The following is a 50,020-nucleotide window of genomic DNA, read 5'->3' on the forward strand; positions in this document are numbered from 1 at the left end:
TGGGACGCGGTCGGCGCGGTCCTCGACCTCTTCACGCCAGCCGAATGTGCCAACTACTTCAAAGCCGCAGGATATGAACCGGATTAAACAGGATGTGCTCTAGAACGACTGGATCATGGGGAAAGAAGGGAGGCGTCGCTCTGGACAACCAGATCCGGAAAGGCACCGCGACGCTCCAAGGGTAGAATGCTGGCCAAACCAAGTGTCCTATTCGCAAACCACACGGTACCGCTTGCCGGGCTCGCTGATGTTCTTGCAGACAAGCGGCTTGTGTGGCTCGGAAGAGGAGAGCGGCGGACTTGCGGCCCGCCAAACGACTCTCTTTGATGTCTTTTGACTTGCCGAACGGCGCGGTTCGAGTCTCTCCGGCGCCTGTGGCGCAACCGGAAACACGCTGGCTTCGATCCGCGGCTGCTGCAGGCGTGGCGGCTCTTTGTCAAAGAATCGCCTGGCATCAAGCGATCTCGGAATAATCACCGTACCATCATCGCTGTGCGCGCAGCCGCTGCCCAACAGTAAGGCCCGCCCCAGGAAAAAAGGCAGAATCCGTTCAAACATAAGCATACCCTTGGCGGGCGTATACCCCGGCTTGCGGGTCGCCGACAACCGTCGCAAGGGCACGAAGAAAGGGCGGCATTGCTTGCCGCCCTTTCGAAATTGTCGAGATGCGTGGACCTTAAAAGCCCATGCCACCCATGCCGCCCATGCCGCCAGGCATGCCGCCGCCGCCAGCCGACTCCTTCTTCGGAGCCTCCGCGATCATGGCTTCGGTGGTGACGAGCAGGCCGGCGACCGAGGCCGCGTCCTGGAGAGCGGTACGAACGACCTTGACCGGATCGACGATGCCCATGGCGATCATGTCGCCATACTCGCCGGTCTGGGCGTTGTAGCCGTAGGTCGCACCCTTGTTATCAAGGATCTTGCCGGCAACGATCGAAGCTTCCGCACCGGCGTTGGCCGCGATCTGGCGGGCCGGAGCCTGCAGCGCACGACGAACGATGTTGATGCCGGCGGCCTGGTCGGCGTTGACGCCGGTGGCCTTGATGTTGGCCGAAGCACGCAGCAGGGCGACGCCGCCGCCTGCAACGATGCCTTCTTCGACGGCCGCGCGGGTCGCGTTGAGGGCGTCATCGACGCGGTCCTTCTTTTCCTTGACTTCGACTTCCGTCGCACCGCCGACGCGGATCACCGCAACGCCGCCCGCGAGCTTCGCGAGACGTTCCTGCAGCTTCTCCTTGTCGTAATCCGAAGTGGTCTCTTCGATCTGCTGCTTGATCTGGGCAACGCGGCCCTGGATCTCGGCCTTCTTGCCGGCGCCGTCGACGATGGTGGTGTTCTCCTTGGAGATCGACACCTTCTTGGCGCGGCCGAGCATGTTGAGGCCGACGTTCTCGAGCTTGATGCCGAGGTCTTCGGAGATGACCTGGCCACCGGTGAGGATGGCGATGTCTTCCAGCATGGCCTTGCGGCGATCACCGAAGCCCGGCGCCTTGACGGCAGCGATCTTCAGGCCGCCACGCAGCTTGTTGACGACCAGCGTGGCCAGAGCCTCGCCTTCGACGTCTTCCGAGATGATGAGCAGCGGCTTCGAGGTCTGCACGACGGCTTCGAGAACCGGCAGCATCGCCTGGAGGTTGGAGAGCTTCTTCTCGTGCAGGAGGATGTAGACGTCCTCGAGCTCGGCAACCATCTTGTCGGCGTTGGTGACGAAGTAGGGCGAGAGGTAGCCGCGGTCGAACTGCATGCCTTCGACGACTTCGAGTTCGGTCTCGGCGGTCTTGGCTTCCTCAACCGTGATGACGCCTTCGTTGCCGACCTTCTGCATCGCTTCCGCGATCATCTTGCCGACCGACTCGTCGCCATTGGCAGAGATCGTGCCGACCTGGGCAACTTCCTCGGAGGTCTTGATCTTCTTGGCAGCCTTGCCGAGCGCTCCGACGACTTCGGTCACGGCCAGGTCGATGCCGCGCTTCAGGTCCATCGGGTTCATGCCGGCGGCAACGGCCTTGTGGCCTTCCTGGACGATCGACTGCGCCAGAACGGTCGCCGTCGTGGTGCCGTCGCCGGCGATGTCGTTGGTCTTCGAAGCAACTTCGCGGACCATCTGCGCGCCCATGTTCTCGAACTTGTCTTCAAGCTCGATTTCCTTGGCGACGGTGACGCCGTCCTTGGTGATGCGCGGCGCGCCGAACGACTTGTCGATGACGACGTTGCGGCCCTTGGGGCCGAGCGTGACCTTCACCGCGTCGGCGAGGATGTTGACGCCGCGCAGCATGCGCTCGCGGGCATCACGAGAAAATTTTACGTCTTTGGCAGCCATTTTTAGCTCCTGGCAGGGGCTTTGATTGAGCCCGGGGATTCAGGGGATTCAGTTGACGGAAAGGCCGATATTCAGCCGATGATGCCCATGATGTCGGATTCCTTCATGATCAGAAGGTCTTCGCCATTGAGCTTGACTTCGGTGCCCGACCACTTGCCGAACAGGATGCGGTTGCCAGTCTTGACATCCAGGGGGACCAGCTTGCCAGCTTCGTCACGGGCGCCCGAGCCAACAGCAATGATCTCGCCTTCCTGCGGCTTTTCCTTTGCCGTGTCCGGGATGATGATCCCGCCGGCGGTCTTGGATTCGGATTCGACGCGGCGAACGACCACGCGGTCATGCAGCGGCCGGAAATTCGACTTTGCCATTTTTGGATTGTCCCTGGTGCGGAGGTTGAACGGTTGCCCGTTGCCGGAGCGTCGTTAGCACTCGACAGTGGCGAGTGCTAACGTGGCGGTGAGATAGTCTGTAAGCTCATACTAGTCAAGACGGAAGAGGGACGGGCGAAGAGCAAAAATCGCGTGGCTCTGCGAGCGCAAGACGCCCTCGCTGTTCGTGACTGCCTGTGACGGGCCTTAACACGCAAGCAAGTTGTAACGGGCTTGCAAAATTCGCAGACAACGCGCTTCGCTAAATGGCCGGAGCACGGAGAGAACATGGTTTTCCGACTGAAGGAGCGGCTCGGCAAAAGGTTTGAGGAAGAAGTCCAATTCTTCAAAGGCTGGCAGAAGGACAAGAAGGGCGTGGGGGCCCTCATCCCCACTTCGATTCATGCGGCGCGCCGGATGGCAAGCGTGGTCAACCCGCGGTCCGGAATGCCGGTCCTGGAGCTTGGCGCGGGAACCGGCGTCATCACCAAGGCAATCCTGGAGAGGGGCATCAATCCGCATCAGTTGGTGTCGGTCGAATACTCCAGGAATTTCTACAACGGCCTGGTGCAACGCTTCCCGGACGTGGACTTCAGATTGGGCAACGCATTTGCGTGAACAGTTCGATTGTGTCGTCAGTGCAGTCCCGCTGTTGAGCTTTCCTATGGAACAGCGCGTTGCCCTGGTTGAGGATCTGCTTGCCCGCATTCCTGCCGGACGGCCGGTGATTCAGATCACCTATGGGCCTCTGTCGCCGGTGATCAAGATGCCCGACCGCTACGTGGTTTCCCACTATGACTTCGTCGTCCGCAACATACCGCCGGCGCAGCTCTGGACCTATCGACGAGCAGTCTAGCCAAATCCGGCACCCGAAGGGCCGACTGCGCTGAGGTGTATGCAATCAGGCCCCATGTGAAATTGCCATCAGTGCGCTTTCATGTTTGCTGGGTCTATGCTGGATCGGCTCTCGAATAGAAGCCTACTTCTCCACTTTATCGAAAAAAGCTAGAACAGTGGTTGGCGGGATCTTTTCGGAAAAGAGGAAGGTCGCTGGGTTCAGTTTCAACGCCTTGGCGATCGCGGCAATCGTATCCACGCTGATGTTGCCGCTCGCGCGTTCCAGTTTCGTGAATGTCGCCTCCGCCACGCCGATGAGTTCGGCCATCTCATAGCGGTGCAAAGTACGTCGTTGTCGCTCAAAATCGATGATGCGCGCCAGCCGCTTGCGGATCGCATTGTCGTCCAACCGATGCGCCCATTCCGGAACTTTCTTACCGCCGGCGAGCAGTTCTGCAAAAGACACTTGCAAGCCATTTGCCATGATCTGCAGCGTCGTCAATGTGACATTATTTTTCTGACGCACAGTCTGAATGTAGGTTCGATAGGCCAGTTTTTCGCCCTCGGCGGTCCGAAACAGTTCGGCCATGTGCATATGGGATAGGCCGCGTCTGGCTCTCTCCCGCTCAAGCGTCAGGGCAATGTTGGCGCGCAACGGGTTGTTGACCACGCCTCCGTCGTCTCGTTTCATAAATCGATGTAGTCGCACAAACCTGCCTTTTCGACCTGTCCTTTTTCGCACGGATCGTCCATAGTAAATTATCAAAATCCGCAGCGAGGAAAGGCTATGACCATAATCAAATTCCTTTTAGTGAGTGCCGCCGCCGTTGCGGCCGCCGCAGCTCTTCCATCCCAATCAAAAGCATCGGAGTGGGGCTGTCAGGTCCTCCTATGTCTGTCCGGTGACTGGCAAGGTACGCCCTCGTGCCACCCGCCAATTTACAAGTTGATTTCGGAGATGGAAGCTCCGGGTTTTAACTGGCCGACCTGTGCGCAAGCCAACTCCAGCGTCGCGAAATTCGAGAAGTATGAGGATTGTCCGTCTGGCTGGCAAGCAGTTGGCGCCAACTCCGACCGGCCCGGAATGGAGCAAGGACGAAACATCTGCCGCATCGCGGCCGATAGGCTCTCCTTGCCCGTCGTTATCAAAAACAGCGGCCTCGGCGGGCAGCATGGCGACGGATCACGACAGGTCCAAATCGAAATCGACGGTAAGGTGGTGGCGGCAAAAATCCAGACCACGGACAACGACAAAGGGCATTCCCTAGGCAATGGCCCCACATACTACACCATCTCTCGGCCGATGCGCGGAAAGCCCTGGTTTATCGAGTATGACGATGCGAACGGCGTGCGCCAGAAAAGCTGGTTCGATCTCAACATCCCATAAGCCAGGCGATTACGCAGGTCCAGGCACTATAAGGGTCACAATTCAGGGAGGTTTGTAGTGTTCAAGGCGCTTCTCCTGTCCACGGTGATTATGAACACAGGCGCAGTATTGACGGCGGCTGGTCAGAGCGCCAGGCCGCGATCAAGCGTGGACAATCCTATGTGGCCCGCTTCACTGAAATGGGACTGCAAGACCGCTGCCAAAATCGTATGCGAGCGTGATGGCAGTTGCTCAGTGGCTGAGGACCACACTGGATTTGTGCTGAACTACGGCAGCAACGAAGCTGAGTTCGCGGCCAGCAATGTCAGGATCAAACGCCACTATCAACAGACCGTGCAGGCAAGCCCTTTACAGCAGGAGTTAAAGTCGAACTGGCCGACAATCGCGTCCTTTGGCTGACGGCCGTGGATGCCAGCCGCACTTATTCCGAAGCGTGGGTCGCGCACTGAGCGAGTTGAAGGGTGGCGCGGTACTGATGGAATCCGAAGGGGTCTATTGCATGCCGCACAGGTGAGTGCGCGGAGAGGGCCAGGCGAGCGAAGGCTGATGGTTTGACCCGGGACGCCGACCGCGTTTCGGAAGCGTTCAGAGTCTTCCGTCCAGTCTTATCGGGCGGTGAGGTGATGGTAAGTAATATCGATCCGTCCTATGGAGACTTAGAGTAGGAGTGGCGGCCACAACACTTGGCATAATTCCTCTGGGTGACGATCGAATGCCTGAAGCACGAGCCATACATACTTTGCATAGCGGAGAAATATTAATTATAACTGTGAAAGTCGCGTAATACATATTATGGAACTGAGTATCGTAGCGGCCATTTAGTAAGAGTTGCCGCTTCAGATTGTTAGCGGAGAAAATCTCGAGGACCGGTATAGCCGGCGCCTTCGACACTCGCGCGGATCGCCTTGAGATCGGCAACACCGTCGCCCATCATGCCGCGGTCCAGCAGCACGTCGCGCGTGTCGGCAAGCCAATCGCAAAGGTGATAGCCGAAAATCCTGTCCATGCCGGCGCGCTGCAACCGGGTGTCAAGGTCGCGGTCCCACCAGACATCGACGGCAGCGCCCAGATTCGGCGCATCGACCGCCCCGCAGATATCAACAGCGTCACGCACAGTCGTGAGGCAGGAGCGGTTCCCGGCCTAGACGGGATTGAGAGGTTCCAGCGCTAGCTTGACATTGCGGTCCGCCGCATAGAGTGCGAGGTCGGCAACACGTTCAGCGACAATCTTCAAGCTGGACGCCCTCGCCTCATCGAGAACCGCTGTCTTCGGTACCGACAAGGAACGGTGTGCGGCAAAGCCCGGCGACGGAAAGGCCTGCCGAGCGCACCCGCTCGCCAATCTCGTTCGCCCCCGCACCGACTTCGCGGCGCCAGAAGACGATCGAGCCGAAACCACGGGCAGCACACGCATCGATCACCGGCGACATGATCATCGTGCGCTATGCCGATGATGTAATCGTCGGTTTCGAGCGCGAGGACGACGCCCGTCGTTTCCTTGGTGAGATGCGCGCGAGGCTTGAGGAGTTTGCGCTGTCGCTCCATCCGGACAAGACCCGCCTGATTGAGTTTGGTCGCACGCGGCGGCCAACCGCAAGCAGCGTGGGCTCGGCAAACCGGAGACCTTTGCGTTCTTGGGGTTTACGCTCATCTGCGGAAAATCGCGTCAACGGCACTTCCAGCTTCAAAGGAAGACCCGCGGCCGCATGCGGGCGAGACTCAAGGACATCAAGGTGGAATTAGCGGCGGCGCATGCACTGGTCGATCCCCAAGCAGCGGAAGTGGCTGAGCAGACCGTTGGGGGGCACTTCGCATACTTCGCGGTTCCAACAAATATCCGGGCGCTCACAGCGTTCAGGTATCATGTGATCGACCTTTGGCGGCGTACCCTCCAGCGACGCAGCCAGCAGGACGGCGCTACGTGGGAATGGATCGCGCAGTTAGCCAACGACTACCTTCCCAAGCCTTGCAACCTTCATCCATGGCCGAGTGTTCGCTTCGCCGTCAAACACCCGAGGTAGGAGCCACGTGCGGGAAAGCCGCCCGCGTGGATCTGTGCCGGGGGCGCTCAGTAATGAGGGTCCCTACCGCGAAACTCTCATCCTGATCGGGTTCTTCCGCATACTCATTGTCGGATCCTCGACGATGTAGGACATGAGACACAGCGTTCTATGAGTGATCGTATTGTTTTGACACGATATTCTCGTTCGGTACGATGCATGCAGGGCTATCCCCAAACGCGCTGAGGCACGGACTGAGGAGACATCAACCATGACCAGGCCCGCCCAACATGCGGTCTACCCGCGAAAACTGAGCTTTCCGAGCCGACGGAAGATATTGCGCATTACAGTGGCACATCCGGCGTCTCTCAACTAGCAGGTGTTTTCAGGCCCCGGCTTTGATTTGTCGTTTTGCCGGATTGAGCCGCGCGGAGAGACAGCCACCGTGTGGGCGCAGCTCTCGGCGCGAAGGCGGTGACGGCGATAGCACGGCTCGCGGGCAATCGGATACATGCACGCCGCATTGCACAAATCCGTCTGCGCAACGAACTCCAACAACGGATTGCCAAATCGAATTGGGAGAAAGACATGCTGATCAACCAAGGAGAACTTGCCAACCTCACGGCTGAATTCTGGTGGGGCCACGCAGCGATTTCGCACGTTCTGTCGAAGTTCGAAGCCGAGACAGAAACCCGCCCTAGATTTCCCTGTATTTTCGGGCAGAACGCGGTCAAACGAGGCAATTTACGCTTCCTCCTCATTCCATACAAATTCGAGACTTCACAATATGACCTTAGTGTTTTGGCTTCTGGGCTACGCACCTACATCGCACACACTAATATTCGCTCCATCGACCTCAACCACCATTGCCCACTACTAGTGCTTTTTGAGCCAATAACCACTCTTACAGCCACAGATCATTTCAAGAAGGTATTCATAGAAGCGATGCAGTTTCTACTGGATGAGGATCACGGAACTTGGCCTGCGCACGTATCCAAGGATCCTGCGCATCATACTTGGACGATGTGCTTTGACGGCTGTGAACTTTTCGTGAATGTAAGTCATCCAGGGCATGTTCTTCGTAAAAGTAGAAACCTAGGCCCCGGGCTGGCATTCGTTATAAATCCGCGCAAGATCTTCGACATAGCTGCTCCCGCTGATCGCAAAGGCAGAGCCATAACAGCAACGATCAGGCGCAACATCGACATCTACGACGATGTCGCACACAGCCCGTTGCTGGGATCTTACCTTCTCGGCGAAACGCAGTGGCCGCAATACATGATCCCCGACAACAATGAGGAGGCCCCACTCGAGTGCCCTCTGCACTTCAAATGATTGACAGTACACCAGAGGATTCGCCATCCGCTCCGCCTATATTGCGACGGTCATCTGTAGTGCCGAGTTATACCTGAAGCTGTGCCGCGTCGTGTCTGGACGGTGAGCAGAACCAACAGCTTGAAAGTGAGAGTCCGGCGGCGATGCCCGTACTACATACTCGTGAATGAGATCACTCGTCCCGGTAGGTGGGCGATGCACGTATCTGTGTGACTACTACAGCGAGCTAGGTTACCTTTCCGAGGGTATTATGAAAGATATTATCGATAACGAACTCACGGGACATTTGGGACTCGCCTCAGGGACTTTGCTTATAGTTACAGTGATCCTTGGATCCGGCATTCTTGTGCTCCCAGGACTAGTGTTCGCAAAAATCGGCGGGGACGGAATCTACGCATGGGCTGCTTGCTCGTTGCTCTCTGCGCCGATCCTCGCCACGATGGTTATCTTAGGCAGTGCATATCCGAGTGCCGGCGGTGTTGCGTACTACGCTAAGCTTGCTTTTGGCCAATACCTTGAACTGCTCGTGTCAATGCTCTTTCTTGGAGCAGTAATTTTGGGCTTGCCATCTATCGCGATTGTGGGTTCGGCCTACCTACAAATGCTAACTTGGCCCGGTGTTGATGTTCATCTGGTTGCGGCGCTACTTATTTTGCTTGCTAGCTTTTTCGCCCTGTCCGCTGGTGAGACATTCCGCAGTGGCGTGAAGCTGGTGGGCGGTTGGTCCTTATCGCTTTTGATAGGCGCTCTCATTGTGCTAATCGTGCTGGCAGTACGGGCCAACGGTGTCCGCTTCGGTCGACCCTCAGATTTCCCGTCGATTGCGAACCAGATTCCGCTGATCTTCTTCTCCTTCACCGGTTGGGAGATCGCGTCCCATTTGTCCGCGGATTTTAGGAATCCTAAGAGGGATTTTGGCCGAGCAATGGTCTTTGCCTTTATTCTGATCTGCGCCGTCTACGTCGGCAGCGCGGCGCTCGTGCATATCGCTGATATTAAGTCGAACTTCAATGTGCCAATATTCCAGGCTGCGGCGCAAATCGCACCTTCCGCTCCACATTGGCTGGTTCCCGTGCTTGGCGCATCACTGGTCGCTGCCAATCTCTTCGGGTCAGTTGTGGCCGTCTCACGGCTGGTATTCTACCTCTCCAGACGACACTTCCTTCCCGCCAGTCTCGGTTGCCTGCACAATGGTGCGCCTCGCAACAGTGTCTATTGCGTGGCTGCAGCCCTGATCATAGTCGTCGCCTGTGACCAGATTGGGCTGCTCAATATCGAATTGATGTTCAGCTTGGCCGGAATGAACTTTCTTGCCATTTACGTCGTTTCGGCGGTTGCACTGGTCCGACTCAGGCAAGGATTGGTTTCGAGGCTACTCGCTGCTGTGATTGTCATTCCCGCTGTGCTGATCATACTCGGCGCCGGAGTCTCTCTCCCTTATATTGCATCTATCGCCCTCATTGCCATTTTTTTGAACCGCAACAATCGAGCGGAACTAACATGAACCAGTCCTCTATCAATGAGGCGTTCAAGACCATCTCTATCAAGCAGGGACTGCTGCCCGTGAAGGTCACGCCATTCTATGAAATGAAAATCAGGGAAGAAGTTGAGGCGCTAGGCAATCATCTGGGGCCGCTTCATCGAGCGTCCTTTCCAACGCAGGACAAAATTTCATTGAGGGCTCCCAATGAGGTGAACGACTTCGTCGATGACCGATCAAATGCGCTCGGCGATACGAACAAAACGTCCATGATCAGAAAATACGCCGACCGCATCCTTTTCCTACCCACCTCGAAGTGCTTTGGGCATTGCCAGTATTGTTTTCGAACAGACGTGCTTACAGAGAACAATGCCGTTGACCCACGAAATGGACAGAATGCAGATCTGCGCCAGCTGCTCGAATATCTACGCACCCACCCAGATGTCACGGAGGTGATCCTATCAGGCGGAGATCCGTTGATCCTGCCAACATCCCGGCTGGAGATAATCATGGAGGGGATTCGCTCGGTTCCATCGGTAAAGTCAATCCGTATTCATACAAGAGCTATTGTGTATCAACCGGATGCGTTCACACCAGAGAAAACTGAAATCTTTGCGACGCACAATGTCCGCGTTGTTTTTCACATTGTGCATCCGTATGAAATCTGCACAGATGTATCTGAAAAAATCGAAGAGCTTCGACGGCGCGGAATCAGGCTCTACAATCAATTTCCGTTGTTGCGCAACACAAATGATCATCATTTAGTTCTCAGTCGACTCCTGGAGAGGCTTGATGAGATTGGCGTACGCAACCTATCAATCTTCATCCCAGATCCCATCAACTTCTCTGCAGCATTCCGCGTGCGTTTGGGTCGCGTCTGGCAGATCGCTGATCATCTTAACTTCATTTCACCATCATGGATCAATTCGACACGATTTGTGTTCGACTCCAAAGGCGGAAAAATGAGGCGAGAAAACTATGTTGCGACGAATAGCAGCAATGATGTCGCCATCTTCGTCCGCGACGGCAAGCCCATTTCCTTTCCCGATTTTCCGGAGCATCTTGATGTCCCCGGCAAGATCGAATTCATGCTCTGGAAATAAAAGTGGTTGTAGGGCTGAAGGGTACGACATGGCCTGCTGCCGCTTTGGTAGACGCTGAGGCGAAGGTGTTTGACGGAGCGGCGAGATGCCGCGCGATGCGACGTCGATCGCATCATTCGGCCAACTGATGCTTCGATAGTCGCGACGAGAAAGCGGGCAGTTGGCCAGCCTTCCTTGTCGGCCTGTTCGGCGAACCGCGGCAACATGAGCGGTCGCAAACCTTTCGGTAAGCGGAGCATGGCATGGAACGCTCGTCAGCTATGGAGGAGCACGTGATATTCAAGGGCCGTCATTTCGACCGGCGGTGATCTTGCTATGCGTGCGCTGGTACTTGGTCTACAATCTGAGCCTGCGCGATCTGGAAGAGATGATGGCCGAACGCGGCTTGAAGGTCGACCACTCCGCCGTGCATCGCTGGGTCGCCCGCCTCTCGCCGCAGCTGCTGGAGCGCTTCAACCGGCGCAAGCGTGCGGTCGGCAGCAAGTGGCATATGGACGAGACGTACATCAAGGTCCGCGGCCAATGGATGTATCTCTACCGCGCCATCGACAGCCTCAGCGACACGGTCGAGTTCTTCTTCAGCGAAAACCGTGACCTAGAGCATAATCTGACCTGATGGAATCGCGAGGGATTCCCATCGGGGAGAATATCTGATTCATCATGTCGGCTGGGTATGGAGGCCAGCAGGCATGGTTAGAGCCATATCGGAGGATTTGCGTTCGCGAGTGATCGCAGCGGTTGAGAGTGGCCTGTCGCGGCGGGCTGCGGCGGATCGTTTCGGTGTTGCCGCGGCAAGCGCGGTCCGCTGGGTCCGCGAATGGCGAGAGAGCGGCGCGACGCGGGCAAAGCCCCAAGGCGGAGACAAGCGCTCCCAGCGGATCGAAGCCTACCGGGATACGATCCTAGCGGTGATCGAAGGTCAGGACGACATCACACTGGTCGAGTTGGCTGAATTTCTCAGGGCGGAGCATGCGGTCGTGTTCGCGCCGAGCACGATCTGGCGCTTTCTCGACCGTCACTCGATGACCTTCAAAAAAAACAGCGCACGCCAGCGAGCAGGATCGGCCCGACGTGCTCGCGCGGCGACGCGCCTGGTTCAAGGCCCAGCCTGATCTCGATCCCGAACGGTTGGTCTTTATCGACGAGACCGGCGCATCGACGAAGATGGCTCGCCTGCGTGGACGGGCAAAGCGGGGCATGCGGTGCCGATCTCCGATCCCGCACGGGCACTGGAAAACGACTACTTTTACAGGCGCATTGCGCCTGACGGGCATGACTGCGCCGATGGTCCTCGACGGACCGATGACGGGTGAATGGTTCGCCGCTTATGCCGAGCATGTATTGGCGCCTACGCTTCGAGTTGGTGACATCGTCATCCTCGACAACCTGCCCGCTCACAAAGTCGCCGCCGCCCGCCAAGCGATCGAAGCGGCCGGCGCGCGAATGCTCTTCCTACCGCCTTACAGCCCCGACTTTAATGGCTCCTGCGGGTCAAGGGTATCGGATCGGGTTTGGTGAACAGGTCGGTTGCGGCCATGTATACGGCGTCTGAATGTGCAACGGGATCGCTGCGCGCCCTGATGAATATCCGCTTGGAGAACAGGTCCCACTCAATCGAGCGCGCTCGAGGCGCTTCGGATTAATCGGGGTGTCCTGGTTCTTCGTCTCCGTTTGTTCGCCATCACCTCACTTTGCCCTGACCATTCCGAGAGCCTGTCAGGCTGACTGCGGCTCGTAACGCGATCCGTCCCTCAGGACGGCGAATATTGTTCGTGCCATGCGATGCGCCAAAGCGACGGCGACGATCTTCGTCTTCTTTCGCATCAGCATGCCCGATAGCCAGTCCGAGCTCGGCTCGCGCTTGAGTCTGCATCTGAGCATGATCTGCGCCATGGCGCCCAGATACAGCAAGCGTCGGATATAACGATTGCCCATCTTCGAGATCCGGCCCACCCTCTGCTTGCCTCCGGTGGAGTGCGGCTTGGGAGTGAGGCCGAGCCAGGCGGCATAGTCCCTTGCGCTGCCGAAATTGTCGACATCCGGCGTCGTCGCCGCGATGATCGTCGCCGACAGCATCCCCACACCTGGGATTGTGGCTAGACGCTGGCTTGTCTCGCTTTGCGCGTAGGTCTCTTCGAGCTCGTCGGTCAGCCGCTCGATCCGCTTGTCCGTCTCGGCCAACTGATCGAAGAGCAAACTCACAGGCATTCGAGCTACTTCCGGCAGTTGATCCAGTTGATCCTTCAGTCGATTGACGTTCTGCGCGCCCTTCGCCGCGATGACGCCGAACTCCGTCATGTGGGCCCGGATCGCGTTGCCGATCTGCGTGCGCTGGCGAACCAGAAAGTCTCGCGTGCGGTGAAGAACCAGAACCGACGAGCAGGCTTCGCTCTTGATGGCGACAAACCGCATGGAGGGGCGTGTCACGGCTTCACAGATGGCGGCCGCATCCGCAGCATCCGTCTTCCCGCGCTTCACGTAAGGCTTCACATAGGAGGGCGGCATCAGCCGGACGTCGTGCCCCATCTCCAGAAGCCTGCGCCCCCAATCGTGAGAACCTGCGCAAGCCTCCATGCCGATCAGGCATCGTGGACGCTTCTGGAAAAACACCAGCAACTGGCTGCGGCGAAGCTGACGGCGTACGAGAACCCGACCGTTCCCATCGACACCATGGATCTGGAAGACACTCTTTGCGAGGTCGATGCCAACTGTGGCAAGTTCTGACATGGATGGCTCCTTTGCTCGGGACGACAACATCCCAACTATGGCGCAATGCGACGCCGGGAGCAGGAGCCATCCACACCATCAATCGAGAATGCCTTCTCCAAGCTGAAGTCGATCCTCAGGAAAGCCGCCGCACGCAACATCCCCGAGCTTTGGGACGCAATCCGCGACGCCTTGCCACGCTTCACCGCCGAGGAGTGCTCAAACTACTTCTGCGCCGCAGGATACGAGCCTGAGTGATCAGATTCTGCTCTAGTGGCGGCCAAACGCTTGCTCGGTAAGGCGCTGGCGCGCCATGGCCAGCCGGAGCGCGTCGTCATCGATGGCAGCCAGACCAATCACGAGGCGATCCTTTCCTGCAACGCTGAAAGCCGCCTGCGGCACCGATCGCGGCGTGAAGCCGATCATCATCCGCAAAAGCCGGTATCTCAACAATGGGATCGAACGGGATCACAGGCGTATCAAGCGCCGCATTCGATCCATGCTCGGCTTCAAGGCGCAGGCGAGCGCCGTGGCCTCTCCGGCATCGAGATGATCCATATGATGCGCAAGCGACAGGCGAGGTATGCCTACAATCCCCGTCCGTCGATCGTCGAGCAGTTCGATATCCTCGCTGCCTGACGGACAGGCCGAAATGGCCGTTCACTATCCCATTCCCAAGTTTGCGACAGAACCACGACGCGCTCTGGCCAAACGCAACTGCTCGTCCCATGCCGCGGTCTGATGGGTCATATCCGACGGCGTATCAGGCAGCGAGAGGCCGAAGAGATGACCCTGTGCCAGAGTTCGGTTTAATCGCCACGCAGTATCTTTGGTTCGAGTGCCGCGACGAAAGCGCGTCGAGCAACTGGCGACCGAGCTATCCCTTGCAGCACTCGCAGACATACGTCCATTGCTATCCTACTCTTCTCGGTCTGACGACCAATATCCCGCAGCAAGATAGCGGCGGCGTCATTGACGTCGAGCACGATACGCTCGGAGCCATGGCGGCCAACCTGCACAATGATTGGCCTTTCGAACCTGCTCAAGACGGCCATCTCCCCCTTGACAGCCAGTCTCCGGCGACAGGCCGCATGCTAAACCGAATGTTACTGCCGCGCGTCATCCTAGTCGCATCGGCGAATAGGATTTAGACTTTTGCGGTGCCTGCTTTGCAGGCTGCAATCCACTGCATCGCAGAGGTCGCATCTTCCAATATGCCAACCTGCTTTGCAAAGTCGTAAAGCGCGTTGCGCGCCGCACCTACAGGCTTGGGCCCATCGTAGGCCTCATGGCACGTCCGAAGGGCAGTTTCGTGGGCACGATCTCTGCGATCTTGCGGCCATTCATTGAGAAGATCGATGGCCTCGGCAAGACTCGCAATCTCTTGCACGATGTAGGTGGAGCGCTTGACGAAAATGGGCTGCTGAAAGCCTCGGCCTTCATTTTTTCCTCGACCTGCTGAACCGCCAGTTCACGTGAGACGGGGCCGCATCGACCCCGCCGATCGTCGCACAATGTGTTGTCGGCGCGATGACGCTTCAAGAGGAAAATGCGGGCGTGATGCCATCGGCCATTGGCCGAAGCATCTCAAGGCGCTCTGCATGGTCAAGCGGCGGCCGGTTCTCTCCGCTTTGTTCGGCATGCTCTCCAATTAGAACGGCAAGTTGACACCCCAGGCGAGGGAAGCTCGAAACCTCGCCTACGTCATTGACGAGCTCAGCCCGGTCAATGATGCAGATTGCATAGAAGAAACTCCGCCCAGTTCGCCGACACAAAACGCCTGCGGTATGCGCACTGTGCCCGCGCCTGGGAATGGATTGAACGAGCCCTGGAATGCTACCAGGCACCCTCGCCCTGTGATCGAAGTCACGCATGGAGAGGCGGATGCGGGAAACGCGCACGTCGGGTTCGCGGCGGAGATGAAGAAACTGCCTCGGTAATAAGCCAAGGCGCTTTATCCGTATTCAAGCCAGGCTAAGCGCCGGGGGCTGCGGCAGCGGGTGCGTCAGGAATGCGTGCCCGAAGGGGGAAGACGACCGCAGGCCGGCTTCAGCGAAGCCCGCAGCCCGGCCCGCAGGGAGACGCACACCTGATCTCGTCCGGCGTCGATCGGCGAGGCAACGACAAGCCAGGCGCGGCATGTGCCCTTTCCATCCGTCGAGAACCACTGCGGTCGCCTCGATCCCAGACCCCACCGCGGCGGGTCTTGATCGGGATTGCGATAGCGATGCCAAGAAATGGAGAGTGGCATTTTAATTCATGAATGGAGATTGCATGAATGGAGATTGAAGAACGAAAATACCCAGGTGAGCTGGCCTCCCCGCTGCAGGTCCACGAGCTTGCGGAAGAGTACCGCAAGGCGGCAACCATGCTGCTTCGGCTCGGCCGGCCAGGCAAACCACTCACTCGAGCGCCCTTCAGATTGTCGTCGATCCATGCGATCGAACTCTATCTGACCGCGCTTTTGCTTCACCGTGGGCACAGCCCCAATCAGATCCGCAAAATGCAGCACGATCTGTCGGCGCGCACGGGGCTCGCCTTGGAAGCGGGGCTGCGCCTTCGCGCAAAAACCGCCCAGCATCTTCACTCCCTCAGCCAGAACCGGGAATATCTCGTGACCCGTTATGGCCCGGAACTGGCTGCAACCGCCTCGCAGATAAGCCGGCTTACCGCCACCCTGGACGAGGTGGCGGCAAAGGTAACCATATTGATCGGCTTGTCCTCAACTATGCCGCAGCCGGTCGGCCTTACGCCGGAGATTTCGCCTTGATGCGCGCGATGATGTCCGGATCTGAGACGAAGTCATCGAGGAAGTCGTTCCACTTTTCGGCCGAACGGCGAGCATGGGCAAGCATCTGTGTTAGCTCGTCAATGCCGTCGTCGGTGAGAGCGGTTATCGCCTCCTCCGTACCGTCATGGACACTGATGATACTGCCATAGCTGAGATTGTCATCGTTGCTGACGATCGCCTGAAGGAGCTCGAGATCCTCCCCGATCATTTGCGAAACGTGGTCGATAGTGAAGACGTGGGTTATTGTCGCCATCAAGCGGCCTCGGCGTAGGTCACGGTGACTGGTATCCAATTCCAGGGAAGAGTTTCGTCAAGGTCGATGCGAGGTCAAAGGTGTGCAGCCGTCTTCTGCCTGTGCGCCACGGCTCTCGAGCGTCTATATAACGTCACCAAACGGTGCTCCAGCGGTGCCGCTTTCCTGCGCATTTGTTCATTGTTGGCACCCCGGGCACTCAACCGTGTTGCTAAAACAGCCCACCTGCTCCGTCCAGCAAGACAGCATTGCCCACCGGAACGCTCCCATGCGCGCACTGAAAGGCGATGCCGGCGCCAAGGCAGCTCAGGCAGTCGGAGTCAGTCATGCCGAGGCGCCATTCCTTTTCCTCGCAAGTCGCTCGAGCCGCACGCGCTCTTTTCGCTCTGGAGTCCAGTAGGTTGGGTCGCGGTTGGCTCGATCGGGGGTCGGCGTCTTTCCATTTAGCTATAGGCTAAGAAAAGCTCCTTAGATCCCGCAGTCAGGAGTCCACCAATCGGTCGAGATGGCTGCGAACCGTGTTGCGGGCGGGATTGGGTGCTCCGACGGATCGATACCCAATACCTGCGCCATTTCTCTTCGATGGCATTATCGCCCCCCCGTATAGCCAAGTGGTGTGGACAAACCTGATCCACACGACCTAGCGCGATTTGGAGCCAACCGGCCTGGGACCTGGCGGCCGCTTCTGGCTCTACGCCGCAAAATCGGGCCGGTTCCGCGCGTCTGCATCGAATGACGCCGGTCAGAGGTTGTCTCGGAACGGGGTGCTCGGCATTTACGATCGGACCGAGCGCCAGCGAGTGATCGTCGGCGGGCTCGACGGCGGCATCATGTCAGGGGACTTCGGCTTCCAGCCGCGCGAGGAATGCCGAGACCTCGGCGTCGATGTCGACCGGTTCAGTCACCGTGGGTGACGTCCTGGCTAATCCCCCGATCATCTCCGATTTAATTCAAATTTGTCTGTAGATATTGACGATTGCGCGACCTTCACCTCGTAGACGGCAATGCGGGCGGGTAGAGAGGGTCCTATGACAAGCGATTTTTCCGCCGCTCGAGTGCATTTAGATCGAGCGTATGACTACCTTTGTGGCGATGACCCGATGAGTCGAAGGGGACGCGAAGCCTTGGACCTGCTAATTGAGGCGGTTGCCGTCGAAGAGTTCAAGCAGCCACGCCAAAATGCGGAGGTGCTAAGGTTTCCGATTGGGCGCCGCTTCTGAGGCAATCTCCACGGCCGCCATGTAGCCTCAGGTGAGGCGCTCACCGGACGGTTGCGCCGCCACTATGAACCATGGTGAGCAAATCCTCCCAGAACGCCAAGAAGCCCGCCCCGCATGAGCCGAGGCGGGCAATAGAAAATCGGGGTCCAAGCGCGCATCCATGAAACGGCGCCGCAGGTAAAATTCAGCAGAATGTCCTTGGCGCAACGTCACTCCGAACCGGAGAAATTGACCGATGCCGTGGATTCGATTGCGATCGCCTGTCTGCCTGGAGGCGTAACGGGGGTCGGTTGAATGGCGCTTGTATCTTGGCGTGGTGCCGGCGCCGTTGGCGCGTATAGGCCTTGTCCTGACATTGCTTGAGGCCGAGATCGCGGAAAGCCCTTGGCGAAGGCTTCCGATCTGTAGCAGGACGTTCTTGGTCATGACGCGCGCTATCGCGACGCCGAGGCTGGCGTAGTAGGCGACCGCCCTGAGGAAGGCGATGGCGCTCTCCTTTTTCTCGTCGTAGCGGTGGTGTTTGCGGTGAACAATTCGCCAGCGCGCATGCGCAGGACCTCAGGCAAAATCAACGTTCGACGCTTCAGGTGCGTAGAGCACGGCCATTGACGATCCCACATCTGCGAACTGCGGCTTAGCAGCGAGGGATCGCCTCGGGAGGAGGTCAAGGACCAATGTGGCAGGAACAGTAGCGGCGCGGCTTTTCCCGGCTCTGACCTGCCAGCCGATATGCGCCATGAGAGCATCCCGGGATGATGGATCAGCGATTTCACCGAGCGCCACCGCGGACTCCTTGCGCAGCGAGGCCATGTCGCTCGTCAACAGCTCGGAAATCCGCCGTACCGCCGATTGCGCTTGAGCTTGCCAAGCGCATTCAGGCATTTTTGCCGTTGCGCAGAAGCGTATGGCAGAACCACTTGTCGTCATCCTTTTCGGGATAACCGACGCGGTTGTGATAGAGCCCCCAGCGGCTCTCCGTCCGCTCTCCGTCCGGAAGAGCGAGGCATGGGCCGCCATGTAGGCGCAGTCGAGAATGGACGACACTTCGAGCGAACGCATCAGTTCATGTGCGTCGCGTGCGACAAGGGCGGTCTCGAGATCATCCCTGATCTCCGCAAGCCGCGCCTGGCCGATGTGCATCCTGGCCGTCACCTTGGGCGGCTGCAGATAGTCGTTGACCAGCCGCCGGGCCTTGTATTCCAGCTGGTTGGGCGGGATGCCGTCCTCGGAGGGCGTGCGGACAAGCGCGCTTTGATCGGCCTTTTCGGCCAGCCGTCGGCGCCGTGCCCCATTCAGAGACGACGCCGATCTGGCCGCGGAAGCCCTTCTCGCGCATTTCGCGCCAGAGCGCCGATGCATTGTGCGCGCCTTGCCCCCAACGGCTGTCCAGCCAGGGGAGCCATTCCTCGAGCGAGCTTTGTCGGACGCGGAACACATCGGAGCGCTGGCCGCGCAGGACGCTACGGACGAGCTTGCGGCTATGCCCGGTACGCTTGACGATCTGCTTGATCGGAAAGCCCTGTTTCGACAATTCCAGAATGGCCTCGTTAGTTTCTTGCCGGCGCTGATATCCCTCATACTGTAGCCGTTCGGCATAGGTGAGAAGCCTCGGATCTATGATGGTGCTGCCGACGGCCTTTCGAATCTGCCGCATGGATTTGCTAACCACATCGAGAAAGGCTCGGCTGGCGTTTTCCATCAGGTGCCAGCGGTCGGACACCTGATCGGCATGCGGCAATGCCTTAGCGATCGCCTCGCCATACCCACCACCTCGGTCACGCGCGACGGTCGTGATGGACGGATGGCCCATGAGCCATGCCTGCGATGTCGCCTGCTCGCGATCAGGCAGCAATGTCACCGGCCTGCGGCGTTCGAGATCGCAGACAATCGTCCCGTATCGCTGACCGCGCCGGAATGCAAAGTCGTCAATGCCGATGATGGCGAGCTCATCACGTGGCTGTTCAGTCCTGCGGCGCACGACACGCAACAGGGTATCGTTGCTCACCGGCATCATGAGGCGATCGGCAAAGGCCGCAGCCGGCCTGCCGCCAAGCGCGAGCCCCAAGTGATGAACGATCGTCTCAAGACGTCCGGTCCTTCGCGATAACGGAGCCAAAATATCGGCGCCAAACCGCTCGGCAAAAATGCGGCGGCGGCAAAGAACGGCGTCGCACCAGAAACGGCGAACCGTTACCCGCAGGAAAACCCGCCGACCGGCGATCGGCAAATCGGCGGCTTGTCGCTGATATCGGCTCTGGGTCCGGAGTGAACTGGTCCCGCAGCACGGGCACGTTGCCGAAAGCGCCATAGCGCGCACGTCAAGAAATACGCAATCCGTGTCGATCTCCGCATGCTCGACGACGAAGCCCGCCGGCGCCAGTTTCGTCGACCCAGATCTCCGTTCCATCGCGCTGATTCCCCCTCGGAAAAATCGCGACTTCAGCCTTCACATACAGCGAGATTGAGTCTCGCCCCCGTTTGGACGAAAAATCACCCCTCAAACAGGGTCCTCATTCCATGAAAAATCACAGTCAAAGCGACTGCAACAGATCCTTCAAGTAAAGTTATAGAATCTTTGCGACCGCGGATCGCTGACAATGGTACGTTCACCACAAGGTCTGACGTTGGGCACGACTGAAAGAGCTTTTGCCGATGTACGCTCGGACCGCCGCACAATACGCAATGTCAGAGTCAACGGCCAATGGCGAGAAGAGCGCTCATCCTGCTTGAAGGTTCAAAGTATAATGGTCCGCTATACGTCCAGGCGGCCCGGCGTCTTCATCCAATTACCCTGTCGGCTGATCCAGCTCACTACGACTATCTTGCGGCGGAAGGGACCTGCCGCGAGCGATCTGAACTCGCACTGCCGCTATTGTCAAATCTTCTTATACGGAGAACACCATGTTCGTGCGCCACCTGCAAGATGTTGAAGCCACCGACCACTTCGTTGAGTGGGGCAGTGGTACCAGCCACCGTCTGCTGACGGAAAAGGACGGAATGGGCTTTACCGTCTGTCACACGGTAGTGCGCGCCAACACCATCTCACTGCTCCAATATCGCAACCATCTGGAGGCCTGCTATTGTATTGCTGGGGAGGGCGAAGTCGAGGACATGGACGGCAATGTCTTTCCAATTCGCAAAGGCGACATCTATGTGCTCGACAAGCATGACAAGCATTATTTACGCGGGGGCCGGGACAAGGACCTGGTTCTCGTCAGCATCTTTAATCCGCCGCTTAAGGGCACCGAGCGCCACAACCTCAATGACGGCTCAGGTTCGGCCTATTGAAGACGGAGGAAAACCGCGGGTTTTGTGAGGACCCGGTCCAAAACTTAGCCGGTGAGGCTGTTTAGCAGGCTGTTGAAAAAGTGGCTCGCAGCGAGGCTATGAGCGTGATTCAATGTCTCCGAAGAGATTCGGAGAACGAGGCATGCGCGGCGGGGACGACCGGTCTGGCGAACTGTTCAGTTATGTTGATCTCGAGGCTCGGGTGCGGCGCGATCATCCGTTGCGCCGCATTCGGGCGATTGTGAACGAGGCGCTGGCGGCGTTGGAGCGGGACTTCGCGGCGCTGTATTCGCCGATGGGGCGGCCTTCGACCCCGCCGGAAAAGCTGCTGCGAGCGATGCTGCTACAGGCGTTCTATTCGATCCGCTCGGAGCGGCTGTTGATGGAGCGGCTGGAATACGACCTTCTGTTCCGCTGGTTCGTCGGGATTGGCGTTGACGATGCGGCCTGGGACCATTCTGTGTTCTCCAAGAACCGCGACCGGCTGCTGGAGGGCGACATCGCCGCAAAGTTCCTGAGCGCGGTGCTGGTGCAGCCCAAGGTCAAGAGGCTTCTCTCGACGGATCACTTCTCGGTCGACGGAACGCTGATCGAGGCCTGGGCGTCGATGAAGAGCGTCAAACCGAAGGACGGCTCGGGCGAGCCGCCGGCTGAAGGGGGCGGGCGAAACGCGGAAGCGGACTTCCATGGCCACAAGCGCTCGAACGACACACATGCCTCGACCACCGATCCGGATGCCCGGCTCTATCGCAAGGGCAAAGGCAAGGAGGCCAAGCTGTGCTTTATGGGACATGGCTTGATGGAGAACCGCCACGGCCTGCTGGTCGACGCCTGCCTGACACTGGCCGACGGACATGCTGAGCGGGTGGCCGCACTGCACATGATCGAACCTCGCGCGGAACGGCCACAGGCGATCACGCTCGGTGCCGACAAGGCCTACGACACTGAAGACTTTGTCAATGAGCTGCGCAACAGGCTGTTGAAGAAGTCAGGCTCTTTCGCAAACGAAGCCTGAATCGTCGGCGTTGTGGATGTAGAAGTGGCCGACGAGGCGGCCTGCAGTGCCAAAGACAGCCCAGCCGCGGCCAGAGGCTGGGTCGTTCTCATCATGCCCCTCCCACGAGAATTCCGCGCATGCTGAGCCATCGCGGGTGCCATATCGGACATCGAGGAAGCCCTTGAGTGCGCCGAAGGCGATCTCGCCATCCGCCGAGCCTTTGAATGTCAGATGCGCTTCCTCGACGAGATCGAGGAAGTCGTTATCCCAAACATCCATCTCGACGATGCGCCAGCGGCCGGCAAAGGCCCTCGCGAAGCCGGGAACCTTGGCCATCAGCCGGTCTCCGCCATGAGCTTTGGCAGTCGCACCAGATTGTAGGCAGCGGCTGCGAAGGTGAAGGCCCATCCGACACGGTCGCGGCCGCGGAACCTCGTCTTGTGCTGGCCGGCCACGACCTTGATCCAACCGAATGCCTCTTCGATGCGCTTCCTGATGCGCTGGCTGACAGCATAGCCGCCATGCCGCGTCGTGCGCCCGTCGATCGCGGAACTGCGGCCGCTCGTGTTGTTCTGCGCTACATGCGGCGTCACCCTCATCGAGTTAGGTTCCGCCTCTCGAGCTTCGTGCTGACTGCGGTGATGGCTGTGGTACTGAACGTACCACTCCACGCCATTCTTCAGGATCGCACAACAGCGAAGCCGATTGTTGCACATCGCCGCCGAATCCTTGGGAGCGGCCGCCAATGCTTGGCGGCCGCTCCGACACGTCCTCGCCGATTAGATCAGCTGCGCTCCCCGGTTTTGGTCGTCCTGGCCGAGCTCGCCACCACAAGCATTGGCTTCTGATCCAGCGCCTTCGAGAAGGCGTCGAGACGCTGCACGCGCGGCACAATTCCATTTCGTCTTTATAGTCTTGCCGTGTCATAGGTTTAGGATGCCGCATCAACGCCTCGGATCAACCGGCTATGATCTAAGCAAGGCCATGCGACACGTGCTGTCGGCTTGTCGGGTAGTCGACACATAAATATCAGCCAATATTCCATTGTTCATTACGGCAAGTTACTGAAAAACATCTGTAAAGTCTTTTTGTCAACAAAAATGGCATGAGTTTTGCGAGCTCTCCTTGCGACGCGATTGTGAGATAACCCGCGGTAGCGAAGATTGGATCACTACTGCGTCCGAAGGTGGCCTTCGGTGTGTTGTTCGGCACGACGGGGGTTCGCCCCTCGACACGTCTCTCGTAAGGAATGCCAGATCTGCATACGGTTGTTGGAAGAACGGTCAGTGGCTCAGCGGTCATGGGCAAATTATTGGAGGCAGCAAGGTGAAGCAGGAAGGTACAGAATTTGCATTGAATTCATCGCAGGAGCGGATGCGTTTTCTGGATGCGATTGATCCGCGACGCAAGGACCTCAACATATGCTGCGCAATGGAAATGGCGACCCGCTTGTCGACCCGGCAGCTACATCAAGCGCTGATGCCCATTCTGCCACAGCACGTCTTCCTGAATACAAGGCTTATCCGCCGTGATGGGCGCTATGTCTGGTTTCATGCAGCAGGAGTAGAATGCTTGAAGGAGGTGGTTCTACCCGAGAGGGCCTGCGCATCAATGCAGCAAATTCCTGCTCTGTATCAGGAGTTTATAAGCCAGCCTTCTGAACTGACGGCGCGCTGGCCTTGGCGAGTCCAACTTGTTCAGTGTGAAGGTAAGAGCTACCTTTTCTGTCTCTTCCATCACATCATCTGCGACGGTGACCGATCACTACTTTTGTTGTTGCAAAGCTTGTCCGGCCAAGTCAAAAACAAAAAGGAACGCGACCTGCTGGTCGGAGTTCCTTCGGCAGAGCAACCGACAAAAGGCGATTGGGAAGCGGTGTCGCGCCTCGCTGAGGAGATCGACGATCTGGGCGATCTGCGGGCTAGGTTCCACCATGTGGGCACGCCGCGACCGAGTTTGAGTGAGTTTGTCATTCCACCAGATGAGCAGATTTGGGGGCATGATGAAACTGAGGCTGCTCTTCTGGCCGCACTGCAATTCGCAACCGCAAATCTGTTGAACAATGAGCAGATTATCGTTGCTATCCCGCAGGATTGCGTTCCCGACAGCTGCTCTGGATTCGGCTATTTCGGAAATCCAGGATTGGCATTGATACCGTCATTTATTGAAGACCGTAGTTTCGGCCAAGTGCCGCAATGGGCACTGGCGCAGGTGGAACTCTCAGCCCGCATCGGGCGCCTTCCGTATCAGGAGATCGCTGCCTCGCCTGGTTTTGCGGAATTGGGCCAGGCTGACAATCTGTTCGATGTTCTCGTGGTACGGCGTCGGCTTTTCGGCTTTTCCAGCCCATCGATCGCACGAGTCTTTGAACCGGTACCGTCGCTCACACCGTATCTGATCGTCGTCAATCATTGGCATGACGCCTCCGGACGGCTGATTTGCCGGCTAGAGGCTGCCAGCGGTCTGATGAACCAGAGTTCGCTCGATTATCTGGCAGGCCGCATGAAAGCCTACCTGCTACCAAACTGGCCCATTGCAGCCGGCCCGAAGGGCCTGGTTGACTTCACCGGGACTCCCGCAGCTGTGACGCCATTTTTTCTGACCGCATTGCGCCAGCAAGCCGATGGCAACCCAGAGCGTGAGGCGATACAAGGTCAACGCGACAGCTATTCCTACCTGTCAGTAATCCGCATTGCGGATCAATTGGCCAGCCATATTCAGACACGGATCGGTGGGGGCAATCCGACGATCGCCTATGCCGGTCCGCGCGAGCCTAAGGAAATCATGGCTCTTGTCGGGGTGAATATGGCCGGCGGGTGTTTTCTTCGGCTGGATGAAAGCGACAGCCATTTGCACCTAAAGCAATTGGAAAGGACGGGCGCGGAGGCGATCCTCGTGACGGAGGAGGTGTTTCAGGATTTCGATCGGCCAGAGGGGTTCGCTCCTTGCGACACACCGATTGCAGGTTTTCGCCTTCTGGTCCGGTCACGTGAGCAGCACCCATCCCCAAAGTTTGACGCCTATGTAGTCATGACTTCAGGATCCACCGGAGAACCAAAGGCTATCCGGTTTCCGGCCGCACAATTGGACCAACTAGTGAAATGGCATCTCGACAGTCTGCCCGAGGCACATCGCATGGCTCAGCTGTCGTCGCTTATGCACGATATAGCCTATCACGAAATCTATGCGACGCTGGCTGGAGGGCGCACCCTCGTCTTCGCGGAGCCGAAATTAAGATCGAGTCCAGGCGCGCTCGCGTCGTTCGTGAATGAAATGGCGTTGGACAGAATCTACCTCCCAACGGTGCTGTTGGAAGGAGCGGCCAACGCAGCGTTGGAACAGAACCTGCCTTGCCGGGAATTGCGGATGGTCATTGTTGCCGGCGGGACATTAGAGATCAACGATAATGTTAGGCGGTGGTTTGCGAAGACAGGCGCGACCCTCGTCAACCACTACGGCATGTCGGAAACCCAGGACATAACGGCCCATGTCCTCGGAAGCGAACCCGATGCTTGGCCAGACCTTCCCCATATTGGACGGCCGATCGCAGGGACAAAGATTTCTGTATTGGGCTGCCGGAACGAACGGCTTCCGGCGGGCGTGGCTGGCAATCTGGCGGTCCAGTTTCCGGTCGACTCGGGGCAAGGGTTGTCAGTGCCAATGGTGTTGGGTGATGTTGGGTTTGTGGATGACGACGACAATATTCACTTGGTGGGACGCAGCGATCGGATTGTCAAACTGCGTGGCAACCGGATTTCGTTGGAGGCTATAGAACTGGCCCTTCGTCAGCGCGAAGGCATTCTGGACGCTGCCGCAATCGCTCCGCTTGCGACGGCGTTCGGGCAGGAGCCTCGAGTCTTTTTCACATGCGAACCCAAATTTCAGGAGCCGCCCGCAGATGATCTGGTCGATTACATCGTAGCCAAACTCGGACGTCAGTTCCGTTGCCGGGTGTCGAAGTTGGCCGAGATGCCACGTCTGAAAAACGGCAAGATAGATTATCCGTCACTCGAACGCCGCGCTGCTGAGATAGCCGTCGGAGAGACATCCGTGTCGGTCCTTCTAGACCAGGGGGTCGCGCCTGATGACATGAAAATAGCGGCGGCGATCCGGAAGCTAGTGCCCGACGCGAGGTTCACCGCGACTAGCCGATTCAGCGACATTGGTTTCGATTCTCTTGGGCTCATGTCGCTTGAACTGGAGCTTGCCAGCACCTTTCCTGACTTAACGGTAGCCGATTTTTATCGGTTTCCCACCGTTGCCGCGCTGGAGAGTCACCTTGAGAGTACCAAAAATCCAGTCAAGCTCGATGTCCCCCGTCCCGTGCGGTTTGAGGGGCAAAACGACTACGTAAGCGTCGTCGGCATGGCCGGTCGTTTCCCTGGGGCCCTAACGACGGAGGCGCTATGGGCGAGTCTGGCGGGAGGGCACTGTCTGATCACAAAGGGCGACCACGAGGCCAAAGAGAAGGGGAGAGAAAATTCGAGAGACTTTGTTCCAAGCTTCGGACAGCTCGAAAACGTAGACGCATTCGACTACGAATTCTTTGGGCTCTCTCCGGCTGAAGCCTACAGGATGGATCCGCAGATACGGATTTTTCTCGAGTTATGCTGGGCAGCGCTTGAGCATTCCGGTGATGCCGGCTACGGGGCCGATACCCGCATTGGACTTTTCGCGGGTGCCGGGCTCAGCACTTATTTAATGAATGAACTGGAGCCTTTGCGCAAAAGCAGGACCGATGTCTGTTTTCGCGAGGACAACACGCTGCAGCTACGGCTGGGCAACGACCGAAACTACCTGACATCCACGGTTTCTTATCGCCTTGGCCTCACCGGGCCGAGCATCACAATTCAGGCGGCGTGCGCCACGTCGTTAGCGGCAATTCACTATGCCAGGCAAGCACTGCTGAACGATGAGTGCGATATCGCGCTGGCCGGTGGCATTTCGGTGATTTGGCCTCAGCCGACAGGGTACGACTATGTGGAAGGATCGGTCCGCAGCCCGAAAGGTCTTTGTCGTCCCTTCGATGCTGGAGCCGACGGAACTGTGTTTGGAAACGGTGGCGGTCTCGTTGTACTGAAAAGGAGCAGCGATGCTGTCCGTCACGGCAACACCGTTTATGCAAACATCGCCGGTAGCGCGGTCAACCATGACGGCAGCCGCAGGATGAACTTTGCCGCACCAAGCCCCCAGGGCCAGGCTGACGTAATCACGCAGGCTTTGCGCAATGCTGGCTTGGGTCCAGATGCGCTGAGTTTTGTCGAGGCACACGGGACCGGTACGGTAGTCGGGGACGCCATCGAGTGGAGTTCCATTGGGCAGAGTCTGAGGAAAGCCAAACGAGATGCGCCGTGCCTAGTTGGTTCCATCAAGGGCAACATTGGTCATCTCGACGAGGGGGCCGGGGTAGCCGGATTCATCAAGTCTTGCCTAAGCTTATATCACGCTGTCTTTCCGGGCACCTGCCATTTCTGCGAACTAAACCCGCGGCTACCGCCCGATGACAACATCCAAGTATCCAGCCGCCCGGTGCCGCTCGGTCTCTCGAACTCGCTGTTCGGTGGCGTAAGTGCATTTGGGATGGGGGGCACAAATGCACACATCATTTTGCAAGGTGTACATGGCGGACGATCGAGGGAGCCAGTGACATGACACAGGCAATCGGCACTATCCTTCCATTGTCGGGGAAATCGGCCCCAGCCTTCAAGGCCAATGCGGCTGCAGTAAAACAGTTTCTCTTGTGTGGGATCAACTGCAATAAGCCCGACTTGGTGGAAACCTTGTCGCGTGGGCGACGTCATTTCAGCCCATGCCGAGGCGTAATTTATGAAAATGAGGGCAGGTACAGTGTCCACCACGGCGAACCGATGAAGCAGCTTCCCGATGGGCAAAGTTCATCAAATCTCGTCTGGACCTTTCCGGGGCAGGGAATGCAACTGAACTGGAATATCATCGGGCATCTGAACGGCATCGAGGTATTTCGGGACCGTTTTGACGAGATTCTCGACGGCTTACGGTCCCGCCTGGGCCAAGGGCTCTTTGCCGAAAAGATTGGCGCGTTTCTCCCGAAAAAGGGCAATAATGGTTTCGTTTGTGATCGATCCAATACGATCCATGATCAGGCGCTCGTTTTTGCTTTCGAACTGTCGCTGAGCGCTTTGTGGCTGTCATGTGGAATTCGACCAGTCGGTCTTATTGGGCATAGCGTCGGCGAAATCGCTGCCGCAGTGTCTGCCGGCGTGCTTGCTCTGGACGAGGCACTAGATCTGATCGTCGCACGCTCGGTGGAAATGGAACAGGTGCCTGAGAAGGGCTTCATGTGCCAAGTGGACGCCGATGCTGAGTCATTGCAGGCCCCGCTACTGAAGTTTGGCCTCGAAATCGCTTGCAAGAACTGCCCCGATCGGACAGTTGTGGCCGGTCGAGAGCCTGCATTTGAGGTCCTCGAGAATTATTGTGCGGAAAATGGGCTAAGGCACCACCGCCTCAAAGTTGCTAATGCCTTTCACACCGAGATTATGGCGCCAGCGTCGCAAGCTTTGCGCGTTAGAGGTCCCATTCTCGCACCCAAGACTCCTCTTATTCCAATTTTCCCTACCTGTTCCACGCACACAGGTGAGCCATTCACACGAGAATACTGGGCTACGCAAATGCGATCTTGCGTTGATTTTGTCGCGGGGGTGGAGCGTGTGTTGGACCGGATTGAGGCGCCAATTTTCCTTGAAATCGGCCTTGGACAGGCGCTGAGCGCCTTTACTCGCACAATTGCGGGGCGCAATGCCCGAGCTGAATTCGGTGTGGTGGCGGGGATCGGTCGTCCCGACAATCCAGTTGCGGAGAAAATCGCTGATCTGTTTGCGGCGGGCTATGCTGTGCCCTGGCATGAGCTTAACAACACCGAACGTGGTTTGCTCGTCCCGATGCCGACCTACCGGTTCATCCAGAGTGAAATCGGCAGCACTGCGTTTCGCATGCAGGTCCCTGGACAACACGCGGCCTCGCTGCCACCTCTCGGCAAAGGGACCATCCGCAAGACCACGACGTTCGAGATATCGCCGCAGGAAGCCGATTGGTTTGAGGAGCATCGGGTGAACGACGCCTATGTAGTTCCCGGAGCTGGAATGCTGGCGATGATTTTCGATTTCCTTTCCGACCTAGGCCACGCCATTGAGAATCAGTTGAATGATGTGGTTTTTGAAGCGCCTATCGTTTTGAACACGGCTGGAAGCAGATGTCGGATTGGCATTCAGGTCGAAGGTGGCGATCGGCCAAGGGTTGCGCTTTATTCTCGGACGATAGGGAAAGAAGAGACTTGGACGCGGAATGCTTTGGCCGTGGTGGTAGACTCTATCGCAGTTTGGCCTGATGAAGCTGAACCTTCCGCTATGGGGCAACGCGGTAAGACCGATGCCTCTGAAAGCCTCTATGCACAATTTGCCCGGCAGGGGCTGGAATATGGTCCACAGTACAAGCGGATTGAAAGTAGTAGGCGTACCAAAAAGGCGGTTCATGCTCGGCTCTGTGCGCTCTCCAGCGCCACCGGATTGACCGGACTAACCACCGCCCTGAATGCGATGTTGCAGGCGGCGAGCTTTGCGATTGCTGTTCCAGGGCAGGAAACGGCCTTTCTCCCGGCCAGCATAGGTTCGGTCAGCCTACGCGACGCGGCAAGTTTCGCCTATGCTGGAACTATCTCGGCCCGGGTTGACGGGAAACGCCACGACGCCGTCCTTCGCGACGCTAAGCAAAGGCCGATCTGCGCGATGCGGGATGTCGGACTTATCCCCAGCAACCTAGCGCATGGCATTGATACTCTAGCCGAACCTGAGGACAGGCCAGTTCTGTCGACGGCGGCTGAGGTCCTGGGCGTAGATAAGGCGTCGCTAGATATAAACGGTTCCTTGTCCGACAACGGTGTTGACTCCTTTCAGTTGGTCGAGCTTCGCTTGGCACTCGAAGAATTAAGCGATACTCGTATACCACTGAGCTTGCTTTCTGACGGCGCCAGTCTCCAGGAGATTGAGCGCCAGTTCGCAGGGATGAGCAGCGGGAAATCCCCTATTCTGTCGGCCGCGCTTGCTGCTCCCGAAACAGCCGAACAACCCCGGCCGAAGATCTTTTTCGTGGAAGGGATTTTCGGCCATGTTGGGGGAGAGGCCGGACTGCGCGACTCAGTCAAGTCCAGCATCGATGTGATCGGTCTGGGCGCCCCCAACGACGGCAGTTCTGCCGACATTGTAGCGGCTGTCCGCCAGATGGCCGATGAAGTCGTGCAACACCAACCGGACGGTCCGCTGAGGCTAGTAGGGCACTCATTCGGAGCTATGCTCGCATATTCCCTGGCTGTGGAATTGAGACGTCGCGGCCGAGAGATCGACCGGATTGTCGCCATAGATGGCCTTTTGGCGCCGGCCTTGTGCCCGCATCATACCGCTCGCGTGGACGATGACGATTTCAACCAACTTCTGCATATGAGCCGATGTAAGCCAACAGCGATAAACTCCCCCACGTCGACGGCAGAGCGCGTCGTGATCGGCGAATTGAAGCGGGTGTTCGAGAGGAATTGCCGCATCGCAGCTTCGGCTCAGATCTACGCACCGGTTAACTATCACGTAACGCTAGTCCTGCCTAGGCAGGACAATGTCACAGGTATAACCGAAGAGGTGTTCTTGCAGAACTTAAACGCGATCCAAGCAACTACCGGTGTAGAAGAACTCCCCAACGTTAAAGTATTGTATGTCGGTGGTGACCATTTCTCGATGATCCGCAGTCCGGCCATCAATGAGGTCGGTCGCCTCTTTGTATCTCACGCAAGCTTGTCCGCCGTGAGCACGCCCGGGCCGTATGCGGGATGCTTAACTTGAAACTCGCGTGCGATGACAACCCTTCGAACGGTTGATGTCCCGAGGGTGGTATAGCTTCGACTCTCGCCGTGCTTTCCGGACGCAGCCGGGAATAAGTCAGCTTGCCGCAGCCCTGATGGGTCAATACGAGCGCGGCATTCATGAAGTTCACCAATCAATTCATTACGCTTTTGCGCTTCTTCTTCCGGCGCGAAATCGCCATTCTTCGGCAAAAATTTTAAAGGATGTCCTAATGGCAATTGAAACCGCACAAGAGGCGTGCTCCGGTAGACTGCGTTTCGATCCCATTCGATTTCTACAGCAGATCGTGGCAATCGACAGTTGCGATCCGCCAGGTAGTGAAATCGAGGTCGCCAAACTCGTCCACGCCGAACTACTCGCCCTCGGCATAGAGGCCAAACTGGATGAATTTCTTCCTGGACGCGCTAATGTCTTGGGCCGAATCTGCGGAACGGGTGAAAAGCCCGCGTTGCTCCTTTCGTCCCACATGGATACCGTGCCTGTCGGTACCGTCCCATGGCGACGGCCACCTTTCTCAGGAGAAATTATGGAAGGTCGGCTATACGGGCGTGGCTCGTCCGACATGAAAAGCGCCCTTGCGGCGATGATTGCCACTGCGGGAAACTTGGCGGAAAAGCGTCAGATGCTGAAAGGTGATCTAATCTTGGCGTTTACCGCAGGAGAAAGTGCAAATTTACTTGGTGCTCGACGATTTGTTGAACAAGGGCTTAAGAAAGAAATCGGAGCTTTTCTTTGCGGAGAGCCTAGTGATCTCGATATTATTATCGTTGAAAAGGCGGCTTTGTGGCTGCGGGCTACTGCTAAGGGTCGTTTAGGTCACGTCTCTGGCGAACCTGGCATTAACGCCATCGATGCGATCCACTCGTTCCTCACTCACCTCTACTCTCTGGAATTGGAATGCCCGCCGCATCCGCTTCTCGATGGCCCGACAATTCGCGTTGGTCGAATCGAGGGGGGCTCTGCGGTCAACCTAACTCCTGACCACTGCGTGGTTGACTTCGATATCCGACTGCCTCCGGGTGTCGATCACCGCGCGGTCGTAACGCGGGTGGAAAATATCGCACCCGAGGATGTTGCCATCAGTATCCTCGACTTCAAGCCTGCGGTGGAGAGCCTCCCCGACGACAGCTTCGTCAAGCTATGCAATGACGTCTGCACACGTCACCGGATGCGCAACCCGGAGATCAAGGGCGTCTCCTACTACAGCGACGGCACTGTCCTACTGGAGGGGCTGTCCGTTCCCTTTGCCATCATCGGTCCCGGCGACCTCGGCCTGAGTGGGCAGCCAGACGAATCCGTTTCCATCGAAAACGTTCTGAAGGCAGTCGAGATTTATCAAGACGTCGCCACGGCTTGGCTATCGTAAGGATCAACATGTCTCGTCTTCCACGTATCGGCATCACGCCGGACATCAATGACATTGTCGCTCCTGAAACCGAATACGTCGTCCGCCGAAACTACGCGGATGCTGTATCGCAGGCTGGTGGCCTGCCCCTCATTTTGCCCTACGGGGACATCGTAGAGGAGTACTTGGACGCAATCGATGGCCTGCTAGTCACCGGTGGCATGTTCGACATCGATCCAGCGCTCTATCGCCAAACTGCACGCAAGCCTTACGTGGTGAAGCCGGTGCGGACGGAGTTCGAGAGAGCCATGATCGAGAAAGCGCTGTCAAGACGCATGCCTACCCTCGGCGTTTGTAACGGCATGCAGCTCCTGGCCGTCTGCCTCGGCGGGCAGCTCGTGCAGGATATATCGACCGAGGTCGGTGGCGCGTTCGAACACAAGCCTGAACAGTCGGCGACGATAGCGCAGCACCAGATAGAGATCATAGCTCGGTCACGCCATCTCGTGTGCCCAGAAGGGACCAGCTACGCAGTAAATAGCGTTCACCACCAAGCAGTCCTTCCGTCGGAAGCCTATAAGCCGATCGCCGTCTCACCAGACGGTGTGATTGAGGCGGTAGAGGCCAACGCCGGCGGCTTCGCAGTCGGCGTGCAATGGCATCCGGAGTACGGCGTCGGTCAGATCGACAACATCGTCTGGAGCGGATTTCTGGCGGCGGCAAAAGAATATTCCTTGAGGCATCGGTGAGCTACCATGATCCCTACCTCTGAAAAGCGCCTCGAGGCGCTCAATCTTGTGTTGCCGCGCATTGCGAAGCCTGCCGGAAACCTCTTGGGCTTCAAGATCGACCGTGGCCAGATCTATGTATCTGGTCAGTTGCCGCTGGAAGACGGCGTGGTGAAGTATCTCGGAAAGGTCGGCGAAACCGTCGCACGGGAGACAGCCTACGAGGCGGCAAAGCTCGCCGCCCTCAATGTGGTCAGCCAGCTTTCGCTGGCGACAGGTGGAGAGCTTTCGAAAGTTGCCGAAATCGTGAAAGTGTCGGGTTTCGTGAACTGCAGTCCGGATTTCACGGACATCCCTTTCGTTGTCAACGGTGCATCGGACCTCTTCGTCTCTATCTTCGGCGATTGCGGAAGCCATTCCAGGTTCGCAATAGGCGTAGCTGCTCTTCCGCGCGGGGTTCCGGTGGAGATCGAACTCATCGCTCGTCTTCGCGACGAGGGATAGCCGATGCGAGACGTGATTGTTCTCGGTGCAGGCGTCGTCGGCATGACTTCTGCCTACGCTTTGGCGCGCAAAGGATTCGCCGTCACCGTCATCGACGCCGCCTCCGCTCCCGCAGAAGGGGGCGCGAGCTTTGGCAATGGCGCGCAGTTGAGCTACTCCTACACCGACGCGATGGCTTCTCCGTCGATGGTCGTAAACCTTCCCAAATATCTGCTCGGATGTGACCCTGCACTCAGAATAGCGCTCACGCCGTCGCCGAGGTTCATGTCTTGGGGTCTTAGGTTTCTCGCCAATGCAACCCGGAGCAGCTTCGAACGCAACACCATCGAAGTCCTGAAGCTCGCGATGGAAAGCCGGACTGGCTTTGCAGAGCTTTCCGAAAGGATAGAGTTTGATTACCGCAGTACGGGTAAGCTCAATGTTTACTCCAGCCATGAGAGTCTTCGAAACGCCGAGGCTCTCAGCGTTCTGAAAAACCATTATGGCGCGGGGCAGGTCATCCTGACTCGGGATCAGGCGATCGCACGGGACCCGGCTCTGGCCCACTACGGTCACCCTTTCGTCGGCGCCTTGTGGTCGCCATTCGACGCAGCAGGAGATTCCAGCCTCTTCTGCCGAAATCTTCGAAGCCTGTTGGAGAATGACTACGGCGTAAGGTTCATGCTCCAAACGAAGGTCGAACGCTTGGGGACGCGGGCAGGGATAATCGCTGCCGTCGGCACCGCCGTTGGCGAACTTTCCTGCACTCGCGCCGTGATCGCACTTGGTGCCTGGACGGCGCCTATCGCGAGGACAGTTGGTATCAGTTTGCCGATCTGGCCTGTTCAAGGATATTCGTTAACGATTCCAGCGACCGCGTTGGCTCCTGTCGCGAGTATCACCGATACGGCGCGAAAGATGGTATTCTGCCGCATCGGCGACCGGCTCCGAATCGCAGGCCTTGCCGATATCGGTCCCAGTAGTGGCGAATTCAAACAAGAGCGATTCCGAACCCTTCTTGACACGGCCAAAGGGATTTTCCCCAAGGCGGGCGACTACGACGGAGAGGTTAATGCGTGGACGGGTCTCAGACCTATGACGCCCAACAGCCAGCCGATCGTCGGGAGCTCGAAGGTCGGTGGGCTGTTCTTGAACTGTGGGCATGGGTCGTTGGGATGGACACTCTCCATGGCTACGGCCTCCAGGCTGGCTGAAGTGGTTTCGGCTTCTGCATAATGCTGTGCGCCAAGCAGTCCTTCGGGCGATGTCACGTTGTCTGCATATACACGCGTTGAGACCTGCGGCCGCTGATGAGCTGGGTCGGGCTTTCGTCGAAGCGTATCCATCCGGCGGAGACCCTACCGGATACTTACGTCGAAGCACAACCATCGGCCGCTTGGGTGGCGAGATGCTCGGCGAGTTCGTCAGGGCGCTGTCAGATCCCATGGGCGGAGAATTCTCACCTTGCCGTTTGACGACGAGGGCGGACGATGAAGCGCTTCAAATCCTGCGCGCAGTGTCCCCGCCTCGTCTCCATGTACGGCGCGATCGCCAATCTCTTCCACCTTCCCCGCAACTTTCTCACCGCTGCCCAACATCGCGAGCTTCACAACGCCTCCATGCAAACGTGGGCCTGATAAACCCATGCCGGACGTAGCCTGAAAACAGACCGATGGCCGAACTGCGTTCATTGCCAGGTTAAGGGGACGCCATCCTCTCGGGATGCGCTCTCGGTAACTCTTTGCTTGGCCGCTTCGTGAGCTTCAGTTTCTCCCGAACCTCTTCCGGTCCAACCACTCTCGCTCCCATGCTCTCGACGACGTTCACAGCCCGTTCGACTAGCTGGCCGTTTGTAGCAAACTGGCCCTTGCCCACGTACAGATTGTCTTCGAGGCCAACACGGACATTGCCACCGGCAAGCACCGCCGCTGCTGGATATGCGATTGCATCGCGGCCGATAGAAAAGGCAGAGAACGTCCAATTCGCAGGAACGCTGTTGGCCAGTGCTAAAAAAGTATTTAGGTCATTGGGCGCCCCCCAGCGAATTCCCATGCAGAGCTGGACCAGGACGGGATCCTCGATCAAACCCTCTTCGACCAGTTGCTTGGCAAACCAAAGGTGCCCATTGTCGAAGACCTCAATTTCGGCCCGAACGCCGTGATCGGCCGTCATCTTAGCCATGGCCCGCAGTGTTGCCGGCGTGTTGGTCATGACGAAGTCGCCGACGTTGAAGTTCATGGTGCCGCAATCGAGAGTGCAAATCTCGGGAAGGCATTCGGCGATATGGCTGAAGCGTTCGGTGGCGCCGCAAAGGTCGGTTGATGGGGCAAGTGGAAGCGGTTGTTCCACGCTGCCGAAAACCAGGTCTGCTCCCATCCCGGCCGTGATATTCAGCACAACGTCGGTGCTGGCCTGCCGAACACGGTCGGTGACTTCCTTGTAAAGATCGTTGCGCCGCGAGGGTGCACCGGTTTCGGGATCGCGAACATGGATGTGCGCGACGGCAGCACCAGCCTTTGCTGCTTCAATAGCGGCGTCCGCGATCTCTTTTGGCGAACGGGGTACATTTCGAGTGGTTCCGGCGGTATCGGAGCCACCAGTAACTGCGCATGTTATAAAGACTTCGCGATTCATAGCGAGCGGCATTGCATTTACTCCTATCGATGAAATGGGAACTTTATTGAGTGCGGCGCTGTGACTAGTTGGCAGGCCCAAGCCGCCCCACCGAGCGAATCCAGTATCGACTGCCAAGCAGCCTGGTCGGCCCGCGTGAGATTAATTCTCTCATCGGCGACTTTGCGCAAAGATCGGGCGGGAGCATCTTGGCAAGCGTCTGTGCCACTGCTCCCTGAATGCCTCGGTGCGCTCGTCGAGAACGAAGGCGCTCGGCCGTCCGGACGAGGCCAAACACTGCAGCAGGCGCCGCACCGTTGGCCGGACCGAGTTTGATCCCGGCCGTCGCCACCAAACGTTCGTTCCGGCGGAACTTCGGGCAAGAGTGGGCTGCCGCCGAGCCAAGCTCGGCGATAGCTTGGTCCGCCTTGGGAGGCACAAGCGGAAGAGGACTCTGTTGCACGTGTGCCTCCGCGATACCCTATCGAGCGGCTACAATCCTCGCATCGACCGCGATGCAGCGACTGGACCCGACGATGAGCGGGTTGATCTCGGCTTCCAGCACGTTGTGGTGATCCGATATGAACCGCGAGATCGCTGCGACCGTTTTCGCCACGCCCGACAGATCGAGCGGCGGGCGGCCTCGGAAATCGGCGAAGAGCGGTGCAACGCGCAAGGAGCTCAGCATGCGCCGGGCGGTTAGTTCGTCGACCGGAGCAAGCGCCACGACCCGGTCGCGCCAGATCTCGGTCTTGGTGCCGCCAGCGGCGACCACGACAGTAGGTCCGAACGCCGGATCGCGGAGACCCCCGATCAACAATTCCACGCCGTCGCGCTCTACAATCATCTCCTCGACGCTGAAGCCGGTCGGATTGAGCTGCCCGGTGAGTGTTTCGATCTTCGCCCGCAACGTCGCTTCGTCATAGATCTCCAGAACGACTGCCCCTGAATCGCTCTTGTGCAGGCTGCCAAGGGCCTTGAGCACCACGGGGTAGCCTATCTTGTTGGCCGCGATCGCGGCCTCGTCCACGTCGCGCGCGTGGATGGCGCGCGTGAACGCTACTCCACCGGCGGCAAGCGCGTCCCGACTTGAAAGGTAGTCGGTTTCCCCTAGATAGGCCGCCGTCGTTTCGATCTTCGGTAATTGCCGCTTTGCCTTGCGAATGCGGCCCAGAGCGAGAGGCCGCGCCGCCTCTTCGGGAAAATCGAAAACGGGCACCCGGTCGGCCGCGAACGCGACCATTGCCGGTTCGGTTGTGATCACGGTTGCCACAGACAACCCAATCCCAAGTCTCTGGCAGGTCTCGCGGATATCAGTTGCGACGGCGGCTTCTGATTCAGGGGGCGCGCCGGCCACATTGTTGTATGCGCCGTTAAGAAGAATCGCATCAACCTCTCCGGACGCAGCAATGGCGCTGATAACCGGCTTGAAGCTGGCCAAATCAAGCGCCCCGACGTAGTCGATTGGATTGCCGGTCCCAGAACCCGGAGGCATTATTTCTGTAAGCTTGGCGCGAAGCGCCGGCGAAAAGGCCGGAACCTCAAGTCCCTCCTCTACTGCTGAGTCCGTTCCAAGCGTGGCGAAACCGCCGCCGTCCGCAACCACGGCAACGCGTCGACCAGGTGCCCGTACACGGGCGCTCAAGCCGCGTAGCGCCAGGAACAGATCGCCCATACCGCGTACGCGAACAACATCGAGTTCTGCGCAAAGACTCGCGAGAACGTCTTCGTTAGAGATCATGGAGCCGGTGTGGGAGGCGACACTACGGCTCACCGCCTCGCCGGCACGAGGGGCAACAAGCACGACCTCCTTGCCCAATTGCCTGGCATGCTCGATCGCCTGAAACAGGCGGCGGCCATCGCGAAACTCCTCAACATAGGCGACGATGACGCGCGTGTTCGGATCGAGCGCAAAGGCTTCGACGAATTCCTCGACCGTGAGATCGGCCTGGTTGCCGAGGGACACGGCTCGAGAAATGCCGAGGTTCTCCCGTGGAAGGCGAGCGCCCAGGTCCACGACGATGCTTCCACTTTGCGAGATGATCCCGATGTCGCCCGGCGCCAGCTTCCAGAAGGCGGTACACTCAAGATTGGCGGCGGCGTTGTAAAGGCCCGCGCAATTCGGGCCCACCAGACGCGCACCGGCTGACCGAATGCGGTCCCGGAGTTCGTTCTGCAGGCGGCGGCCTTCTTCGCCGATCTCGCCAAAGCCCGCAGTGATGCAGACGAGGTAACGGGTTCCGATCGCCAGCACCTCGTCGATCGCCTGAGGAACATGCGGGGCCGGTACGCAGATCACGGCAAGTTCCGGCGTCTCGGGAAGCGAGCGCAGGGACGTGTAGGACTGCTGGCCGAGAATTGTCTCGCCGCGTTGATTTATCAGGTGAATGCGACGCCGCGAGGCACCCGCGAGCAATTGGCGGGCATACGCAAAGCCCCATTTGGTCGTGGTCGACGATGCGCCGACCAGCGCGACAGAACGGGGGTTGAAAAGGCCGTCGAGCGACTGCGATAGTTTTTGGGCTTCGATGTTCACTGTCACCTCACGCATTCCATTCAATCAGAAGGGTATCGCGGCCGGTCTGGACGGTTTCCCCCGTCTGTTTCGTCACCATGACGGCGAGCGTTACCACGCCGGTATCAGGACGACTTTTCGAGCGCCGCGCTTCGACGACCTCATAGGCGGCCGTTATCGTGTCCCCCGGAAACATCGGAGCGCTGAAGCGGCGTTGCGTCTCCATCCAGCCGAGCATCGCATACGTGATTAGCATTGCATGCCTCCAATCAATCTCGGGGCAAATCGTCCAACCAGCAGGCATCCTTGAGGTACGGTCGGGAAAAGATCTTTCCGATCTTTTCGGGAATCTTGTTTTGATGGGTTCGTATATATACGCGACCATCGGCTCCAACGTCGAGAACCTCGATATTTCCTGTGTAATGGGACATAATGTATTTGAATGTCTTTTGGATGCCGCTGAGACATCGGTTGATGCTGTGTGCAATCTCTACTCTGCGGCGCAGTGGAACCTGAAAAATGCGATGCGCCTTTTGGGCTCGCAGGCGAGGGTTTTTGTGCCGAATCTAATCGAATCCAAACGTGGGATCGGCAGCAGATGATCAACAATTTTGTCGAGCTTGGCGGTGCTGAGCACGAACGGGTCGCCCCCGATAGCAGCACTTTCGTCATCTCAGGATGGCCACCAATATATTCCGCTATCTGAGTGAAATCAGCTGCGATTTCATCGGAATCTTTGCCGACAAGGCGCGTCCCCTCGATAAAATTCATAACTGGGGCATCAGTTCGAGCAAGCTTCATGTGGACATCCTCGGCCGGGAGACTGCAAGACCACCATGTCCGCCGATGCAATTGGCGTGCCACCGAAGAAGTGGTTAGGCTAGGTGCAAAATGAAGTGATTTTCGCCGCAGCCATGGAAACTTGTATCTCAGTGTGTCAGGTTCCGAACATAAACATAACAAACCGGACACAGCTAAACACGGCACGACCCGGAATGGCGAAGGTCGCCACTTAGTCTGAAAAATTCCTTAGGGTTCACACTACACGACAGTGGAGGCTGAGAGGCGGGAATCATGTTGTGAAGCTCGCGATGTTGGGGAGCAAGATAGTCGTACTGAGCTGGATCAGTCGACAGGGTAATTGGATGAAGACCAAGACGCTTGGCTGCTTTCACGTATAGCAGACCATTGCTCCTTATGCGGTGCCGTAGCGGATCGTGTTGGAATTCGGCGGAGCAGCCTCCGGTAGGCTGAGATTATCGGTTCATGCGACGAGGTCAATCTGTTGACCGAATGGCTTGGCGGGAAGCGTCTGCCATCCGTCGATTTTTCGCATCGAGATTTGGTCGGACGCCATTAACGCCCAGAACAACATTGCCGCGGTTTCGGCCGAAGGCAGCACCGCCTGGGTCTTGATGCGCCGCTTGAACTCTTCATGCAGACGCTCAATCGCGTTAGTTGTTCTGGCGCTTTTCTATTGGCTCGGCGGCAGTCGGGTGAAGGCGAAGAGGCGCTCGCCGGCTTCCTCCCAGGCTGTCAGCCACTGCGCGGCACTTGAGCCGCCATTGCGGAGGAACGCCTTGCGGCGGGTCTCGGTCTCCTCCGGCGTGGCCGCGTAGATGATGTCCGCGTAATCGGCGCTGATCTCCTCGTGCAGCCTTTCGGGAGCATGAGCAAGCAAGCTTCCTGTGCTTGTGAACCATGCATCACTGCACCGGCGCCCCGTCCCACAGCGCGGCAATTGCCCTGTCCAAGCTGGGCGCACCGCCGACGATGAGGAACTCCGGCCGGCGAAGGCCGCGCCCGACGCATCGAGAATGGCCCTGCCAGACCTCGGTCGTCTCTCCACCCATGTTCTTGACCGCGAGCAGGGATCTTTTGTCCGTCCGCGCGCACGCCAATGACCACGAGCACGAACCACCGTCCCGTCGAGGATCAGGCGCACGATCGGCTCGTCGGCCAGCGAGCGGGCATCCAAGCGTCCCAGTCCCGTCTTCACCTTGCGCCAGGTCCGGCTGACGACGTCCTTGCCGATCGCGCCGCCGAACAAGGCCGCGAGCGCCCGCCGCACGCGGCGCGTGTTCGTACCCGCCAGGTAGCTCGACGCGATTAGCGCGTCGGCCGCCATCGTGCGCCGCTGATAGACGCGCAAGGCGTTGCTCTCCATTCCACCGTCTTGTCACCGCCGGCCTCGAGACATGCCCGCGGCACCGTGATCTCAGTGGTGCCGAAGGTCCCTGTGAGCGTGCGCGTCCGGCTGCCGTGGCGGTGGCCGGCGACACGGTGGTCCCATCACTGCGCGCCGCCGGCTGCCGGCCATAACGGGGACGGGCAAGCACCGCTTCCAGCTCGGTCTCGAGCATCGTTTCGATGAGGCCGCGCACCCACTCGCGCAGGCCGGCTTCGCTAATCGGATCAAACCAGGATATCTCGTCGCCTCATCCCAAGGATGATCGGCTTCGGCATTGACGTTTCGGGGGGTGAAGAAGTAAGGCGATACCTGACCATCGCTCCGGTCGTCACTGGAGCGATATCATCATCGAGCTGCAACCTTAGTGTCTGAATCAGAATGGGGGCGGTGATTTCAAGGTCTTGCGAGCTTCGGGTGAGCATGCGGATGTTGGCGATGAAGACCCATGCCTCGGCGGAGGCGGTAGCGTCGGCTTAACCTGGCAATGACGCAGTTCGGCCAGCGGTCTGTTTAGCCAACGTATTCATGGGTTTTCTCAGCATGGCAGATGAGACGCAACCCAACCGCCTTCAGTGGCGAAATACGACCGGAATTCCAAAGGGCTCCTCCAAGTGATTCTCCGAACAGAGTGAAACTTCTGGATTACTTTCAAGTCCATAAATTGCGTTTTGCTCGTGATAACGCAAATGTTATATCCTTAACAAGAGAACCAAAACTTAATATATCTTAACGAACATGGCGCCATGTTTTTCCGCAAGCCCCTTGATTAATCCCCACAATTTGCCAGACTTGGTCATGTCCAAACGGCTCCGATCTAGATGAGATTTCGGCGCAAATTGGACGCGTTAGGACTTAGAGAAGCGCTTCAACGAGCAATCTCTTCTGACTGTCGTTCAGTCTACCCGGGCGCAGCGTATCTCTTCACTGCGGCGGGAGGACGCCTTTGGTCCCCAAAGTCCCCTCGGGGCAAACCCCGTCGCGCAATAAGATACTGGCACACATTCTGTATGGATGAAGCACTATGATTAATTCGAACCTCGGCCAGCTCGACGAAAGCCTTCGGGCAAAGCGACAGTCCTTCGATAAAGTTCCACTCGTGGATCTCGCCCCCCTTGTGGACGGAAGCGACGCGGGAAGGGTGGCGAAGGAAATCCGATGGGCGCTGGCCAATGCCGGATTCGTGTACATCAAGAACCACGGTGTGCCTGCGCAGTTGATAGACGAGACCTTCGCCCACACCCGAGCATTCTTCGATCTGCCAGCCGAGGAGAAGATGAAGCTGCATATCAGCAATTCAGGCGTGGCATTGCGCGGATATATCCAATTTTTCGGCGAGAACACCGATCCGGCCAAAACCAACGACTTGAAGGAGTGCTTCGATATTGGTCCCGAGCGGCAGACTCTTGAGAGCCCCTTCTTCGGGCCTAATCAGTGGCCGACCAGCCTGCCCGGATTTCGGGAGACCGTTTTCTCGTGTCACGAGACGATGAAGGAGCTTTCAATCAAGATACTGAGTGGCATCGCACTCAGCCTTGATCTGCCAGCCGATTTCTTCGAACCACAGATGAAGAGCCCAATCACCATCCAGCGCTTGCTACACTATCCGCCTCAGACTGGAGTAGTCGACGAGAAGGTCATCGGCATGGGCGCGCATACCGACTATGGCAACCTTACGATTCTTGCACAGGACAGCGTCGGTGGACTACAGGTGATGAACCGCGACGGCGTATGGGTCGAGGCCAATCCCATCCCCGGCACCTTCGTCATCAACATCGGCGACCTCGTGCAAAAACTGACCAACGATCGCTACCTCGCCAACCTGCATCGGGTGGTGAACATTTCCGGGCGGGAACGCTATTCGCTTCCGTTCTTCGTAGACGCCGACCATAACGCGGTCATCGCACCCTTGGAGAGCTGCGTCTCGAACGATAGCCCGGCGCGTTATCAGCCAATCACCTGCGGCGCGCACAAGTTTGCACGGTTCGTCGAGAGTTTTCCGCATTTGCATAGGGAACATGCCACCGGTCCTACGGCTCGGCCGAGCGGACCCGCGTTTCTTTAGACCAACAGCGGCAATTTGGGGATCTTCGGCACTTTTGGTGCAAGTCAGGCTTCCGACCCCACCATCTCCGCCTGTAGTATTCAGGCGGTTGCCAACAGGCGGCTTCGCAACAGCTCGTATCCGGCCCGTCCGTACATTTGACGCTTGAGTGTCTTGAGGCGGTTGATGTGGCCTTGGACCGGACTTGCGCTCCAAGGATGGGTGATGGCCGCTTTGACACCGTCGATGTCGCGTCTGATGCCCTTGGCCAGAGCATCCAATTCGGTGCCGGCTGCATCGGCGACCCAGGTCGAGGGCGGCGCTACCGCTGTAGCAGTCCAAGATGGTCGCCGGCATCAACAACAATGATCTGACCGGTAATGTTTGACGCTTCCGTCAGGAAGAACAGCGCAGCCTCGGACATTTGTTCCGGTGTGCCTGCCTGGCGTAGAGGCGTACGCTGTTCCTCGTCCTCTTTCATCTTGTTGTACTCAATTTCGCCGATGCCATTTAGCATCCAACGGGTTTGGATGAAGCCGGGGCAAATGGTGTTCACCCGAACGGCGGGGCTGAGCCAGCGTGCAAGCATCACGGTAAGAGTATTTAAGGCGCCCTTGGACAGCACATAGGGCAGTGAGCTGCCGTTGCCGGTGAGGGTGGCATTGGTGGACACATTTACGATCGCGCTGCGTTCTTTGCTTTCCTCCCATAGTCTCTGCATGGCCGGAAACACAGCACGGCTCATCATGAAAGCGCCGGTTGTGTTCACGCGAAATATGCGGTCGAAATCCTCCGGTGTGACGTCTTCAAGGTCGCCCGCTTTTTGGAACTTTGTGGTGGCAGCGTTATTGATAAGGCCGTCGATGCGCCCCCATTTGCTCAGGGTCTCGGCGGCCAGTTTGCGGCAATCTGCATCCTGCCCCACGTCGGCCTGCACAACGATGGCTTCAACACCTTGCGCTTTGACCTTGGCATAAGTCTCGTAGGCTTCCTTCTTGCTTCGAGTATAGTTTATCGTGACGTTCCAGCCCCGCGCCGCGAGGTCGATGGCACAAGTCGCACCCATGCCCGTTGCCGATCCTGTCACAATTGCCACTTTGGTCACGGTGTTTTCCTTTAGAAATTTGACACTGCTCTCACGAAGCTAGTGGGCGCAGTTCGGATTAGCTTGTGAGATGTGATTCGGGTGGCGCCCCTCTGCCTCGAATTTGAGTGTCTCTTGCGGCGAGCTCTTTCAGCGCCTCATGTACTAAGTTAATTCTGGGAGCTAAAGTCGCAAACGACAACGCATCAGGTATACAAAGGGCTTGGGCTTCCTCCTCTAATATCGCTACATTGGTGCACCAATTTGGACAATCTGAGTCCACCTTTCTATTGGTGTCACATAGGCGGTAGGACTGTGGACCGTACAGTTAATATAGGCCTCCTTGGGCTTGAGCTGGCGGCATTTCCTCTCAGGCGAAGCGTTGGCCGAAGCCGCTTTGCCTTGTGGACAGTTCTGGATGCATGCTGCGCATTGTCATTCGTTCCCAATTTAAATGCCATTATTACATCTCCTTGCCCCTCGTCAAATCTAAAAAGATTATTGAATTGTTAAATCATGATGACATAATATTACCGTTTAATACTAAAATATTTCAAGACAATGTCAAATATGACAATATCTCCCAATGACTTGTCTCTTCATCTTGATTACTGTCGGGTCTTCGCTCAGCAGCCATGCACAGAATCCGGCGCGATGGCGGCCGCCACCGCGAATTTGGTGGAGCGGTCGATGACCGCTCCTTGCGGGCGGCGGTCCACCTGTAGACGGTCGCCTTGCTACCTTCCAAAGCCGCGGCACTTGAGTTCGGCCCACAATTGCAATCCGTTGCGCTGGCCTTCCTGCCAGCGTCTTTCGAGATAATCGCGAACAGGATCCATGAGAACGGAGCGCGCGGGCGGTCGCCGGGATGACCGAGCCACGCTTCAGCTCAAAGAGGGATTGCTGCGGCACGACACGGTTCGGGAGATAGCTGAGCTCCTTGAGATCACTGTTGAAGAAATCCTCCTTGGAACGCTGCCCGTTCTGATCGGGATTCTAGCCCCCGAGGCCTGCGTGCAAAGCGGCAGCATAAAGGTCCGGCTTCGTTGCGCTTGCGCCTCGAAGTCGAAGCTGTCCAGTTCGCGCACGAACGGGAACTGCGCCAGCTTGCTCGACATCGATATCCCACCTCAGTTCATGGTACAATAGGGGCCGCCATCATGCTCGACAGGCGCCATCCTCACTCGAGAACACCGAACGGTCTTTCGGATTTGAAGTAGGCACCCGCTGCCACCTTACTGGCTGTCGACATCGCCGATTTGAGACCCGCCTAGCCTATGAAGTTGCGCCGGCGTCGGAGACGGCCAAGCGCTCGGCGGCCTGCCGGAAGTCATCGGGTAAAACTACCGGCTTCCTGAGCTTGAGGTCGAACATGACGGTCACGATCTCCATGGTCGCATGAATTTCACCCGCGGGCCCACTCATGGTGTGTCGAAACGTCAGCGACGTACGGCCGACCTTCGTGACGGTCGAATTGATATTCAGCAGCCGGCCCCACTTAGCTTCTTCTTTGAAATCCACGACATGGCGAACATCGGCCCAGCCGAGCTCCGAGGTCGGTGACTGCTCCCAAGTCGGTGCGATCGCGCTCAGGAGGTGGCCGGATGCATCGTCAAAAATCGCTGTGTAGTATCGAACGTTCATGTGGCCCATGGCATCGCATTGCCAAGGATGCACGACCGCTTTCATCGTATTGATCACCATATCGGTGCCCTCCTCATCCAATTTGCGGATCATTGTTGTTGAGCATGCATCAACGCCGGAGCGATCGATGTCACCTGGACGAAAACTCAGGCAAGGAGCCCGCCATCGACCGGGAGTGCGACGCCCGTGATGGAGCACGCCATTTCCGAGCACAGAAAGAGCATTGTTGCAGCCACCTCGTCGGGATGCACAAAGCGCTTTGTAGGCATTTCGTTGAGAAAATGTTGCTTCACGGTTTCCTCTTCGGATAGCCCCAGTGCAGCAGCCTTCGCAGCGAACTGTGCCGCAGCCAATGGGGTGTATACCCAACCGGGACAAATAGCGTTGCAGGTAACGCCATGCTCCGCGCTTTCCAAGGCGACGGCACGCGTGAGCCCCAAAATGCCATGCTTTGCGGCTACGTAAGCTGTTTTCCCCACTGCACCCTCCAGAGCCAGGGTCGAAGCAGTGTTGATCACACGCCCCCAACCATTCTTCTTCATACCGGGCAGTGCGGCCTTGGTGGTGTGGAACGCGGCACTAAGGTTCACGGAGAGCAAACGATCCCATTGGTCCGAAGGGAAGTCTTCGATATCGCTCACGAATTGTACGCCGGCATTGTTGATGAGGATGTTGATACCGCCAAACTGCGATATCGCCGCTTCGACGAGTTGCGCGCCTTGCCGGGCATTCGAAAGATCGTGCTCGAAGTGAACACTCGACTGCCCGCTGATTGTAGTTAGCTCGTCTACAAAACTTTTCAATTCAGCTGGTTCACCCAGCCCGTGTATCGCCACGCGTGCACCGGATCGCGCGAACGCCCGTGCGATGTTCTGACCCATACCGGTAGTAGACCCTGTCACTAGGACGGTACGTCCGGGCAACGATATATCAAAAGCATGGAAATTCATTTTCGCTCCAACTGTGCAGTTCAGCCTAATCGAAGCTAGCAAGGTCAAAACTTAAAGATTAGCTTTTTTCTGCTATCAATCCATTTAGAGTGCGAATGAGTGGAGACGGTCGTGGATATACATTGCTTCGGACATTCACGGCAGTGGGGACGCTCGGAAGTTCTCTGGCGCGGCGCACGCCTCAATATGACGCAGTCGACAGTGAGCCAGCAGATTGGTGCGAACGATCAGGAAGTGTCGCCTGACGCACGCGGGCGACACACTTTCGAACGTGCCAGCTCGGTTTTGTACTCATCGATCTGGAAAGCGCCTTCCGACCGGAGCTGGTAACTGGGACCGTCGTGGTCGGGGTCGCAGGCGGTTCCTACCTGTTCGCAAGAGCACTTGTAGAGTTCGTGTCTTGGCGACCTGGAGTTTGCATCGAGATCAAAGATCCCATGACCGGTGGTGGATAGCGACCTGCGCTCTGGCAGAGTGGGGTTGCTGACCAACAACTCTGTGGAGGCCAATCATGCGTGTTCTAGCCGATCGATCTGCGGCGCCTGCCGCTATCCGCACCGATCTTGGCGCGATCTTCATTTCTTTGGAACTCTTATGTTCATTTGCAAGCGGCGTGGCCACGCCTGTTCGTCCCCGCCAATAGTGGCTGGTCCTGGCATGGTGTAGCTAATGCGCAATGTAGGAGACAGGGTCTCAAGACGACGGTTTGCAAACTCTTATACGCGGGTTGGATACCGCATTTCCGTGTGTACGCCTGGGGCTGCTTCTATCTTAGCACGGGCATCGACGTCATCGGCCACTCAGTTCCATCGAAGATTCCCCGACCGGGACCCTGCCTCCAACATTGAGCATCAGCAGATGATCGATCTTGTTTCCTCTTTCCTCTTTCTAATTGGTCGCCAAATGCGAGCGGCGCTAAGTTAAGCTTGATGAGCTGGTTGCACTTCCTGGCCAATAGCCCACAGGAAGGCCCTCCATTTCTCTAGCGATCGCGGTGATCGCGATGGGCTTGTGCTTCCCCGCGAGGATCATTTTTCGGTAGCGAGAGCAGAGGCGGAGCTGACCTTTCCACGCTATTTCGCGAACGGTTCTCGGTAGGCCTTCCAACTGCGCTTGCTTGGTTCGACTTACCCGCGCAGGGAAGCGGTAAGCCCATGCGCCTTCGACCAGCATGCGACGGGCCCGACAGTTCCCGGCCTTAGTGATCCCGCCGCGTTTGACATGTTCACCTGTCGAGCTCTCTGACGGAACGAGGCCAAGAAAGGCCATCAGCTGGCGGGGGTTTTCAAAGCGGCGGATGTCGCCAATTTCGGCAACAAAGACGACGGCGGCAATCAACGATACGCCTCGCAACGCCTGATAGGCTTCGACAACAGGAGCCATCGTCCAGGATTTGACAGTCTCCGAGATCGGATCGGTCAGACGCTTTAAACGCACCTCGGCATCCTCGATCGCCTGGCAGTATTCCTTGAGCACGATGAAGTGCGCCGGATGCTCGAACTTCAGAGTCGATATCCACCGCATATGCGCCAGCGACCAGGATGAGCGGCCCGAATAGATGCGGCCATGTCGAAGGAGGAACGACTGAAGCTGCTGACGCGCCCGCTTTTGAGCCTCCTGTGCTGCTTCACGGGCCCGCACGAGATCGCGCATAGCCTCATGCCCGCGGTCCGGCACCCAAACCGCCGTCAGCTCACCCGCACGATGTAACCGTGCCAAGCTGACCGCATCGCGCCGGTTGGTCTTCACTCGATCTCCGGGACGCTTGGGAATTAGTGCCGGTGCCATCACCACACAATCATGGCCCATCTCGGTGAGCTGACGGTAGAGTTCGCAACCTGTAGGCCCTGCCTCGTAACAGAAGTGGAGCTTTGTTCCTCGCTTGGCCAGCTTTTGCACGATGGATGACACCGAGGCCGGATCTGAGGGTATATCCCCGAAATATCTTACCTCACCACCCCGCTCGCCATCCGCGACGGCTAAAGAAATCTTCAGTTTCGAGACGTCCAGACCGACGAAAAGCCTGTTATGCTGATCCATGGTTCACCCTCGCTAAGCTTGGGCTCGGCTTCGGCCACTCCGAAGCAACCCCCGATCTCAGCTTATCGCGGGGGTGAGCCACCTTCACCCCGAGAACATACGGTCTCAGTAAATCGACCTGGTTGATCACTTCGCTGTCGCCGGGCAGTGGGGAGAAGATGTCGAAACATGCGGTACGCGGCTGCGATATCACAGGACTGCTGGCACGCTTTGCCCAGCTTCAGGACAAGGCACAGGCGCGCGCCGGCCGGCACTTTGCGCTTGTGGTCATTCAGGAGGCGGGTCTCGACGGCTTCTGGATCCATCGAATCCTGGAGGCCGAGGGGATCGAAAGCCATGTCGTCGACGCCGCCTCGCTTGCCACGTCGCGCCGGCGGCGTCGTGCCAAGACCGACAAGATCGATGGTGAGGCGTTGGTGCGTGCGCTGCTCGCCTACAAACGAGGCGAGCCGCGCGTGTGCGCGATGGTTAGGGTACCGGGCGTCACGAGGCAGGGGCTTCGGTGAACGATCTGTGCCGCAAGCACGGCGTCAGCGACGCCAGCATCTACAAATGGAAAGCGAAATACGGAGGCATGGAGGTGTCGGAGGCGAAGCGGCTGAAGACGCTGGAGGAGGAGAATGCGCGACTGAAGCGGCTTCTGGCTGACGCCATGCTCGACACGTAAGGCCTTGTCGACCTGCTGCTGTGTCCGTCGCGCCCGCGACAGCGCATCAATCGTAACCGGCCGATTGTTACCGCGGTGATTTTGCTTTTATGCGCGCGATGAGCTCTTCGTCGTCGACAAAGCTATCGAGGAAGTCGTTCCATCCGTCGGTCGAACGACGAGCATGGGCGAGCATCTGTCTCAGCTCGTCAATCCCATCGTCAGTGAGAGCGGTGATTGCCTCGTCCGTGCCATCGTAGACGCTGATGATGCTGCCGTAGGAGAGGTTGTCGTCGTTGCTGACGATCGCCTGAAGGAGCTCAGGATCCTCTCCAAGCTTTTTGGCGACGTGGTCGATGGTGAAGACGTAGGTGATCGTAGCCATCAGGCTGCCTCGGCGCAGGTGATGGCAACAGGTGACCAATTCCAGGGGAGTAGTTCGTTGAGGCGGTTGATCTTGTGATCGTGGATGCGGTCGAGCACGTCGGCCAGATACGCCTGCGGATCGAGGCCATTCATCTTGGCCGTCTCGATGATCGTCATGGCACGTGCCAAGGTCTCCGCGCCGGTGTCGGCACCAGCAAAGAGCCAATTCTTTCTTCCGATTACCATCTCGGGGTCATTCTGCCCATGTTGGGCAGGAGGTCGAGGTCCATTACCGTTGGCACCGTATTTCGGACATCGGCTTCGCTGCGAGAACAGCGAAGAGCGCGCCAACGGCCGGATCATTCATCTCGTCGTCGCGCCCGGGCATGTCATTACCGCTCCGG

Annotated in this window: 37 protein-coding genes and 19 pseudogenes; 28 read left to right on the top strand and 28 right to left on the bottom strand. The window is 57.9% G+C overall.

All coding sequences use genetic code 11. The annotated features are described in order from the left end of the window. Window positions 1–676: 676 nt before the first annotated feature. Window positions 677–2,320, bottom strand: a complete 1,644-nt coding sequence (groL, locus tag NKI17_RS31250; RefSeq protein WP_352907321.1) for a chaperonin GroEL — start codon at window positions 2,318–2,320, stop codon at window positions 677–679. Between the two features lie 71 nt (window positions 2,321–2,391). Then, entirely contained in the window at window positions 2,392–2,688 is a 297-nt protein-coding gene (groES, locus tag NKI17_RS31255; RefSeq protein ID WP_352907323.1) for a co-chaperone GroES, read from the bottom strand. A 288-nt stretch (window positions 2,689–2,976) separates the two neighbouring features. On the opposite strand from groES, the pseudogene pmtA reads away from it, so the two are divergent. Then, window positions 2,977–3,544, top strand: a pseudogene (gene pmtA / locus NKI17_RS31260) (phospholipid N-methyltransferase PmtA). Between the two features lie 123 nt (window positions 3,545–3,667). Here the strand turns inward: pmtA and NKI17_RS31265 are convergent. Then, window positions 3,668–4,195 carry a helix-turn-helix domain-containing protein gene (locus tag NKI17_RS31265; protein WP_352907324.1) on the bottom strand — a complete coding sequence of 176 codons (528 nt, stop codon included), beginning with the start codon at window positions 4,193–4,195 and terminating at the stop codon, window positions 3,668–3,670. 117 nt (window positions 4,196–4,312) lie between these two features. Between NKI17_RS31265 and NKI17_RS31270 the strand changes: the two genes are divergently transcribed. Together NKI17_RS31270 and NKI17_RS31275 are read left to right on the top strand one after the other, a co-directional pair. Then, entirely contained in the window at window positions 4,313–4,912 is a 600-nt protein-coding gene (locus tag NKI17_RS31270) for a hypothetical protein (RefSeq protein ID WP_352907325.1), read from the top strand. Window positions 4,913–4,969: 57 nt separating this feature from the next. Beyond that, a complete protein-coding gene (locus NKI17_RS31275; RefSeq protein ID WP_352907326.1) occupies window positions 4,970–5,311 on the top strand; it encodes a hypothetical protein in 342 nt (113 codons plus the stop codon). Window positions 5,312–5,756: 445 nt separating this feature from the next. Here the strand turns inward: NKI17_RS31275 and NKI17_RS31280 are convergent, their stop codons facing one another. Then, window positions 5,757–6,026, bottom strand: coding sequence for a TIM barrel protein (locus NKI17_RS31280; RefSeq protein ID WP_352907328.1), 270 nt, complete (start codon window positions 6,024–6,026; stop codon window positions 5,757–5,759). Window positions 6,027–6,162: 136 nt separating this feature from the next. Further along, window positions 6,163–6,348 carry a hypothetical protein gene (locus tag NKI17_RS31285; protein ID WP_352907329.1) on the bottom strand — a complete coding sequence of 62 codons (186 nt, stop codon included), beginning with the start codon at window positions 6,346–6,348 and terminating at the stop codon, window positions 6,163–6,165. Here NKI17_RS31285 and NKI17_RS31290 point away from each other — a divergent pair. The 8 genes and pseudogenes from NKI17_RS31290 to NKI17_RS31325 all read left to right on the top strand — a co-directional run. Continuing rightward, window positions 6,341–6,655 (top strand): hypothetical protein, encoded by a 315-nt coding sequence (locus NKI17_RS31290; RefSeq protein ID WP_352907330.1) that lies wholly within the window; start codon window positions 6,341–6,343, stop codon window positions 6,653–6,655. The genes NKI17_RS31285 and NKI17_RS31290 overlap by 8 nt on opposite strands. Beyond that, window positions 6,547–6,933, top strand: a complete 387-nt coding sequence (locus NKI17_RS31295; RefSeq protein WP_352907360.1) for a hypothetical protein — start codon at window positions 6,547–6,549, stop codon at window positions 6,931–6,933. The genes NKI17_RS31290 and NKI17_RS31295 overlap by 109 nt, the downstream gene beginning before the upstream one ends. A 426-nt stretch (window positions 6,934–7,359) precedes the next feature. Next, window positions 7,360–8,247, top strand: coding sequence for a YqcI/YcgG family protein (locus tag NKI17_RS31300; protein WP_352907331.1), 888 nt, complete (start codon window positions 7,360–7,362; stop codon window positions 8,245–8,247). Between the two features lie 250 nt (window positions 8,248–8,497). After that, the gene (locus tag NKI17_RS31305) at window positions 8,498–9,751 is read left to right on the top strand and encodes an APC family permease (protein ID WP_352907332.1); all 1,254 of its coding nucleotides are present in this window, start codon (window positions 8,498–8,500) and stop codon (window positions 9,749–9,751) included. Next, the gene (locus tag NKI17_RS31310; RefSeq protein ID WP_352907333.1) at window positions 9,748–10,830 is read left to right on the top strand and encodes a radical SAM protein; all 1,083 of its coding nucleotides are present in this window, start codon (window positions 9,748–9,750) and stop codon (window positions 10,828–10,830) included. Before NKI17_RS31305 ends, NKI17_RS31310 begins: the two co-directional genes overlap by 4 nt. 275 nt (window positions 10,831–11,105) lie before the next feature. Further along, window positions 11,106–11,428, top strand: a pseudogene (locus NKI17_RS31315) (IS6 family transposase); the annotation flags it as partial. A gap of 91 nt (window positions 11,429–11,519) precedes the next feature. After that, window positions 11,520–11,768: pseudogene (locus NKI17_RS37145) on the top strand (helix-turn-helix domain-containing protein); the annotation flags it as partial. Window positions 11,769–11,855: 87 nt separating this feature from the next. Continuing rightward, window positions 11,856–12,309 (top strand): annotated as a pseudogene (locus NKI17_RS31325) (IS630 family transposase); the annotation flags it as partial. A gap of 237 nt (window positions 12,310–12,546) precedes the next feature. On the opposite strand, the gene NKI17_RS31330 reads toward NKI17_RS31325, so the two are convergent. After that, window positions 12,547–13,557 (bottom strand): IS110 family RNA-guided transposase, encoded by a 1,011-nt coding sequence (locus NKI17_RS31330; protein WP_023832783.1) that lies wholly within the window; start codon window positions 13,555–13,557, stop codon window positions 12,547–12,549. A gap of 249 nt (window positions 13,558–13,806) precedes the next feature. On the opposite strand from NKI17_RS31330, the pseudogene NKI17_RS31340 reads away from it, so the two are divergent. Next, window positions 13,807–14,175: pseudogene (locus NKI17_RS31340) on the top strand (DDE-type integrase/transposase/recombinase); the annotation flags it as partial. A 170-nt stretch (window positions 14,176–14,345) separates the two neighbouring features. Here the strand turns inward: NKI17_RS31340 and NKI17_RS31345 are convergent. Further along, window positions 14,346–14,591, bottom strand: a complete 246-nt coding sequence (locus NKI17_RS31345) for a DUF982 domain-containing protein (RefSeq protein ID WP_352907335.1) — start codon at window positions 14,589–14,591, stop codon at window positions 14,346–14,348. 92 nt (window positions 14,592–14,683) lie between these two features. Next, on the bottom strand, window positions 14,684–14,926 hold the full coding sequence (locus tag NKI17_RS31350) for a DUF982 domain-containing protein (RefSeq protein ID WP_352907336.1): 243 nt from the start codon (window positions 14,924–14,926) through the stop codon (window positions 14,684–14,686). Window positions 14,927–15,814: 888 nt separating this feature from the next. On the opposite strand from NKI17_RS31350, the gene NKI17_RS31355 reads away from it, so the two are divergent. Continuing rightward, window positions 15,815–16,306: a hypothetical protein gene (locus NKI17_RS31355; protein ID WP_352907337.1), complete on the top strand. Its 492-nt coding sequence runs from the start codon at window positions 15,815–15,817 to the stop codon at window positions 16,304–16,306. Here NKI17_RS31355 and NKI17_RS31360 read toward each other — a convergent pair. Further along, window positions 16,284–16,580: a hypothetical protein gene (locus tag NKI17_RS31360; RefSeq protein WP_352907338.1), complete on the bottom strand. Its 297-nt coding sequence runs from the start codon at window positions 16,578–16,580 to the stop codon at window positions 16,284–16,286. The two genes, NKI17_RS31355 and NKI17_RS31360, sit on opposite strands and share 23 nt — an antisense overlap. 764 nt (window positions 16,581–17,344) lie before the next feature. On the opposite strand from NKI17_RS31360, the gene NKI17_RS31365 reads away from it, so the two are divergent. Further along, window positions 17,345–17,494, top strand: a complete 150-nt coding sequence (locus NKI17_RS31365) for a hypothetical protein (protein WP_352907339.1) — start codon at window positions 17,345–17,347, stop codon at window positions 17,492–17,494. Window positions 17,495–17,608: 114 nt separating this feature from the next. Further along, window positions 17,609–17,800: a hypothetical protein gene (locus NKI17_RS31370; protein WP_352594214.1), complete on the top strand. Its 192-nt coding sequence runs from the start codon at window positions 17,609–17,611 to the stop codon at window positions 17,798–17,800. 334 nt (window positions 17,801–18,134) lie between these two features. On the opposite strand, the pseudogene NKI17_RS31375 reads toward NKI17_RS31370, so the two are convergent. From NKI17_RS31375 to NKI17_RS31390, 4 genes and pseudogenes are all read right to left on the bottom strand, one after another. Beyond that, window positions 18,135–18,307, bottom strand: a pseudogene (locus NKI17_RS31375) (IS481 family transposase); the annotation flags it as partial. A 51-nt stretch (window positions 18,308–18,358) separates the two neighbouring features. Then, complete coding sequence (locus tag NKI17_RS31380) at window positions 18,359–18,622, bottom strand: hypothetical protein (RefSeq protein WP_352907340.1); 264 nt, start codon at window positions 18,620–18,622, stop codon at window positions 18,359–18,361. 70 nt (window positions 18,623–18,692) lie between these two features. After that, a pseudogene (locus NKI17_RS31385) lies at window positions 18,693–19,036 on the bottom strand (fumarate reductase/succinate dehydrogenase flavoprotein subunit); the annotation flags it as partial. Continuing rightward, window positions 19,028–20,207, bottom strand: a pseudogene (locus tag NKI17_RS31390) (ISL3 family transposase); the annotation flags it as partial. The pseudogenes NKI17_RS31390 and NKI17_RS31385, both read right to left, overlap by 9 nt. A gap of 294 nt (window positions 20,208–20,501) precedes the next feature. Between NKI17_RS31390 and NKI17_RS37150 the strand changes: the two are divergent. The 3 genes and pseudogenes from NKI17_RS37150 to NKI17_RS31400 all read left to right on the top strand — a co-directional run. Then, window positions 20,502–20,633, top strand: a pseudogene (locus NKI17_RS37150) (ATP-grasp domain-containing protein); the annotation flags it as partial. A 68-nt stretch (window positions 20,634–20,701) separates the two neighbouring features. Further along, window positions 20,702–21,088, top strand: coding sequence for an ectoine synthase (locus NKI17_RS31395; protein ID WP_352907341.1), 387 nt, complete (start codon window positions 20,702–20,704; stop codon window positions 21,086–21,088). 142 nt (window positions 21,089–21,230) lie between these two features. Beyond that, window positions 21,231–22,058, top strand: a pseudogene (locus NKI17_RS31400) (IS5 family transposase); the annotation flags it as partial. Between the two features lie 18 nt (window positions 22,059–22,076). On the opposite strand, the gene NKI17_RS31405 reads toward NKI17_RS31400, so the two are convergent. Further along, window positions 22,077–22,421 (bottom strand): hypothetical protein, encoded by a 345-nt coding sequence (locus tag NKI17_RS31405; RefSeq protein ID WP_352907342.1) that lies wholly within the window; start codon window positions 22,419–22,421, stop codon window positions 22,077–22,079. Continuing rightward, window positions 22,421–22,687, bottom strand: a pseudogene (locus NKI17_RS31410) (transposase); the annotation flags it as partial. The pseudogene NKI17_RS31410 and the gene NKI17_RS31405, both read right to left, overlap by 1 nt. 724 nt (window positions 22,688–23,411) lie before the next feature. Here NKI17_RS31410 and NKI17_RS31415 point away from each other — a divergent pair. The 7 genes from NKI17_RS31415 to NKI17_RS31445 all read left to right on the top strand — a co-directional run bounded on the left by NKI17_RS31415 (window position 23,412) and on the right by NKI17_RS31445 (window position 35,163). Next, entirely contained in the window at window positions 23,412–27,737 is a 4,326-nt protein-coding gene (locus tag NKI17_RS31415) for a beta-ketoacyl synthase N-terminal-like domain-containing protein (RefSeq protein ID WP_352907343.1), read from the top strand. Beyond that, on the top strand, window positions 27,734–30,949 hold the full coding sequence (locus NKI17_RS31420; protein ID WP_352907344.1) for an acyltransferase domain-containing protein: 3,216 nt from the start codon (window positions 27,734–27,736) through the stop codon (window positions 30,947–30,949). Before NKI17_RS31415 ends, NKI17_RS31420 begins: the two co-directional genes overlap by 4 nt. Before the next feature lie 115 nt (window positions 30,950–31,064). Continuing rightward, window positions 31,065–32,336 carry a M20 family metallopeptidase gene (locus NKI17_RS31425; protein ID WP_352907345.1) on the top strand — a complete coding sequence of 424 codons (1,272 nt, stop codon included), beginning with the start codon at window positions 31,065–31,067 and terminating at the stop codon, window positions 32,334–32,336. Window positions 32,337–32,344: 8 nt separating this feature from the next. Further along, on the top strand, window positions 32,345–33,064 hold the full coding sequence (locus tag NKI17_RS31430) for a gamma-glutamyl-gamma-aminobutyrate hydrolase family protein (RefSeq protein WP_352907346.1): 720 nt from the start codon (window positions 32,345–32,347) through the stop codon (window positions 33,062–33,064). 6 nt (window positions 33,065–33,070) lie between these two features. Next, window positions 33,071–33,547, top strand: coding sequence for a RidA family protein (locus NKI17_RS31435; protein WP_352907347.1), 477 nt, complete (start codon window positions 33,071–33,073; stop codon window positions 33,545–33,547). Between the two features lie 3 nt (window positions 33,548–33,550). After that, the gene (locus tag NKI17_RS31440; protein ID WP_352907348.1) at window positions 33,551–34,762 is read left to right on the top strand and encodes an FAD-dependent oxidoreductase; all 1,212 of its coding nucleotides are present in this window, start codon (window positions 33,551–33,553) and stop codon (window positions 34,760–34,762) included. Between the two features lie 254 nt (window positions 34,763–35,016). Further along, a complete protein-coding gene (locus tag NKI17_RS31445) occupies window positions 35,017–35,163 on the top strand; it encodes a hypothetical protein (protein ID WP_502894672.1) in 147 nt (48 codons plus the stop codon). Between the two features lie 61 nt (window positions 35,164–35,224). On the opposite strand, the gene bcoG is transcribed toward NKI17_RS31445, so the two are convergent. The 5 genes and pseudogenes from bcoG to NKI17_RS31470 form a co-directional block, all read right to left on the bottom strand. Continuing rightward, window positions 35,225–36,172: a 3-dehydrocarnitine:acetyl-CoA trimethylamine transferase BcoG gene (gene bcoG / locus NKI17_RS31450; protein ID WP_352907349.1), complete on the bottom strand. Its 948-nt coding sequence runs from the start codon at window positions 36,170–36,172 to the stop codon at window positions 35,225–35,227. Between the two features lie 448 nt (window positions 36,173–36,620). Further along, complete coding sequence (locus NKI17_RS31455) at window positions 36,621–38,675, bottom strand: acetate--CoA ligase family protein (protein ID WP_352907350.1); 2,055 nt, start codon at window positions 38,673–38,675, stop codon at window positions 36,621–36,623. A 7-nt stretch (window positions 38,676–38,682) separates the two neighbouring features. Then, window positions 38,683–38,910 carry a hotdog family protein gene (locus tag NKI17_RS31460; RefSeq protein WP_352907351.1) on the bottom strand — a complete coding sequence of 76 codons (228 nt, stop codon included), beginning with the start codon at window positions 38,908–38,910 and terminating at the stop codon, window positions 38,683–38,685. Window positions 38,911–38,923: 13 nt separating this feature from the next. After that, a pseudogene (locus NKI17_RS37155) lies at window positions 38,924–39,404 on the bottom strand (KamA family radical SAM protein); the annotation flags it as partial. A 514-nt stretch (window positions 39,405–39,918) separates the two neighbouring features. Then, window positions 39,919–41,083, bottom strand: a pseudogene (locus NKI17_RS31470) (IS256 family transposase). A 783-nt stretch (window positions 41,084–41,866) separates the two neighbouring features. Here NKI17_RS31470 and NKI17_RS31475 point away from each other — a divergent pair. Continuing rightward, complete coding sequence (locus NKI17_RS31475) at window positions 41,867–42,907, top strand: isopenicillin N synthase family dioxygenase (protein ID WP_352907353.1); 1,041 nt, start codon at window positions 41,867–41,869, stop codon at window positions 42,905–42,907. Between the two features lie 80 nt (window positions 42,908–42,987). Here NKI17_RS31475 and NKI17_RS31480 read toward each other — a convergent pair. From NKI17_RS31480 to NKI17_RS31505, 6 genes and pseudogenes are all read right to left on the bottom strand, one after another. After that, a pseudogene (locus NKI17_RS31480) lies at window positions 42,988–43,158 on the bottom strand (ISL3-like element ISMdi2 family transposase); the annotation flags it as partial. Between the two features lie 50 nt (window positions 43,159–43,208). Next, window positions 43,209–43,991 carry an SDR family NAD(P)-dependent oxidoreductase gene (locus NKI17_RS31485; protein ID WP_352907354.1) on the bottom strand — a complete coding sequence of 261 codons (783 nt, stop codon included), beginning with the start codon at window positions 43,989–43,991 and terminating at the stop codon, window positions 43,209–43,211. 837 nt (window positions 43,992–44,828) lie between these two features. Then, a pseudogene (locus tag NKI17_RS31490) lies at window positions 44,829–45,014 on the bottom strand (IncP-type conjugal transfer protein TrbI); the annotation flags it as partial. 231 nt (window positions 45,015–45,245) lie between these two features. Continuing rightward, on the bottom strand, window positions 45,246–45,707 hold the full coding sequence (locus NKI17_RS31495) for an acyl-CoA thioesterase (RefSeq protein ID WP_352907355.1): 462 nt from the start codon (window positions 45,705–45,707) through the stop codon (window positions 45,246–45,248). Between the two features lie 53 nt (window positions 45,708–45,760). Further along, on the bottom strand, window positions 45,761–46,564 hold the full coding sequence (locus tag NKI17_RS31500) for a 3-hydroxybutyrate dehydrogenase (RefSeq protein WP_352907357.1): 804 nt from the start codon (window positions 46,562–46,564) through the stop codon (window positions 45,761–45,763). A 920-nt stretch (window positions 46,565–47,484) separates the two neighbouring features. After that, window positions 47,485–48,604, bottom strand: a pseudogene (locus NKI17_RS31505) (IS110 family RNA-guided transposase). A gap of 104 nt (window positions 48,605–48,708) precedes the next feature. Between NKI17_RS31505 and NKI17_RS31510 the strand changes: the two are divergent. Beyond that, window positions 48,709–49,083: pseudogene (locus NKI17_RS31510) on the top strand (IS110 family transposase); the annotation flags it as partial. 8 nt (window positions 49,084–49,091) lie between these two features. Further along, window positions 49,092–49,265: pseudogene (locus NKI17_RS31515) on the top strand (transposase); the annotation flags it as partial. A 73-nt stretch (window positions 49,266–49,338) separates the two neighbouring features. Here NKI17_RS31515 and NKI17_RS31520 read toward each other — a convergent pair. Further along, window positions 49,339–49,635, bottom strand: coding sequence for a hypothetical protein (locus NKI17_RS31520; RefSeq protein WP_352907359.1), 297 nt, complete (start codon window positions 49,633–49,635; stop codon window positions 49,339–49,341). Beyond that, window positions 49,635–49,856: pseudogene (locus NKI17_RS31525) on the bottom strand (transposase domain-containing protein); the annotation flags it as partial. The gene NKI17_RS31520 and the pseudogene NKI17_RS31525, both read right to left, overlap by 1 nt. Window positions 49,857–50,020 lie beyond the last annotated feature (164 nt).

The organism is Mesorhizobium sp. M0816, assembly GCF_040320005.1.
Taxonomy (GTDB): domain Bacteria; phylum Pseudomonadota; class Alphaproteobacteria; order Rhizobiales; family Rhizobiaceae; genus Mesorhizobium.

Coding starts and splice junctions, on each gene's coding strand:
- groL (WP_352907321.1), bottom strand. CDS start 2,320: ATGGCTGCCAAAGACGTAAAATTTTCTCGTGATGCCCGCGAGCGCATG.
- groES (WP_352907323.1), bottom strand. CDS start 2,688: ATGGCAAAGTCGAATTTCCGGCCGCTGCATGACCGCGTGGTCGTTCGC.
- NKI17_RS31270 (WP_352907325.1), top strand. CDS start 4,313: ATGACCATAATCAAATTCCTTTTAGTGAGTGCCGCCGCCGTTGCGGCC.
- NKI17_RS31290 (WP_352907330.1), top strand. CDS start 6,341: ATGATCATCGTGCGCTATGCCGATGATGTAATCGTCGGTTTCGAGCGC.
- NKI17_RS31285 (WP_352907329.1), bottom strand. CDS start 6,348: ATGATCATGTCGCCGGTGATCGATGCGTGTGCTGCCCGTGGTTTCGGC.
- NKI17_RS31305 (WP_352907332.1), top strand. CDS start 8,498: ATGAAAGATATTATCGATAACGAACTCACGGGACATTTGGGACTCGCC.
- NKI17_RS31310 (WP_352907333.1), top strand. CDS start 9,748: ATGAACCAGTCCTCTATCAATGAGGCGTTCAAGACCATCTCTATCAAG.
- NKI17_RS31330 (WP_023832783.1), bottom strand. CDS start 13,557: ATGTCAGAACTTGCCACAGTTGGCATCGACCTCGCAAAGAGTGTCTTC.
- NKI17_RS31345 (WP_352907335.1), bottom strand. CDS start 14,591: ATGGCCGTCTTGAGCAGGTTCGAAAGGCCAATCATTGTGCAGGTTGGC.
- NKI17_RS31355 (WP_352907337.1), top strand. CDS start 15,815: ATGGAGATTGAAGAACGAAAATACCCAGGTGAGCTGGCCTCCCCGCTG.
- NKI17_RS31360 (WP_352907338.1), bottom strand. CDS start 16,580: ATGGCGACAATAACCCACGTCTTCACTATCGACCACGTTTCGCAAATG.
- NKI17_RS31370 (WP_352594214.1), top strand. CDS start 17,609: ATGACAAGCGATTTTTCCGCCGCTCGAGTGCATTTAGATCGAGCGTAT.
- NKI17_RS31395 (WP_352907341.1), top strand. CDS start 20,702: ATGTTCGTGCGCCACCTGCAAGATGTTGAAGCCACCGACCACTTCGTT.
- NKI17_RS31405 (WP_352907342.1), bottom strand. CDS start 22,421: ATGGCCAAGGTTCCCGGCTTCGCGAGGGCCTTTGCCGGCCGCTGGCGC.
- NKI17_RS31420 (WP_352907344.1), top strand. CDS start 27,734: ATGACACAGGCAATCGGCACTATCCTTCCATTGTCGGGGAAATCGGCC.
- NKI17_RS31425 (WP_352907345.1), top strand. CDS start 31,065: ATGGGTCAATACGAGCGCGGCATTCATGAAGTTCACCAATCAATTCAT.
- NKI17_RS31430 (WP_352907346.1), top strand. CDS start 32,345: ATGTCTCGTCTTCCACGTATCGGCATCACGCCGGACATCAATGACATT.
- NKI17_RS31435 (WP_352907347.1), top strand. CDS start 33,071: ATGATCCCTACCTCTGAAAAGCGCCTCGAGGCGCTCAATCTTGTGTTG.
- NKI17_RS31440 (WP_352907348.1), top strand. CDS start 33,551: ATGCGAGACGTGATTGTTCTCGGTGCAGGCGTCGTCGGCATGACTTCT.
- NKI17_RS31445 (WP_502894672.1), top strand. CDS start 35,017: ATGAAGCGCTTCAAATCCTGCGCGCAGTGTCCCCGCCTCGTCTCCATG.
- bcoG (WP_352907349.1), bottom strand. CDS start 36,172: ATGCCGCTCGCTATGAATCGCGAAGTCTTTATAACATGCGCAGTTACT.
- NKI17_RS31460 (WP_352907351.1), bottom strand. CDS start 38,910: ATGCTAATCACGTATGCGATGCTCGGCTGGATGGAGACGCAACGCCGC.
- NKI17_RS31475 (WP_352907353.1), top strand. CDS start 41,867: ATGATTAATTCGAACCTCGGCCAGCTCGACGAAAGCCTTCGGGCAAAG.
- NKI17_RS31495 (WP_352907355.1), bottom strand. CDS start 45,707: ATGATCCGCAAATTGGATGAGGAGGGCACCGATATGGTGATCAATACG.
- NKI17_RS31500 (WP_352907357.1), bottom strand. CDS start 46,564: ATGAATTTCCATGCTTTTGATATATCGTTGCCCGGACGTACCGTCCTA.
- NKI17_RS31520 (WP_352907359.1), bottom strand. CDS start 49,635: ATGGCTACGATCACCTACGTCTTCACCATCGACCACGTCGCCAAAAAG.